Source organism: Synechococcus sp. FACHB-909 (assembly GCF_014698945.1).
In the GTDB taxonomy this organism is placed as follows: domain Bacteria; phylum Cyanobacteriota; class Cyanobacteriia; order PCC-6307; family Cyanobiaceae; genus Cyanobium.
Window position 1 is genome coordinate 57,672 of sequence record NZ_JACJTY010000009.1, and the last position, 55,599, is coordinate 113,270.

The following is a 55,599-nucleotide window of genomic DNA, read 5'->3' on the forward strand; positions in this document are numbered from 1 at the left end:
CCAGGGCGACAAGGTGGATCTCAAAGGGGCGTTGGCCAGCGTGGGGTACACGGGCACCACCCCCATCACCGATGGCTATCTCAGGTTCGTCGGCAGGGGCAGCGACACCCTGCTGCAGATTGATCCCGATGGATCCGGGCTGGCGGCCGCGAGGAACTTCATTCTGTTCAAGAACGTTGACCTGGCCACCCTCAGCCAACCGGACAATTTCATCGTCTGACCGCCCCCCTGCAGGGCATCGCCCTGACCACGTTCCCCATCGCCGAAGTTCGCGCCCGGCCCGGGAGAACTAAAGACCAGATGAGCGCAACTTGAGCTAAGCTGAAAATGATCTCACCCGATCGCCCGCCTTCCCCACCATGACCAGCTCCATCCCCAGACTCGTCCTGCTGACGACAGGCCTGGCACTCGGTGTGGGGCTGGCCCAGCCTGCCCCGCTCAAGGCAGCGGTGGTGGCCTACACCTTCGACATCCTGATTGATTCGGGGCCGCTGCAGCCCAACAGCTACTCCGGCTCGTTCGCCTACGACACAAACACCTTCAACCTCACGTCATTTTCCTTCAATTTTGAGGGTACGCAGTACGACGAGACGGATGATCCTGATGCCTCTGCCGTCTTCGATAACGGTGTCTTCTTGGGGCTGGAGTATTCCGTAGGTTCGTTTCCTCAATTCTCATTTGTCCCCGGATTCTTTGATTCCAGCGACGCCTCCTTTGCCTATGACCTGGAAGCCTCGGCCGGCCGGGGCGGAGCTGGCTCCCTGACCTTCACCCGCATCGGCCGCCCGGATATCTCCGCCGTTCCCGGACCCCTGCCGCTCCTGGGGGCTGCCGCCTGCTTCGGCTATAGCCGCAAGCTCAAGCAGCGGATGAAGATCTCCATCGCTCCCGGTTCGTCCCACAGCCCGATCGACTGACGGAATCCACGGCAACGGTGTTGATCCCTGGCCCAGAATACTCAGACTGATGCCGAATTGCCTTTCGGCTGCATCAGATCTGCATCAGCAGTGAAGATCAGCCAACGCTGACTGCCATGCCAGCCATCTTCTACAAAGATGGAAATAGCGGCGGCGCAGTCACAATGAAAAGGCCGGGTTATCGATCCTATTCATCCATTGCTGTTGGGATCTTTACTGCAATCCTGCTGGCTCCGCAGGCGGCGCTGGCCCTGGATGTCAAGTTCGTGCTCGACGGTGTCATGGGCGTTTTCCGTGGCCTGGAGGCAGGGCAGACCACCGAGGTCCCTCCCGCGGAAGCCTGGCTGACCTTCACCCCGTCGAACAGTGCACCAGAGGGTCTCTACGGCAGGGCACCCATCTGCCAGCTGCCGGATTGTGGCTTCATCTCCGTGGATGCCAGCGGCAGGGATCTCACCAGTCCGGCCCGCTTCCATGGTGTCAACGGGGGCTGGCAACTGTTGATCACGCCCTCACCGTCAGAGCCGTCCGCAGGGGCCGGCTGGCCCCTCCAGGGATCACTGATTTACTGCCCCGGCTATGAAAGCAACGGCGATGCCGACGCGTGTCCGGATCCCACCCCCGACACCGAGCCCCGGACCGGACCGCTGACACCGATGCCCCACGGTGATCCCACCGACGATGCCGTGCCCGGACCCCTGCCCATCCTTGGGGTCGCCGCCGCCTTCCGCTGCAGCCGGCGCCTGAGAAGGAGGCTCCGCGGCCGCCTCAGCGGTAGTTCTCGAACTGCAGCGGCACCTCCAGGTCCTCCGCCCGCAGCAGGGTGATCACCTGCTGGAGGTCATCCTTGTTCTTGCCGGTGACGCGCAGGCTCTCGCCCTGGATCGCCACGGTCACCTTCTTGACCTGATCCCGCACCAGCTTGCTGAGCTTCTTGGCCAGCTCCTGGCTGAGGCCCTTGCGCAGCTTCACCACCTGCTTCACCCGGTTGCCGCCCACCGGCTCGGGGGTCTGCAGGTCGAAGATCTTCAGCGACAGGTTGCGCTTGGTGGCCTTCTGGCGCAGCACATCGACCACTGCATCAAGGGTCATGTCGCTGGCGGTGGTGATCGTCAGGCTGGCCTCCTCCACCTCGATCTCGGTGTTGCTGTCCTTGAGGTCGTAGCGCTGGCCCACCTCCCGGCGCACCTGGTCGACGGCGTTCACCAGCTCCTGGCGGTCGAAGTCGGAGACGACGTCGAAGGAATAGCTGTCGGCCATGGCGCGGGCGAAGGCAAGGCAGCGCCAGCCTAGAAAAGAGACCCCAGCCGCCCCCTACCGATGGCCACCTTCCTGCCCAGCCCCCTCCTGGCGGCCAGCATCGCCCTGCCGGTGCTGCCGGCGGCCGCCGGCGGGCCGTTCGCCTGGTCGCTGGTGCTCTCCGGAGCCGTGGTGGTGCTCAGCCTGATCCCCCTGGGGGCCGCCCGCTCCCAGGCCGACTTCACCCCCTCCGACCTGGCCGCCCCCCGGGCGATGTTCGAGCGGCTGCCGGCCTGGGGCAAGCGGGCCAACTGGGCCCATCAGAACAGCTTCGAGGCCTTCACCCTGCACGCCCCCGCCTGCCTGCTGTGCCTGCTGGTGGCCCCTTCGGTGCTGGCGGCCGCCCCGTGGGTGCCCCTGCTGGCCTGGCTGCACCCTGCCCTGCGTCTGGGCTACATCGGGGCCTACGTGGCCAACATTCCCCCCGTGCGCAGCCTCTGCTGGGCGGGGGGCATTCTCTGCACAGCCCTTCTCTACAGCGAAGGCCTGCGGGCGGTCCTGCGCAGCTGAGGGCAAGGACGGCGGACGGGCCTCAGCTGCCGCCCTTCTCCTGCAGCCCCTTGAGGGCGGCCAACAACGAGGCCGGGCTCTGGGGATCCACCATCAGCACCGATCCCCCGTGGGCGGCCGCCATCTGCTGGCCCATGGCCATCCAGTCCTTGGCCAGCAGCAGTCGCAGCCCCTCGGCCGCCGCCGGATGGGCTTCGATCACGGCCGCCAGCTGGGTGGCTGACTCGGCCCGCGCCTTTGCCAGCAGCAGCTGCTGCTTGGCCTGGGCATCGGCATCGAGCAGCACCGCCTCCTGCTTGGCCTTGGCATCCAGCACCAGGGCCTCGGCCCGACCCCGGGCCGCGTTCACCTGGGACTCCCGCTCCCCTTCGGAGCGCAGGATCGCCGCCCGCTTCTCCCGCTCGGCGGTCATCTGCTGCTCCATCGCCTGCTGCACCCCCTGGGAGGGCTGGATGTCGCGCAGCTCCACCCGGGTCACCTTGACGCCCCAGGGATCGGTGGCCTGATCCAGCTCCTTGAGCAGGGTCTCGTTCACCTCCTGCCGGGTGGTGAAGGTCTGGTCGAGGTCGAGCTTGCCCATCTCGGCCCTGATCTGGGTGAGCACCAGGTTGACCATCGCCGCCTGCAGGTTGTCGACGGCGTAGTAGGCGCGGGCGTGCTCCAGCAGCTGCCAATACACCACCGCATCCACCTCGATCGAGACGTTGTCGCGGGTGATGCACTGCTGGGGGGGGATGTCGAGCACCCGCTCCTTGAGCGATTCGTGGCTCACCACCCGCTCCATGCCGGGGATCACCAGGGACAGGCCGGGGCGCAGCTCGCGGTCGTACTTGCCGAGGCGCTCCACCAGCATCGAGCGGCTGCTGCTGGTGACCTTGATGCCGCTGATGCCCAGACCACCGAGCACCAGGAGCACCGGAATGAGGAGCACTTCCATGCCGGCTTCTTCACTGGCGCCACGCTAGGCAGGATGGGGGCGACGGCCAACCTTCCCGTCGGTTTCGTTGTCCTCGCCTCCGTCCCATCGCCCCCGGCCGATGCCCGCACCCCCGATCCTCTGGCTCGCCCTGGCGGGGGTGCTGCTGCTGCTGGAGCTGGTGGGCGCCGACGGCGACGGCCTGCTGCTGATCGCTGCCGTGGCGGCCCTGCTGCTCACCCTGGTCGCCATCCTGGCGCCGGTGGTGCCGCCCCTCGGCCAGCTGCTCCTCTACGTCGTTCTGGTGGGAACGGGCTACGTCTGGCTGCGGCGCTGGTCGGCCCGCCGCCAGGCCCGCACCATCCCCCCCGGCGCCCGCGCCGAACTGGCGGAGGTGACCACGGCCTTCGACGCCAGCGGCGAGGGCAGGGTGCGCTGGCAGGGCCAGAGCTGGGCCGCCCAGAACCTGGCCCCCGACCAGCTCCTGCCCACCGGTGCCCAGGTGACGGTGATGGGCCGGGAGGGCACACGGCTGCAGGTGCTGCCGCGCCAGGAAAACCTGCTGGGCTGAAACCCGGCGGGCCCGAACCGGGGGCTCAGTCGAAGAACATCAGGCTGACCACCTTGCCCATGTCCTCGGCGGTGCGGCAGCTGGAGAGCAGCGTCTCGCTGTCGTGGAAGGCGTAGCAGATCAGCTGGTCGCAGCGGTTGATGATCTCCTGGTTGCAGAGGCTGCTGGCCATCGGCAGGGGCAGCTCGTCGTTCTCAGGCTTCTCCACCAGGTGCAGCACCCGCTCCAGCTGGCTGCGGGATTCGCCCGGCTGGCGCTCCAGGCTCTGGGGCAGCAGCACGGTGAGCCGGGCCGGATCCACCTCCAGCACGCTGCGGATCACGGCCGCATTGACCCCCTGAGCCCCGGAGGTGATCAGGTTGTGGCCCTCCTGGGCCAGGGAGCGGGCCACCAGCTCCACCAGATGGATCGACACCACCGGCACATGGCGGCTGCCGAGGAAGGCGATTCTGCGTTTGCCCCGGTCCTGGAGCATGGCCAGCTCCTGGGCGAGCGTATCGATCCGGTCCAGGGCCGGAAGATCTAGGGACCGGGTCACCCGTTATCGACAACCAACGAACTGAAACTAGCAGCGCCCTCAGACATGGACCGCCAGCCGCAGCCGGCCGAACAGCCGATCGAAGTGGCAGTTCTCTTCCACCAGGCGGATCGCATAGGTGGCCTTCACCGCTTCGTGCAGCCGCACATGGCCGATGGCGGCGTCGATCACCTCGACGGTGGTGAGGGTGTCGTGGTCGACCTTGAGCACCGGCACCTCCAGCTCCTCGGCCCGGCTGATCAGCTGGGGCAGCGGCTCACCGGCGCCGGTGAGGATCAGGCACTGGGTGGAGGCCTCCAGGGCCGCCAGCTGGATGTCGGTGCGGTCGGCGCCGGTGACCACGGCCATGTTGCGGCGGCGCCGGAAGAACTCCATCGCCGAATTGACGTTCATGGCGCCGATCGAGAGGGTCTCCACCAGCAGGTCGAGGCCGTCGTGGCAGCAGAGCACGGTGGCCTCGAGCCGGCGGGCCAGCTCCTCCACCGTGACGCTGCGCAGCAGGGGGCTGCGGGGCATCACGCCCAGCACCGGGATCCCCAGCCGCTCCAGGGCCGGCAGCACCGCCTCCCGCACTTCCGGCACCATCTCGGGCAGCACGGCGTTGAGCACCACACCCGCCAGCAGATCACCCAGCTGGTGCCGGGCCTCCAGCAGGGCATCAACGCTGCGGCTGTCGCTCCAGGGGTGCACCAGCAGGACCTGGGCCTGCAGGGCCTGGGCCAGCTGCACCAGGCCCAGGCCGTAGAGCTGCCCTTCGCTGAGGCTGCCGGCCCCCTCCAGCAGCACCAGCCGCTCGGCGTCGTCGTGGATGCGCCGCTGCAGGAGCGTCAGCCCCTCACCCGGGGCCAGATCCCCGGCCAGCAGCCTGGCCCTGGCGGCCGCCGGCTCCAGCACGTGCAGCGAAGGGATCAGCTGCTCCGGCTCCAGCCCCAGGGTGGCGCCGATGAAGCGCACATCCGGATCCAGCAGCGGGTTGCCCGGCGCCCCATCGGTGGGGGCGTCGAGGGGGTCGTCCATGCAGGTGGCCAGCGGCTTGCCGAAGGCGAGCGGCACGCCCTGGCGGGCGAGCTGGCGACCCAGACCCAGCACCACCGCCGACTTGCCGCTGAAGGGTTCACAGGAGCCGATCAGCAGGGGGATGGACATGGTGTGACCTCGCCGGGACCCGCAGGTGCCGGGCAATCTAGGCAGCACGACCACCGCAGGCCCATGCCGCACCCCTTGAACGAAGCGCTCACCGTGGCCGTCACCGGTGCCAGCGGCGCCCTCGGCCAGGCCCTGCTGCGCCGCTGGCACCGCCGCGGCGCCCGGCTGATCGCCCTCACCCACAGCCCGGCCCCGCTGCAGCTGGCAGGACCGGAGGGGCAGCAGATCCCCCTGCGCCAGGTGCACTGGCAGGTGGGCCAGGAGGCGGCCCTGGAATCCCTGCTCGAGGAGGTGGACCTGCTGGTGATCAACCACGGCATCAATGTCCATGGCGATGGCAGCGCCGAGGCGACCGGCCGTTCCCTGGAGGTCAACGCCCTGAGCGCCTGGCGGCTGCTGGAGCTGTTCGCCGTCGTGGTGCAGCGACGGGAGCCCGCGGAGCGTGACGGGCGCCGGCGGCCGGAGGTGTGGGTGAACACCTCGGAAGCGGAGATTCAGCCGGCCGTGAGCCCCCTCTACGAGATCAGCAAACGGCTGCTGGGCCAGCTGCTCAGCCTGCGGGCCCCGGAGCTGGCCCAGGCGTTGCGGCTGCGGCGCCTGGTGCTGGGGCCGTTCCGCTCGGCCCTCAACCCCGTCGGCGTCATGGGAGCCGACTGGGTGGCGGGCGAGATCCTGCGGCAGGCCGACTGGAACTGCAGCCTGATCATCGTCACCCCGAACCCGCTGACCTTCGTGCTGATGCCCCTGGCGACCCTGACGCGCTGGGCCTACATGAGCCTGCTGCTGCTGCGCTGAACGGGGCAGCGGCAGGGCAAGCCGGACCTAGAAGTCGCGGTCGGTGAGGATGTCGCAGCCGTCGGAGGTGACCACGATGGTGTGCTCCCACTGGGCCGAGAGGCTGCCGTCCACGGTCACCACGGTCCAGCGGTCCTTGAGGGTGCGGCAGGCCCTGCTGCCGGCGTTGAGGATCGGCTCCACCGCCAGGGTCATGCCGGCCCGCAGCTGCATGTTGGGCAGGTCGCGGGTGCGGTAGTTGAACACCGAGGGCTCCTCGTGCAGGTTGCGGCCCACGCCGTGGCCCGTGTAGTCCTCGACGACCGCGTAGCCGTGGGCCTCGACGTGGTCCTGGACGGCACCGGCCAGCTCCAGCAGGGTGCTGCCGGCCTTGACGGTGGCCAGGCCCTTCATCAGGGATTCCTGGGCCACCCGGCTGAGGCGGCGGGCCTCCTCGGGCACCCCCTCACCGACGCAGAGGGTGACGCAGCTGTCGCCGTGGAAGCCCTCGTAGTAGGCACCGGTGTCGATCTTGACCAGATCGCCGGCCTTGATCACCCGTTTGGCGCTGGGGATCCCGTGGACGACCTCGTCGTTGATGCTGGCGCAGATGCTGGCCGGAAAGCCGTGGTAGCCCTTGAAGCTGGGGGTGGCGCCCATGGCGCGGATGCGGGCCTCGGCGTGGCGGTCGAGATCGCCGGTGGTCATGCCCGGGGCGGCCATGTCGATGATCTCCCGCAGCACCGTGGCCACGATGCGGGAGGCCTGGCGCATGATCGCGATCTCCCGCGCCGACTTCACTTCCACCCCGCGGCGGCCCTTCTGGATGCGGGGGCCGGCCTGGGTGAGAGGGGTGCCACCGCCCTTGACGCCGTTGGTGCTGGCCAGCAGATCGGCGAACAGGTTCATGCGATGGGAGTCGGGCCGGACATTCAAGTTATCAATAGCGTCCCTGCCGCCGTCGTTTCCCCGTGTCCAGCCCCACTCCCGCCGACCCCCCACGGCCCGCCTCACCCTCCTGGGGCGCCCGCCTGCGGCAGGCCCATGCCTGGATGGCGCCGCTGGTGCTGGCGCCCCTGCTGCTCTCGGCCGTCACGGGTGTGGGTTACCGCCTGCTGCGGGACTGGGGCGGGCTGAGCCGGGACCAGGTCCATCCGCTGATGGTGCTGCACGAGGGCGAATGGCTCCAGAGCTGGCTGGGCCAGGTGGGGGAGACGCTCTACGTGCTGCTCAACGGCCTGGGGCTGCTGTGGATGCTGGTCACCGGCGGCGCCATGGCCTGGGAGCGGCTGCAGCGGAGCTGGCGGCGGCGCGGGGGGAAGGGGGTCACCTGAGGCGGTAAGGTGTTGGTTTGGCCAGGCGCTCAGAGAAAAGGGATGGCAACCGAGACCGATCCGACCACCACCGATCCATCCACCGAGGTGGACCCGCAGACCGTGGACCAGGAGACCCCTGACGTGGCGGCTCCTGCCACCGTGACCGTCACCACCGGCAAGCTCAGTGCCCGTGCCCTGATCGAGGAGTTCGAGGCGGCCCAGCTGAAGAGCGACCTGCCCGAGATCTACGTGGGCGACACCGTCAAGGTGGGCGTGCGCATCCGGGAGGGCAACAAGGAGCGGGTCCAGCCCTACGAGGGCGTGGTGATCGCCAAGCGCCACGGCGGCCTCAACCAGACGATCACCGTGCGCCGCATCTTCCAGGGCATCGGCGTGGAGCGGGTCTTCATGCTGCACAGCCCCCAGGTCGCTTCCGTGAAGGTGGAGCGGCGCGGTAAGGTGCGTCGGGCGAAGCTCTTCTATCTTCGTGACCGGGTGGGTAAAGCCACGCGCGTCAAACAGCGCTTCGATCGCTGAAGCCTGGTTTCACGGGATTTCATTGCCCGCGTTTCCCTCTCACGCTTTCCAGGGGCCATCGGCCTTGCGCCGTTAGTTCAGTTGGTAGAACGCAGGTCTCCAAAACCTGATGTCGGGGGTTCAAGTCCTCCACGGCGCGTTCGATGGTCCCATTTGCAGTCTCGTGGTTCCGAACATGGAGTTGGATCTACAACCCGGTGATGTGGTCAAGGTGCTGGAATCGGCCGCCCTTGGCTGGGTCCGGGCCCGGGTCATCCGGGTCAAGTCCGGAGGTCGGGTCGTGGTCCAGAGCGACCAGGGGCGGGAGTTCACCGCCCGGGGCAATCAGGTGCGTCTGATTGAACCCGCCGGCTTCCGCCCCTGAGCCCAACGCTCCGGCGTCCCCTTTGGCCAGCGCCAGCCCCGTGCCCCGCACGGGGCTTTTTGTGTGGCCCAGTCACCAGGCCCGCCCCCTGCCCGGCCTTCCCGGGCGCCGTTGACGGACCGCGTTGACGGACCGCGTTGACGGAGGGACCGGTGACGATGGATACTTCCTTGGTCGGCGTCCGCGCCGTCGTGATCGCCCATCGGTGCCGCATCCTCCCCCCGGGGCGGATCGAGCCTCGAATGTCGGTCTGGGACTGTAGTTCAATCGGTTAGAGCACCGCCCTGTCACGGCGGAAGTTGCGGGTTCGAGCCCCGTCAGTCCCGTTCTCACCACCTGGAGCCGATTCCGTGGCCGCAGCGGTTCCCGTACGCGTTCGGCTGGCCCCCAGCCCCACCGGCACCCTCCACATCGGCACCGCCCGCACGGCGGTGTTCAACTGGCTGTTCGCCCGCCACCTGGGGGGCGCCTTCCTGCTCCGCATCGAGGACACCGACCGGGAACGGTCCAAGGCCGAGTACACCGAGAACATCCTCGATGGCCTGCGCTGGCTGGGCCTCACCTGGGACGAGGAGCCGGTGGTGCAGAGCGCGCGCATCGAGGCCCACCGGGCCGCGATCGAGCAACTGCTTGAGGGCGGCCACGCCTACCGCTGCTTCGCCAGTGACGCCGAACTGGCGGCCATGCGGGAGCGCCAGCAGGCCGAGGGCCGGGCCCCCCGCTACGACAACCTGCACCGGGATCTCACCCCGGAGCAGCAGCAGGCCTACATCGACGAGGGGCGCGAAGCGGTGGTCCGCTTCCGCATCGACGACGGCGCCACGATCACCTGGAACGACCTGGTGCGCGGCGAGATGCGCTGGGCCGGCAGCGACCTGGGCGGCGACATGGTGATCGCCCGCCGGGCGCCCGCCGATGCCATCGGCGACCCCCTCTACAACCTGGTGGTGGTGGTGGACGACGCCGCCATGGCCATCAGCCACGTGATCCGCGGCGAGGACCACATCGCCAACACCGGCAAGCAGCTGCTGCTCTATGCCGCCCTGGGGCTGACGCCGCCCCAGTTCGCCCACACCCCGTTGATCCTCAACCAGGAGGGTCGCAAGCTCTCCAAGCGCGACGGCGTCACCTCCGTGGGTGATTTCCGCGCCATGGGCTACACCGCCGAAGCCCTGGTCAACTACATGACCCTGCTGGGCTGGTCGCCGCCGGAGGGCATCGGCGAGCGCTTCAGCCTCGAGCAGGCGGCGGCGGTGTTCTCCTTCGAGCGCGTCAACCGGGCCGGGGCGCGCTTCGACTGGGACAAGCTCAACTGGCTCAACGCCCAGGTGCTGCACGGACTGGCGGCCGGCGAGCTGCGCCAGCGGCTGCTGCCCCTCTGGCAGGCCCGGGGCTGGGGCGAGGGCGCCAGCGCTGACGTCGCCTGGCAGGAGGATCTCTGCGCCCTGCTCGGCCCCTCCCTCAGCCTGCTGGCGGACGGGGTCGACCAGGCCGCCCCCTTCTTCGAGACGCCGGTGCCGGATGAGGCGGCCCTGGCCCTGCGGGCCGACGAGGCCAGCCGCGCCGCCCTGAGCGCCCTGCTGGAGCAGCTGCCGGAGGGGCCGCTCGAGACCGAAGCCGCCCAGGCGCTGCTGGGGGCCGCTGCCACGGCGGCGGGCGTCAAGAAAGGGGTGCTGATGAAGGGCCTGCGGGCCGCCCTGCTGGGCAGCCTCAAGGGGCCCGACCTGCTCACCACCTGGCTGCTGCTGCACCGGCTCGGCAGCGACCGGGGGCGGATCGCCACCGCGCTCTGATCCTCAGCGCTCTGATCCTCAGCGCTCTGACGAACGGCCTCTGGGCCTCAGTCGTCGAGGGCGCCGTAGATCGGCTCCACCCGGATCGCCTGGACGCTGCCGGCCCGCAGCACCAGGAACTCGCTGGTCAGGTCGCTGATCGGCACGTTCACGAAGGTGTCGAGGGCCGCCGCGTTCAGCACGCCGCCATACCAGTTCTGGAAGTCCTCCAGGGTGTTGAAGTGCACCTCCTGGTGGTGGCCGCCACTCAGGAACAGGTGGATGGCATAGCGGCGGGGGGTGCGGGCCATGGGGCGCGGACGGCGGCGTCGGACTGCCCACAGGATGCCCCAAATGGCCGCAACAGGCTTGTGGCCGGCCGGTAGAGGGGATGGAGCGGGGCGCCGGAGGCGGTGAGGCCGAGACACACCAGCCGGGAGCGGTGGGGGTCCAGCAGCTCCAGCATCCGTTCGTCCTGGCCGGAACGGCGGCCGCCGTTGCCCCAGCCCAGCCAGATCAGCGACGGCGGCGCACCGGCCCGGGTGGAACCGCTGCGCCGCTCGCCGGCCCGCATCCTTCGCCGGATCCAGACGGGGTTGGCGGCGCCCACCGGATCGGCGGCCAGGGCCAGGGCCGCCGGGCTCGGGCTGATGCGGGCGAAGAGATTCAGCACCTCCAGGCCGCCGTAGCCCCAGTCGGCGGCGAAGGCCATCAGCCGCCGCAGGGTGGGGTCGTCGTGGCGATGGTCGGCGCGGGAGGGGTTCAGGCCGATGAACAGCAGCCGGCTGCCCTGGGGCTCCCACACCCGCTCCAGCCACCAGCGGTACTGGCGGCAGCGGCTGAAGGCGGCCCGGCCGGTGGCCGTCACGGCGCTTCCGGGCCGCCGGATGGCAGGCTGTGGCGGACGGCGGACGGATCCCGGAAACGGCCATGGAGCGGGACAAGCCCCTGTTGCTGCTGGTGGACGGCCACTCCCTGGCCTTCCGCAGCTTCTACGCCTTCGCCAAGGGCGGCGAGGGGGGACTGGCCACCAAGGACGGGGTGCCCACCAGCGTCACCTACGGCTTCCTCAAGGCCCTGCTCGACAACTGCAAAGGCCTGGGGCCCCAGGGGGTGGTGATCGCCTTCGACACGGCCGAACCCACCTTCCGCCACGAGGCGGACGCCGCCTACAAGGCCCACCGGGAGGAGGCGCCGGAACACTTCTTCGCCGACCTGGCCAACCTGCAGGCCATCCTCAGGGACTGCCTCGACCTGCCCCTGTCGATGGCGCCGGGCTACGAGGCCGACGACGTGCTCGGCACCCTGGCCAACCGGGCGGCGGGCGAGGGCTGGCGGGTGCGGATCCTCTCCGGCGACCGCGACCTGTTCCAGCTGGTGGACGACGAGCGCGACATCAGCGTGCTGTACATGGGCGGCGGCCCCTACGCCAAGAACAGCGGGCCCACGGAGATCCGCCGCGCCCAGGTGATCGAGAAGCTGGGGGTGCCGCCGGAGGGGGTGGTGGACCTCAAGGCCCTCACCGGCGACAGCTCCGACAACATCCCCGGCGTCAAGGGGGTGGGGCCCAAGACCGCCCTCACCCTGCTCAAGGCCCACGGCGACCTGGACGGCATCTACGCCGCCCTCGACGAGCAGAAAGGGGCCCTGAAGACCAAGCTGGAGACCGACCGGGAGAACGCCTTCCGCTCCCGGATGCTGGCGGAGATCCTGGTGCAGATCCCGTTGCCCGAGGAGCCCCGCCTGGCCCTGGGGCGGGTGGACCGCGAGGGGCTGGGGGCCCGCCTGGCCGAGCTGGAGCTGTTCAGCCTGGTGAAGCAGACCGAGGGCTTCGCCCGCCTGTTCTCTTCGGAGCCTCCCGAGCCCGCCGCCACCCCTGCCACGGCCCCGGCCCCGGACCCCGGCACCCCGGCGGACCCAACCGCGGCCGCGCCTGAGGCCCCGGACCCCACCGGCTCCCCGGAGGACGGGGGGGATCCGGCCCTGCCCGCCCTGCGGCCGCATCTGGTCACCACCCCCGAGGCCCTGGCCGCCCTGATCGAGCGGCTGATGGGCTGCACTGATCCGGCGGCACCGGTCGCCCTCGACACCGAGACCACCTCCCTCAATCCCTTCAAGGCGGAGCTGGTGGGGATCGGCCTCTGCTGGGGGGAGGGCCTGGCAGACCTGGCCTACGTGCCCATCGGCCACCACAGCCCACCGTCCCCCGACCTGCTCACCGCGGCCCCCCCGGCGCCGGAGCAGCTGCCCCTGGACGCGGTGCTGCTGGCCCTGGGGCCCTGGCTGGCCAGCGCCGGGCACCCCAAGGCGCTCCAGAACGCCAAGTACGACCGCCTGATCCTGCTGCGCCATGGGCTGCCCCTGGCCGGTGTGGTGATGGACACCCTGCTGGCGGACTACCTGCGGGATGCCAACGCCAAGCATGGCCTGGAGGCGATGGCGGCGCGGGAGTTCGGCCTCCAGCCGACGACCTACGGCGATCTGGTGGCCAAGGGTCAGAGCTTGGCCGACGTGCCGATCGAGGCCGCGGCGCTCTACTGCGCCATGGACGTGCACCTCACCCGGCGCCTGGGCGCCGTGCTGGCGGAGCAGCTGGCGGCGATGGGGCCCCAGCTGCCCCTGCTGCTGCAGCAGGTGGAGCTGCCCCTGGAGCCGGTGCTGGCCCAGATGGAGGCCACCGGCATCCGCATCGACGTGCCCTACCTGAAGGAGCTGGCCGAGGAGCTCAGCACCACCCTGGCCCGGCTGGCGCAGGAGGCCCAGGCGGCGGCGGGGGTGGACTTCAACCTGGCCTCCCCCAAGCAGCTCGGGGAGCTGCTGTTCGACACCCTGGGGCTCGACCGCAAGAAATCCCGCCGCACCAAGACCGGCTGGAGCACCGATGCGGCGGTGCTCGAGAAGCTGGAGGACGACCATCCGGTGGTGAAGCTGGTGCTGGAGCACCGCACCCTCAGCAAGCTGCTGAGCACCTACGTGGAGGCGCTGCCGGCCCTGGTGGAACCCGAGACCGGGCGGGTGCACACCGATTTCAACCAGGCGGTCACCGCCACCGGGCGCCTGTCGAGCAGCAACCCCAACCTGCAGAACATCCCCATCCGCACCGAGTTCAGCCGCCGCATCCGCAAGGCCTTCCTGCCCCAGGAGGGCTGGCGGATGATCAGCGCCGACTACTCCCAGATCGAGCTGCGCATCCTCACCCACCTCTCGGGCGAGCCGGTGCTGGTGAAGGCCTACAACGAAGGCGACGACGTCCACGCCCTCACCGCCCGGCTGCTGCTCGAGACCGACACGGTGACGCCGGAGGAGCGGCGGCTGGGCAAGACGATCAACTTCGGGGTGATCTACGGCATGGGGGCCCAGCGGCTGGCCCGTGAAACCGGCATGGGCCAGGCCCGGGCCAAGGAGTTCCTGAGCCTTTACAAGCAGCGCTACCCGAAGGTGTTCCTGTACCTGGAGCTGCAGGAGCGGCTGGCCCTCAGCCGCGGCTACGTGGAGACGATCCTGGGGCGGCGGCGGCCGTTCCAGTTCGATCCCGGCGGCCTGGGCCGGCTGCTCGGCAAGGATCCGCTGGACATTGACCTGGAGGTGGCCCGCCGCGGCGGCATGGAGGCCCAGCAGTTGCGGGCGGCCGCCAATGCCCCGATCCAGGGCTCCAGCGCCGACATCATCAAGCTCGCGATGGTGAGCCTGCAACGGGCGCTCAGCGAGGCCGGCCTGCCGGCCCGGCTGCTGCTGCAGGTGCACGACGAACTGGTGCTGGAGGCGGCCCCGGAGGCGCTCGAGGAGGTGCGGGAGCTCACCCGCCGCACCATGGAGCAGGCGGTGCAGCTGCTGGTGCCACTGGCGGTCGACACCGGCGTCGGCCCCAACTGGATGGAGGCGAAATAGCCACGCGAAGGTAGGCTGCGCGCGAGCTTTGCCTCCGCCATCGATGCCTGAACCGGTGCGGGTGCTGCTGACCGGCCGCCACGGCCAGCTCGGACAGGCCCTGCTGGCCAGCGTCCCCGCCGGTATCGACCTGATCGCGACGGGACGGGATGAACTGGATCTGGCCGATCCGGCCGCCTGCCGCGCCGCGGTGCACAGGCACCGGCCCGACTGGGTGCTCAATGCCGGCGCCTACACCGCCGTTGACAGGGCCGAGAGCGAACCGGAGCTGGCCGAAGCGGTCAACGCCGGCGCGCCCGGGGCCTTCGCCGAGGCCCTGGCCGAGTCCGGCGGCCGGCTGCTGCAGGTGAGCACCGATTTCGTCTTCGACGGCGACCAGGGCCATCCCTACGCCCCGGAGCAGGCCCTGGCCCCCCTGGGCGTCTACGGCGCCACCAAGGCCGAGGGGGAACGGCGGGCGGCGGCCGCCCTGGGCGCCGATCGCCTCTGCCTGCTGCGCACCAGCTGGGTGTACGGGCCGGTGGGGGCCAACTTCTGCCTCACCATGCTGCGCCTGCACCGGGCGAAAGCCGCCGCCGGCGAGTCCCTGGGGGTGGTGGCCGACCAGGTGGGCTGCCCCACCGCCACCGCCGGCCTGGCCGAGGCCTGCTGGCGGGTGATCGGACGGGGGGTGAGCGGGCGTCACCACTGGAGCGACTGCGGTGCCGCCAGCTGGTACGACTTCGCCGTGGCCATCGGCATGCTGGCGGCGGCCCGGGGGCTGATCGACACCCCGGCCCGGGTGCGGCCGATCACCACCGCCGACTACCCCACCCCGGCCCGTCGCCCCTCCTATTCCCTGCTGGATGGCACCACCACCCGGCACGCCCTGGACCTGGAGGGGCAACACTGGCAGGCCGCCCTCGCTGAGGTGCTGGCGCGGATTCCCCTGCCCCAGGCCTGAACACCCCGACCCCGTCTCGCCCCACACCGATGGATCCGTACCCCTCCCTCGACCTGCCGCTGCTGCTTGCCGGCCGCCGCCGCATCCTGGTGACCGGCGGCGCGGGCTTCATCGGCGGGGCGCTGGTGCGGCGGCTGCTGCAGGACAGCACCGCGACGGTGTTCAACCTTGACAAGATGGGCTACGCCAGCGACCTGCTGGGCATCTACAACACGATGGCGGCGCTGGGGCCGGCGGCGGAGCGGGCCGACGGGCCGCGGCACCGGCTGCTGCAGGTGGACCTGGCCGACGGGGAGGCCACGGCCGCCGCGGTGCGGCAGGCCGATCCGGACCTGGTGCTGCACCTGGCCGCCGAAAGCCACGTCGACCGCTCGATCGACGATCCGGGCGCCTTCCTGGTCAGCAACGTGATGGGGACCTACCACCTGCTGCAGGCGGTGCGGGCCCACTGGGAGGGGCTGCCGGCGGAGCGGCGGGAGCTGTTCCGCTTCCACCACATCAGCACCGATGAGGTGTTCGGCTCCCTGGGGGCCACGGGCCGGTTCTCCGAGACCACCCCCTACGACCCCCGCAGCCCCTACTCGGCCAGCAAGGCGGGCAGCGATCACCTGGTCCAGGCCTGGCACCACACCTTCGGGCTGCCGGTGGTGCTGACCAACTGCAGCAACAACTACGGGCCCTGGCAGTTCCCCGAGAAGCTGATCCCGGTGGTGATCCTCAAGGCCGCCGCCGGTGAGCCGATCCCCCTCTACGGCGACGGGGCCAACGTGCGCGACTGGCTCTACGTGGAGGACCACGTCGAGGCCCTGCTGCTGGCCGCCACCAGCGGCGAGGTGGGCCGCAGCTACTGCGTCGGTGGCCATGGGGAGCGCACCAACAAGGAGGTGGTGCACGCCATCTGCGCCCTGCTCGACGAGTTGCGGCCCGACGGTGCCCCCCACGCCGGCCTGATCACCCCGGTGGCCGACCGGCCCGGCCACGACCGGCGCTATGCCATCGACCCGGAGCGGATCAGCACCGAACTGGGCTGGCAGCCCCGCCACGACTTCCAGCAGGGCCTCAGGGCAACGGTGCAGTGGTACCTGGAGCACGACGACTGGTGCGCCAACGTGCGCAGCCGGGCCGGCTACGGCGGCGGCCGCCTGGGCCAGGCGGGTGCTGGCGCGGGAGCCGTGGCGGGAGCGGGCCATTGACCCTGCGGCTCACCAACACCCTCACCCGCACCTGCGAGCCGTTCGAGCCGCTGCAGCCGGGCAGGGTGTCGATCTACTGCTGCGGCGTCACGGTCTACGACCTCTGCCACCTGGGCCACGCCCGCAGCTACATCGTCTGGGATGTGCTGCGGCGTTATCTGCTGTGGAGCGGCTATGCCGTCACCTTCGTCCAGAACTTCACCGACATCGACGACAAGATCCTCAAGCGGGCCGAGGAGGAGGGCAGCTCCATGGAGGTGGTGAGCGAGCGCAACATCGCCGCCTTCCAGGCCGACATGGCCGCCCTGCACATCCTTCCCCCCGACCGGATGCCGCGGGCCACCCGCAGCCTGGACGCGATCCGTGCGCTGATCGGCGAGCTGGAGGCCAAGGGGGCGGCCTACTCAGCCGATGGCGACGTGTACTTCGCCGTGATGCGGCAGGCCGGCTACGGCAAGCTCAGCGGCCGCACGCTGGAGGAGCAGCAGGAAGGGGCCAGCGGCCGCACCAGCGAGGCGGAGGAGGCCCGCAAGCGCCACCCGTTTGATTTCGCGCTCTGGAAGGGGGCCAAGCCGGGCGAACCCAGCTTCCCCTCGCCCTGGGGCGCAGGCCGGCCCGGCTGGCACATCGAATGCTCGGCCATGGTGCGCGAGGAGCTGGGCACCACGATCGACATCCATCTCGGTGGTGCCGACCTGATCTTTCCCCACCACGAGAACGAGATCGCCCAGTCGGAGGCGGCCAGCGGCCAGCCCCTGGCCCGCTGGTGGCTGCACAACGGCATGGTCAACGTGGGCGGCGAGAAGATGTCCAAGTCGCTGGGCAACTTCACCACGATCCGCGCCCTGCTGGAGAGCGGCGTCAGCCCGATGACCCTGAGGCTGTTCGTGCTGCAGGCCCACTACCGCAAGCCGCTCGACTTCACCGCCGAGGCCCTGGCGGCGGCCGCCACCGGCTGGAAGGGACTGGACGCCGCCCTCGGCCTGGGTGAGCGTCACAGGGCGGCCCTGGGATGGGGGACCACAGCGGCGGCCGGGAGCGCTGTGGCGAGTGCCGCCGAGATCGGCGAGGAGCTGGCCGGGGCTCGGGAGCGCTTCGCCGCCGCCATGGACGACGACCTCAACACCTCGGCGGCCCTGGCGGTGCTGTTCGAGCTGGCCCGGCCGTTGCGGGCCCTGGCCAACCGCCTGGAACGGGGGGGGAGCGACGCCGAAGCCGCCGGCGAGGCGGCGGAGCTGGAGCCCCGCTGGCGGCTGCTCCTGGAGCTGGCCGGGGTGCTGGGGCTGGAGGCGGAGGCGGCGAGCGCAGCGGCGGTCTGCACCCCTGCCGAGGCAGCGGAGGCGGCGACGGCGATCCAGCAGCGGATCGAAGAGCGCCGGACCGCCAAGGCCGCCCGCGATTTCGCCACCGCCGACCGCATCCGGGCCGAGCTGGCCGCCGAGGGCATCGAGCTGATCGACCGGCCCGGCGGCGTGACCGACTGGGTGCGGAGCTGAGCCGATGGGCGATCTCGACATCCGCTGGCAGCAGAGATTCTCGAACTACTGCCGGGCGCTGGAGCAGCTGGAGACGTTCTTCCAGCCCCCTGAACTGAACGCCCGTGAGCAGCAGGGATTGATCAAGGCGTTCGAGTACACCTTCGAACTGGCCTGGAACACCCTGCGCGATCTCCTGCTCAGCAAGGGCAACGAGCAACTGCTCGGTTCACGGGATACGTTGAAGGAATCATTCCGTCTGGGGCGGATCGAGGATGGCGAGAGCTGGATGCTGATGATTCAGGACCGCAATCTCACCAGCCACACCTACAACCGCTCCACCGCCGACGCGATCGCCGGGCACATCGGCCAGAACTATCTGGCCTGCTACCGACAGTTGCGGGCCCGTCTGGAGATGCTGCAGCAGGAGCCGACGCTATGAGCCCCCAGCCCTCCACCACCCCGATGGGATCGATCCCCGGCATCCCTGAGCGGACCCAGGAACGGCTGCAACAGGTGTTCGAGTCCCAGGCCCACCTGGAGGCCGTGTGGCTGTTCGGTTCACGGGCGATGGGAAGCCACCGGGAAGGATCGGACATCGACCTCTGCCTGGAGGGCCCGGAGCTCAGCCACCGCGACCGGCTGCGGCTGATGGCGGCGATCGATGAGCTGCTGCTGCCCTGGCAGGTGGATGTGGCCTTGCGGAGGGAGATTTCCCAGGATCTGGAAGCCCATCTGCAGCGTGTCGGCCGCCGCATCTGGAGGCGCAGCTGAGCCGATGGCCAGCGTCTCGGTGGTGATCCAGTTCTTTGAGGACTTCGATTTCATCGGGCGGGTGGTGGAGCGGCTCGCCTGGGTCGACGAGATCGTGGTGAACGACGGACCGTTCCAGTTCACCCGCGAGTTGCTGGAGCCGCTGGTAGGGCGGGATCTGGAACAGCCCAGCCCACGGGCTGTCGGGCTGTTCGCCGGGCTCGCCCGGCGGCTGGGGGTGCCGATCCACTACCACCACGGCGTGTTTGCGGGCGAGCGGGAGAAGCGGATCCACGGCTACGGGCTGGCGGCCGGCGATGTGGTGCTGTCGGTGGATGCCGATGAACTGCTGCTGCTGGATCGGGAGGCGGTGGAGCGCTTCTGGACAAGCCCGGCGATGGTGGCCAGCTTCGACTGCGTCAATTTCACCTACCTGAATCTGGTGTGCGGCAAGCCGGGCAGCCCGCTGGTGGCCCGCAAGCCGTTCGCCTTCAAGCGCGGGGCGATCACGGCCGAGCGCCACCTCGACTACCTCTGGCTGGTGGGGGTGGAGCAGGCGGCGGTGGCCAGCACGGACTTCCTGCCGGAGGCCCTCTGCGGCGGCGCCCACCTCACCACCGTGCGCAGCGCCTATGGGGCCAGCATCAAGTTCGGCTTCTACAACTGCCTCTACTTCCACCTGCACGGCGGCGAGGGTCTGCAGGGCAGCTTCCAGGCGGCGCGGCAGTTCTTCGCCCAGGGGGACTTCGACGCCCAGACCCAGGCGCAGGTGTACGGGCGGGCGATGGCCGATGCGATCGGCTTCCCGGACCAGCAGTTCTTCCGCGCCGCCGACCCCGCCCTGATACCCGAGGCGATCCGCCATCTGGCTGAAGAGTGCTGTGAGCCCCACAACCACGGACGGCCCCACCGGCGGCTGAGCGGCCGGCTGGTGCCGGGGGTTCCCCTCTATGCGCTGCTGGAGCCGGGAAGCGGCTGCCGCGTGTCGTTCTCCATCGCCGGCGAGGCACGGCTGCGCGTGTTCCCACTGGTGCTGGACGGTCCACCGCTGGACCTGGGGCGCGCCGCCATGGAGCAGCGCTGGACGGCAGAGGCGCTGAAGCCCCAAGCCCTGCAGATGGAGGCGCCGCGAGAGGGCCTGGCGGGCGAGCGGATCGGTGATCTGGTGGAGCTGGTGTTGTGGAGCGGCGCCGAGACGGTTGCAGTCTGGGCACGGGCATCACTGGCGCCCCAGTTCAGCCTGCAGGTGGTGGATGCAAGCCCGGGCGCACCATCGAAGGCGACAGTCACCACAGCCGGGAGCTGAATCAGCCGCGTCCTGTCTCTGGTGCACCTACAAGGCCCTGGATCACCTGCTCAAGACGACTGCTGCTGCTGTGTTTCGCAAAGGGCTGGTCAAGAACCAGATTGGAATAGCGCAAGCATGCGTCCTGGACCTGGCCCAGGGACAGCTGGGCCTCCTTCCCCCTGGCACGCTCCAGGATGTTGCGGTGGATCTCCTCAGGTGAGGGATCGAGCCAAAGAAAGGACTCCCTGGACATGTCAACACCTGCCATGGCGAGGCTGGCGCGCAAGGCTGCTCGCCACTGCTCCCAGACCAGAATGGTGCCTTCAATGATGATGGGCCCCTGGAAGGAGAGGCAGATGGAGTGCGATTGAAGGAACGAATAATGCAGGGCCTCGATCGCCGATGTGTGCTGCAGCAGCGCCTGCCAAAGCCCCCAGTCCCCTGCAGATCCGGGCTTGCAGAACGGACAGAGCCGCATGGCCGCAATCAGGGCAAGCTGGTCGGTATGGATGACATGGGCGATCCTGGACAGGCGAAGCGCCAGGCTTGTTTTGCCTGATCCAGAAGCACCAATGATGTAAAGAATGTGGTTCATTCTCCTGGCCTGAATGATTCCATGCGGGTCGCCGAGACTGGGCTCTGCCGCCCCAGCTGATCCAGCCTCAAAACGAAAAATCGAAACAACCCAACGTGGCGCATGGTCAGGGTGGACGATGCAAGCGAGATACGCGCGCGACCGGAACGGGTTCCGCCAATCACCGAAAAAGAGACCAAGGACGGGACTGGAGTGCGTCAGTCAACTGGAGACTGGGGCAGTTCGACAACGTCAGACTTGATGGAAGGCAGAAGCAACCTCCGGCCGAGTAAGCGTGGCCAGCGCAAGCGCCCGAGACTGGATCCAAAAGGGCCAAGGCAAAGCCTACGAAGATAAAGGGGACGTTAACAGGCACTCATGGGCGTTGGGGGCCTTGATCCTTTCGAAACCGACAGCATCGAACAAGGCTCCCGAGCGGATCACCTAGCAGCAAGCCTGCCAACCACGGCGAAGGGCGGGACGAGAGGCAGGAAGTCAGGGGCAGGGAGCAGCAGGTCCTTTGACAGCCAAGGCAATGACAGAAGAGGCGTGAATTCTGGCCAAAGAGAGTGACAGACGTGCATCACCGTCAAGGCCGAACGACGGAGTTACGGAGCCGAGCAGTGGCCTAGATTCTGCAGGGTGGAATATTCAGGCGTCCAGAATACCTGGCCGTCGCCAGACAGTAGGATTCAAACATCTCTTCAGCCACGACGAAGCCCCTTTGCTGCATGTCCGCATAGGCCGTTCTCCAGTGAAGGGCATAGTGCTGACCCAACTTCGTTGCATTGACGGCCTGACCACCGTTGAGAATCTTGGATGCCACATGCCTGGGACTGCGATACTTGAAATGAATGATGCGAGCCCCGACCTCGCAGGCCACAAAGATCTTGTCACGGGAAAGATCACCATGGGCCAACACATGGTTGCCCATGGTGAGTCCCGAAACAAAACGGGGGTTGAAGGCATTTTTGGTGACAATCTGACCTGAGCAGGCCTCAACGACATCAATGGTCCCATAGACATCCTGTCTCTCGTCGTAGTGGACGAGCGAGCTGCTCGCTGCATTGCACAGGTGAAAGACAACAACTTCCGACTCTCTCTCGATCATTCGGTCCACCAGCCATCGAAATCCGACCCCTGGCGGAAGATCAACAAACTCGTCAGCATCCAGCGGGAAGATCAGCCTCAACTCATCTCCGGCGCAACCGAAGCAGTCCCTTGCCAGGCGACAGAGACCCTGTGTTTTCTTGGCCTGGTAATAGCCTTCGATGGGGTCCTGCACGAGAAGGACCGTACAGTCTGGGTGCAGCCTGGCGAACCTGGAGACAACCGAAGCCGTGCCGTCCCTGGAGAGATTATCCATCACGGCAAACTTGCGACACCCTAACTGATAGTGATGCAACAGGTTGGCCATCATCACATCAGCCTCATCGCGCACCATCATGCAGATGGCGAGATCGTCAACAGGCTCAAGGGGCGCGTCGTCTGAAGGCGTGGGCCTCCTGAAGCTTCGATCAATGCTCAGATGTGACTGGTGAATCCTGAGGCGAGCCTCGGCATAAAGAACAGCGGCCCTGGTCGGTATATGTGAAATAAACTGCTCAGGGCAGGAGCCAATTTCCTGCGCCGCCGACGGGATGTCTTCTCGCCTCAGAAAGAAGAGGTAAGCCAGCATGTATGGATTGTGCGCCCGGGGAAATCGCTGCTTGAACTCGTTGACCCTGGAAAGAAACTCCTCGTCGCGACCCTGCCGATCGAGGAGTTCACACAACTTGGCCAGAAAGAGTCTGGTCGGCGCAAATCCTGGAGTCTGGGCAAGACCAGACAGCATCCGCTCAGCAGCTTCCAGTTGGCCGTTTTTCAGCAACTGGCCGGCTTCATCCAAGCTGGCAGACTGCTCACCCGTCAGGTTTGCCATGAACCAGTTGATGTCGAGCTACCGAAGGGTAGGATTGTATAGTTTTATTGTCAAGTCACGAGTTATCGGGGGTGACGGTAATCACGTGAAGCGAAGAATGCCTGCGAAAACGCATGCGATTGGCGACTTCGCTACAGCTCAATCCCCCAATCCTCACAGACCGGAGCACAGATCTCACGGAACTGCTGAGCCTGAGCATCAGGAAGACTGGCCTGACGCAATGTTTTATACGAGGGTCTTTCTATGGAGGCTGTCAGAACATCCTCTCGAGACTGACTACAAAGCGCAATCCCATCGTCAACCACGCTATCGGGCAGACCAAGAAAGCTAAACAGCTTGGTGACCGTCGTGGCGGGATCAGAGCGAAGCTGCAATTGGGAGACAACATGGGAATCAGGGGCGTAAGGGGAAGCAAGGAGCTGCTCAATCCCTCGCATCGCGGACACCCAGCCCGTAGCCACCTCAACAGGATCTGTGGCAGGACGTTCACCATCACGGCCGCCGAACTTCAACGCTGCAGACTCATAGACTTCTACCGGACTGCGTACACAAGCGATGAAGACGGCGTCCGGAAAGACTTCCTTCACCACTCCCCAACCATGGCAGGCCACAGCACCAGGGGTCTTATCAATGAACTGATCACTCCCATAGGTCCTTCGATAAAATTCCCGAAAGAACCTTGTATTGGTATCCTTCAGTTCGTCAAGGTCAAGGAGCTTGACGAGCTCCTTACCCGTGAAGTCGGTGCGCCGGCGATAAAGGTTGACCTGATGATGAATTTCCTGCAGCAGGGTCAGCGTATGGGCCTCACCATGCGAGGGCAGCCTGGTGAACGTTGCAATCAGTTTTCCAACGAATGATGTTCCTGATCTTGGATAGCCAATGATGAAGATAGGGGCTTTCATGGATGGTGGGTGGTCTACAGTGACGGATGGCAAAAGGATGGCCTGCGGAGGCTTGGAACGATCACTCATGGTTCCTGATGAAAGAGGGCCTCGAGAGCTTCCAGCCTTGAAGGTGTCGATTCCTCCAGAGTCAGCTGGCGCTGCATCGCGTGACGAAGATCTGAGGCAACGGGCTGAACCTGATCCAGATGCGGATACGCCTCTGCCGCGAAGCCTTCCCAGCACGATGTGGCCATGGGTACACCAGCCTGGGAATAGAAATCTTCGAGACGGCGAAAGGCTGCCATGGGCTGGGAAAGAAAGGCAACCGCCGGTGGGAAAATCGTGGTGGTATCGGCCCCTTCGTGGAGCATCCACTCAGCCATCTCAATCAAAGCGTCAAGAGCATGACGAATACCGTGCAGACTCGTCGCAAGATCAGCAACCCCGCCGGCCTGTTGCGCCTTCCGCTGGATCCGATCGACCTGCCGGAGGATCCCATCGGCATCGGAAAGCAAAGCGACCGTTGCAGATTGAGCCACAAGTTGCTTCCAATACACAGGAGGATACCGATAGCCAATCACAAAATGGTGCTGTCTGCTTCGGCTGAGCGAAGTGATCCAGTCGCCTGGCGCATCAGCGTCGAGCCCTTGGGCAGGAGGGTCCAGGCAGGCATGGCCGTTCTGGACAGCAAGCCGCTCAATAAAACTAAAGAAGACCGAGTCGATGCCAAGGGGCAGCGCGACGCTCAGGTGAATCATCCGTGGCCTCCAACGGCGAGAGCCTTGTAGTAACTCTCCAGCGCCCGCTTCGGAGTCAGTCGGCTGGCGGTCTGATGGGCCGCATGGGCCATCTGGAGGTATCTGTCGTGCTCCATCTCCAGAAACAGAGCCATCTTGGCGGCAAGATCGGCGGGATCCCTGGCCACGAAGTTGAAGCCATCCACACCGTGCTGGACCCGCTCCGCCAGCCCGCCGATGAAGGCAGCGATCACCGGCTTGTAGCATGCGAACGCTTCGGTGACCACAAGCCCGAACACTTCGGGCCAGGTGGAGGGGACCACCACCACATCGACACCAGCCATGCGGCGGATCAGCTCGTCGTGCGTGTAGCCGCCGAGTTCCACCACCTCTCCATGCTCCCAGGAATGGCTGTCGCTGATCATCCCCTCCACCTTGGCCTGGTAATCGCCGGAGGCAAAATTCTTGTTGCCACCATTGATCACGATCTGGAACGGACGCAGGGGCTGACTGCGGTTGAGAAGATCGCCAGCCTTCAGCAGCACGTGAATGCCTTTGTTGTCCACGAACTGGCCGAAAAAGCCAAACCGAATCGGCCTCTGGGAGCTGGATTCCGGCATCGGCGCCTGCGCTGGGTAGCGCTCCAGATCGATCGGATGGTTGATCACATGAACACGCTGCGCATCGATTCCCATCTCCCGCACGAGCACGCCCCCCAGGTGCCTGGCCGGCACGATGTAGCTGTCGGCCATCTCCAGCAGATCCACGTTGTGCTTGTGCCGGGCCATGAAGGTGTCGGCGGTGATATGGGGGAAGCACATGGCACAGAGCTCCGGCTCGGCCTTGCTGCACAGGCCACCGTTCGTCTTCTTCACCATCTGACCATCGGCCAGACAGGCAAACAGCATTTCATGCAGTCCCACGCTGATGTGCACCTCCGGCAGGGCGAAACGCAGCAGACCGAGCAGATCAATACCGATGTGCATGTAATGCGAAAGGAACACCGAGCGGGGCTCCAGCTTGCGAAGAAACAAGGTGAGGTCCTTGACGGCACGCGAATCGACACAGTTATGCCAGAAATAATCGTATTCTCCTGTGAAGAAGTAGAACTCATCCTCCGCTCCCGGCACCTTGCGCAGATAGGCAGAGGCCTTGGTCCTCAGGTTTGTCTGGGGCGATGTCGCGCCGATAAAGCACACCTTCAGATTGGAATACTTGCGCAGATTCAAAAACAGATCATAGGCACATTGCTGTGCCCCGCCATGCACCACCTTGGGATGGAAAAGGCTCAGAATCACCAAATCGTAACGGCTCACAGCGAATACTCCACAGGTAGATCCATGGTTTCCAGAACTCGCCGCCACTTCAGGGAGAACAGCAAGCGGTTGATATGGCTGGTGGTGCCACTGAGGTGATAGGGCGCCACGGATCCAGTCCCTTCAGCGTGGTAGAACTTGATATCGTCCCAGACCCGCACAGGGATTCCTTCCTGTCGCGCTCTCAGGCAGAGGTCGAAATCCTCGAAGTGGGCATACACAATCTCTTCGCTGAAGCCACCCAGGTGGTTGAACAGCGGCGCGCTGATCGCCATCAGGGACCCTGAGCAGGCGATCACTTCCGCCCGGGTCTGGTTGCGGCCCACGGAGAAACCATTGAAAAGAGGAATCGCGCCGGCCTTAGCGGTTGTCAGTCGCGTGGCAGTGAGGCCCTCCTGCATCAGGGTGCCGTCCGTGAAGTACTGAAAGGCACTGTGGATCGCATTCGGTTCGTTGAGGGCTCGGGTGATGAGCTGCTTGTAATCCCCCACCGAGTCGGCGAACAGGTCGTTGTTGTGGAAGAGCAGGCACTCACCGGTGGCATGTTCAGCACCGAGATTGCATCCGGCCGAGAAGCCCAGGTTGGTGGCCCTGTTGAGGATGCCGATCCGCAGGCCCGGACGTATGTCGGCAAAGCGATCAAGGATGTGGAAGGTTTCTGAGAACAGCTCGGGCGAGTTGTTGACAACGATCAACTCGAGGGGCAAACCGGATTTGGCCAGCTGCAGAATGGCCGGCTTGGCCGCCAGGAAGGAGCCCAGCTGCACGAAGATCACCGAGGCCAATGGCGCCCGTGTCAACGGGGTGCGCGTCAGCCAGTGGACCTCAACATCATGGCGTTCAGCGGCCACGTGCCGGGCGAACAACCCGGAGGCCGCCCTCACGGTGTGGGGGGTGAACAGCCGCAGGGAATCCGGCCAGCGGTTGCCGCTGTCGATCGACACCCGGAACACACCCAACGCCGCCTCGAAGAAGCGGGGCGTGCTGGTTTCCTCGGGCACCTCCGCCAGGCAGATCTCCACCGAGGTGACGCGTGCCTTCTCTTCGCCTTCGGGTTCCACGATCAACGGCAGGCGGCCGAGCTCCGACCAGCGCCGGAAGCCCGAGCCGTCGATCAGGACGGCAAACCCATGGTTCTGATGCTCCGGCAGACCCAGGGCCTGGCACACATCGGGGCGGTGATAGAACGTGGCCGATCCCACCGCATGGGCGCCGGGCATCAGCGGGTCGCTCAGCCGGAACAGGCTGCCGCTGCCGAAGGCTTCCCGGCACCAGCCGATGAGCAGCAGCAGCGGCCCGCAGCGCAGGCTGCGATCGAGATGCACATCAACGGCGGCGCCCGTCTCACAGACCTGGGCTGTGATCGCATCGAGGCGGCCGAGGGGGACGTTGCCTTCCGCGGTGGTGCGGTCGGCTTCGATCGACGCCCAGGTGAATTCAGGCTGGAGGCCCTTGGCCTCCCGGAAGCAGAGGTAGGCCTCATCCGGCTGCCCCAGGGCCTTGTGGATCAGACCGAGCTCGAAGGGGATCCAGGGGTTGCTCGCCTGCTCCCGGAATGGGCGCAAGATTGCCAGAGCCTCCTCGGGTCGCTCGCTCTGCCGATGGGCGTGGGCGCGGATGAAGGCCAGCATCGGATCTGCATTGTCCTCCGTCGTGCTGGCCAGCCAGCGATCCGTCAGGGAGATGGCCTCGCTGAAACACTCCTCATCCACCAACTGCTTGGCTTTTCGGAACAGAGCCTCCGAACTCAGCTGTTGAATATCGGGCTCGACAAAGACACTGGCTGCCGGACGATTGAGCGCGGGGTCAGGCTCCGGTGGAGCCGATACAGGCGCCACTGGGGAGCCAGTCTCCTCACCTGAAGAAAGGTGAATCGGATGGCCTGACGCACGATGGGTGCCGACATAGGCAGCCAGGCGATCCCAGTCGCTCAGGGAAACAGGATTCCCAAGGAGCCTGATCTGCAGTGCTTTGCGATCGAGAGAATCAACGGGCACAGGTCAGCGAGATCCGACTTTTGACTAGAAATAATCCTTAGCAACTTACCCCCAATTCCGCCACGATTTCAGCAGAGAGCATGGCAATCGCATGAAGCTTTGCTGAATATCTTTCGTGCATCACGTGCCATGGCCAAGCGCTTCATCAGCCGCGGAAGGCCTTCCGCTCTAGCGCTGTGCCTCGATCACCAGCACCCCGGGGAGATCGGATCCGAGCACCCCGTACTTCCAGCTGGCCATGTGGTGAATCCGCGCCTCGGCGAAGCCGGCGGCGCGCAACTGGTCGAGCACTTCCCAGCCAGGAATCCGATACACGAGCGAGCCGCCCACCGGCCGGATCGGATCGCCATGCCGCTCGGGCTCCCCGATGAGTTCCGGCAGACCCGTTTCCGTGTTGTGCCGGGCCTTCACGATCGATTCCCGCTGACCGAAGGCCAGCGGGCAGGTGGCCACCAGCCGCCCACCCGGCCGCAGCACCCGGGCGATCTCCCGGAAGGCGACCTCCAGCTGGGGCACGTGCTCGAACAGCTCGTTGCACAGCACCACGTCGAAGCGGGCCTCCGGGAACGTCAGGGCGCAGAGGTCCTGGTGCAGGAGATCGCTGCCGGCCAGTTCCGCGCCCTCCAGGTATTCGCTGCAGACGAGCGAGCCCGCCCCCAGCCGGCGCTGCAGCCACAGGGCCAGGCCGCTGAGCGCCTCCGCCAGGTACACCTCCTGGCGGGCCAGGGCGTCCAGAGATCCGCAGGCCTGCTCCAGCACCCGAAGCACGGCCCGGTTGCGGCTCAGCAGGCCGTTGGCCACCAGGGATTCCCGATAGTTCGGCCCCTGGATCTGCAGCGCCTCCGGCGGGATGTGCTCGCCCGTGAGGGGTTCGAGCAGTCCCAGCGTCTGCGTCACGGCGACGCACTCGTCCAGCAGGCTGCCCTGCTGGAGCAGGTCGGCGAGCTCCGGCTGAAACGCTTCGAAGCTGGTGTAGCTGCGCTGCAGATCGTGCAGGGCGAGCACCTTCTCGCCGGGCATGAGCTGCGGGCGGATTCCTGCCTGCACCAAGGCTCTTTCGCCAGTATGGGCTGAAGGCTAGGGAGGGGTGGCCGGCGGCGCCATCATCCCGTTCTTGGCTTTGCTCGGCCTGTCCGTCCTCCCCGGCATCAACCGCTCTGTCGTCTGATGCCGGGCCTGACCATCTGCGGGGGCTGAGCAGCCGATCGGGGACGGGCGACGCTCCGCGCTGGAACGGCTCCGCAACGGCTGCAGACCCGCATCTCAGGGGGTTGCTTGCCTCGCGTTGGCGCCAATGAAGTCTGTACAGGCTGTACACAACCCGGAACCATTCGCGGCCCGACCTTCGCTGGTCCGATCAACGGGAACTGGGTATGGCTCGCCGGGCTCGACCCCGTTCCGGCCGTCATCCCCAGCCGGCACGGCGCCGGAGCGCGTCCGCCGCCGCTGGGGCCCCGGCCAGCTCCAGGCCCTCCGCCAGGCTGAGCAGCGTCGCCTGACGCTGGCTCAGGGCCACAGCCTCCTTCGTCGCTCCCAAAGCCTCGGCATGGGCGAAGGCCAGCCCCGCCTGCTGCTGCTGCTGCCGCTCCTGGGCCGAGGGCTCGATCCGCTGGCTGAGGGCCACCCCGTAGCGCAGCCACTCCGCCGGATCGTGACTCTCCAGCGGGTGGGCCGCGATGACCGCCTGCCAGTCGGTGGTCATGCCGGTTGGGTCGCTGCCGGTTGTCTCACTCATGGTCGGCAGTCCTCCAGCCACCCCACCAGGGGGGAGGCCCCGGCCACCGCCAGCACTCCGAAGCGGCTGCCGATGGCCTGGGCCAGCGGCAGCCGATAGGCCCCACCGGTCGCCAGCAGCACCGTGAACGGACGCTCCCGGTGGAGGACCTCCACGTCCGCCAGCAGCGCTTCCAGGCTGTGTTCGAAACCGGCCGCCGGCCGGTGGGGGTGGCGGCTCTCCGGCACCTCCAGACAACGCAGACCGAAGGCCCCGCCCGCAAACAGGCGGCCGGCCCGGTGGGCCTCCTGCAGCGCCTCGGAGCCATGCCCCACCAGCACCACCTCGGCCCCGCCGAGGAGCTCCAGCAAGGCGGAACCCTGGGGGGGTTGGCGCAGGCGGCCCGGCCGGCCCTGCAGCTCCCAGGGCAGCCAGAGGCCCTGGGTCGCGGCATCTGCACTCCACACCTGGGCCTGCAGCAGGGCCTGCAACGCCGGCCGGGCCCAGTGGCGCAGGCTGTCGAGGGGTGTCTGGGTCGTCGCGTAGAAGCCGTCTTCCACTTCAAAGCGCCGCAGCACCTCTATCGCCCCCGGCAGGGCCGTCCCGACATCGGTCGCACCAGTGGCCCAGAACGCGTCGTCGTGGTGGCGGCGCCGCAGCTCGGCCAGCGCCTCCTCCAGGGGTTCGGCGGCCCCTGCGGCGTGACGCAGCACCATCAGCTCCAGCGGATCCAGCTCCACCACCAGGGCGCCCGGGCGCCACTCCACTGCCGGCAGCGGGGCGATCTGCGGCCCCAGCCGCTCCTGCCAGAGCGTCGCCGCCCGCCGCAGCACCCTCAGGGCGTCATCGCCCGGTGGCAGCCCACCCTCCCCCAGGCTCTCCACCAGGCTGGTGATCGGATGGTCGGCCTGCCGGCCGCTGTTCTGCCAGGGCTCCAGAAACGCCGCCAGGGCCCCGGTCACCCCCTCACCGTCGCCCGTGAGGAATGGCGCCAGGGAAAACACCTCCCCCGCCTGCGACGGATCGGCCGCCGCCGCTACCAGTCGCAGGGGCGGCGAGGCCGCAGCGGCGCCAACCCCGTCGTCGTCATCGTCGAGCCACTCCGCCTCCAGCACCTCGCCGGGGGCGCCGCCCACCGCGCCGCGGCCCTGCGGCAGCAGCTCCAGGCTGAAGCGCGCCCGCAGCAGCGCCGCCTCGAAGGCCGGGCGCCGTTCCGCCGCCACCGGCAGCCGGCCCACCCTTGCCACCAGCTGGGCCAGTTCGCTGGCGCTGATCCCGCCGGCGCCCGGCAGCGCGTCGATCACCCGGGCCAGGGCGCTCTGGCACCCCACAGCGACCCAGTCCGGCAGGGGATCCAGCAGCCGGCTCAGCCGCAGAAACAGATCCAGGCAGGGCCCGGCGGCGGCCCCATCGGTGCCGATCCGCTGCTGGAAGGCCAGGGCACCGTGCTGCACCAGCTGCTGCTCCAGCACAGGCAGCCAGTCGGGCACGGGCCAGGGGTGGGGCGCCGCCCGCTCCAGCACCTCCGCCATGCGCAGGCAGAGCGCCCCGTCGCCGGCCCGTTCGGGGGCCCCGAAGTCCGGCGTCTGGCCATCGCGGGGGATCACCTGCCCATGGACCTGCACCGTCAGCTGGCCCAGCAGATCCCCGTAGCGCTCCCACAGCACCGCCGCCACCTCCGGCCGCGCCGGCGCCAGCTCGATCACGTGCGCCAGCAGGAGGTCGTGGGCGGTCAGGGCCGCCTCCGGCTCCTGTCGCTCGAGCGCCTCCCGCAGGGCCACCGCCGCCAGCTCGGTCAGTTCCCCCAGAAGGGGATCCTCCGGCGCCCGACCCGCCGTCTCGGCCCGCAGCGCCGCGATGAGGCGATGGTGCTCGGCAGGAGACAGATCCAGCTGCCGCAGCACCCGCAGCGGCACCCAGACGCCAGGCTCGCCGCCACCGCCGCCGGCGCTGTCCATGGCGACACGAGACAAAGCGGTAGGGCGGCAATAACGTTCCGCCAACGATTCCAGCATGGCTGCGATGCTCGCCGAGCCGCCCGGCACCCTGGAAGATTCCACCGCCTCCCTGACGGAGCTACGGCGCCCTGGGCTGGTGGGCCGGCTCGAGGGCTGGAGCCCCGAGGGGGGCCTCAGCGGCTGGGCGTGCGCCTGGCCCCTGCACGCCCAGGCGGCCCCCCTGCGCCTGCACCTGGTGCTCGAGGATCTGCTCGATCCCGGCCAGCGACGGGTCATCGCCGAGCTGATGGCCATCCAGGCGCGGCCCGACCTGCTCGCCCTGGGCATCGAGCAGCCCTGCGGCTTCCGCTTCTGGTGGGGCCCCACCCACCCCCTGCCCCCCTTCTCCCAGGGACTGGTGCTGCGGGTGCTCGCCGACGGGACAGGGACCGAACTGCCCGGCAGTCCCCTGCGGCTGGATGCCGCCACCCACGGGCGGATCGAGCACCAGCGCCGCCACGGTCCCATCCGCGAAGGCGCCCTCACCCAGCTGCAGATGCCGCTCCTGCACGGCTGGGGCCGCGGCCCCGAGCCCGTGCAGCTGCGCCTCGACGGTGGCACCTGCCTGCCCATCACGCCCCCCGAGCCGCTGCCCGAGGCTCCCTGGCCGTTCCAGCTGCTGCTCCCCGGCGCCCTCGCCGACGGCGCCGTGCACCATCTCCAGCTGGAGACTGCCGCCGGCCTGGTGCTGGACCAGCGCTACGAGCTGCTCCCCTTCCACCTCACCCCCTGGGCGGCCCTGCAGCGGCACGCCCGGCCCCCCTTCCCTGACGAGCTCTCCCCCCTCGCCCGCGAGCGCTACCGCAGCCTGCGCACCTGGCTCGCCTGGGCCGACAGTGACGGCACGCCCCTGCCCCCCGACCTGCCCCTGCTGCAGCGCCTGCTCGAGCTCCCCCTGCCCCGCACGGAAGGGGCGCCGGTGGCCGTCGGCCCCAGCGAACCGGGACCCGACGGCAGCGCCACGGTTCGCCAACCCCTGCGGCTGCCGATCGCGGCGGATCCGCGCGTGTCGATCGTGATCCCGGTGCATAACCAGTACGGCGTCACCCGCCGCTGCCTGGCGGCGATCGCCTATGCCCCCACCCGCATCCCGTTCGAGATCGTGGCGGTCGACGACGGCTCCAGCGACGGCACCGCCGAGGCCCTGACCGCCGACGCCCCCGGGGTGCGCCTGATCCGCCACGACTTCGCCCGCGGCTTCAACCAGGCCTGCTGCAGCGGCGCCGCCGCCGCCCGCGCCCCCTTCCTGGTGCTGCTCAACAACGACACCGAACCCTGCGCCGGCTGGCTGGAGGAACTGCTCGATCCCTTCGAGCGCTGGGCCGACACCGGCATGGTGGGGGCCCAGCTGATCTACCCCGACGGCACCCTGCAGGAGGCCGGCGGCATCGTCTGGGGCAACGGCGAACCCTGGAACTACGGCCGCGGCGGCAACCCCCACGACCCCCGCGTCGCCTACGCCCGCCAGGTGGACTACGTCAGCGCCGCCGCCCTCGCCATCCCCCTTGAGCTCTGGAAGCGGATCGGTGGCTTCAGCCCGGAGTTCTCCCCCGCCTACTACGAGGACACCGACCTGGCCTTCAAGGTGCGCCAGGCCGGCCACACCGTGCGCTACAGCCCCCTGGCCAGGGTGATCCACCACGAGGGCCTCAGCTGCGGCACCGACACCCAGGCCACCAGCGGGCTGAAGCGCTTCCAGGCGGTCCACGGCCCCGTCTTCCAGCAGAAGTGGGCCGCCGCCTTCGAGGGCAGCCGCGAGCCCGGCCACGCCGCCGCCGAAACCATCAAGGACCGCGGCATCCTCGGCCGCGCCCTTTGCCTCGATCAGGAAACCCCCCGGCCCGATCGCGATGCCGGCAGCCATGCGGCCCTGGTCGAGATGGGGCTGCTCCAGGAGCTGGGCTGGAAGGTGACGCTCCTGCCCCTCAACCTGGCCTGGCTGGCCAGCTACAGCGAGGAGCTCCAGCGCCGCGGCATCGAGCTGATCCATGCCCCGTTCGTGCTCTCGCTCGAGGCGTTCCTGCAGGAGCGGGGCCGGGAGTTCGAGCTCATCTATCTCACCCGCCACACCGTGGCGGCCCAGGCCCTGCCGCTCATCCATCGCTATGCCCCCCAGGCCCGGCTGATCTTCTGCAACGCCGACCTGCACCACCTGCGCCAGCTGCGCGCCGCCCGCGCCGAGGGACTCGAGGGCGACGCCGCCCGCCGCGCCCTGGAAGCGGTAGAAGAGGTGAAGCGCCAGGAGCTGGCGGTGATGCGGGAGGTGCACCTGACCTTCAGCTATTCGGAGGTGGAACGGGCGGTGATCGAGGCCGAAACCCTCGGCGAGGCCGCCACCGCCCCCTGCCCCTGGGTGGTGCAGGGCCCGGAGGCCCCCGCCCCCCTCGAGGGCCGCAGCGGCCTCGCCTTCCTGGGCAGCTACGGCCACCCCCCCAACCGCGACGCGGTCGAGGCCTTCCTGGTGCAGGCGTGGCCCCTGCTGCTCCAGCAGCGGCCGGAGCTGCGCCTGCATCTGTATGGCAGCGGCCTCGACGACTCCACCGCTGCCCGCTGGGGCGCCGAACCCGGGGTGATCGTCGAGGGCTGGGTCGCCGATCCCGCCACCGTGTACGCCCGCCATCGCCTGTTCGTGGCCCCGCTGCGCTCCGGCGCCGGCCTCAAGGGCAAGGTGGTGGCCGCCGCCGCCCACGGCATTCCCCAGGTGCTCAGCCCCCTGGCCGCCGAGGCCACCGGCCTGCGCCACGGCCAGGAGGTGCTGATCGCCCGCAGTCCCGCGGACTGGCGGGAGGCCGTGCTGCATCTCATCGCCGACGACGACGCCTGGCGCGCCATGGGTGCCGCCGCCTTCGCCTATGCCCGGGACACCTGGAGCCAGGAGCGCGGCCGGGCCCTGATGGCCGACGCCCTGGCCCGCCTCGATCTGCCCCACCGGAGCCCCGCGTGATGAGCACCGCCCGCGACACCCTGCCCGAACCCCTGTCCGGCCTGCGGGAGCCGGCCGTGGTGGAGCTGCCCCCCGGCCGCCCCTGGCTGGCCCTCTCCGAACTCAACCGCCTGATCCGCCAGCAGAGCCAGGCCCGACCCCTGGCCCGCGCCTGGGTGCTCGACCAGCTCGTGCACGCCATTCCCCTGCCCATCGAGGAGGAGAAGGCCCTGATGGCGGCGTTCCTGGAGCGCCGGGGCATCACCGACGACGACCAGGTGCCCGGCTGGCTGCAGGAGCGCGGCCTGGTCTTCGACGACCTTCGCATCCTCGCCACCCAGAATCAGCGCCTGCAGCGCCTGGTGCGCAGCCGCTGGAACGAGGAGGTGGAGGTGCGCTTCCTGCAGCGCAAGCCCGAGCTCGACCAGGTGGTCTATTCCCTGCTGCGGGTCGAGGGCGAGGACCTGGCCGCCGAGCTCCATCACCAGATCGCCGAAGGGGAAGCCGACTTCGCCGATCTCGCCCCGCTCCACTCCAGCGGCCCCGAGCGCCACTGCCGCGGCCAGATCGGCCCCCTGCCCCTGGCCACCGGCCACCAGAGCCTGGTGAGCCGCCTGCGCCGCGGCCGCCCCGGCCAGCTGTTCGAACCTTTTCAAGCGGGCGAGAGCTGGGTGGTGCTGAGGCTCGAACAGTTCCTGCCCGCCGAGTTGAACGAAGCCACCAGGGAACGCATGATGGGCGAACTCTTCGAGGAATGGCTCGAGCAGCGGGTGCGGCTCCTCCTCGAAGGCCAGCCGCTGCCGCCCCTCGACGCGATGCTCGCCCTGCTGCAGGAGGACGGCACCCCATGACCTCCTCCCCCGGGGCCATCAGCGGCCTGCTGAACGACTTCAGCCCCTTCGACCGCCTGCCGCCCGCCCGCCGCGACGCGATCGATCCGCTGCTGGAGCCCCTCCGCTTCCGCATCGGCCAGACCGTGCTGCGCCCGGACGTGCAGCCCGAGGGCCTGCTGCTGCTCTGCAGCGGCCAGCTGCGCAGCCTCGGCCCCAGCCCCAACGGCCGGGGGCTGCGCACGATCGAACGCCTGGGTCCCGGTTCCCTGGCGGGCTGGGCCGGCCTGCTGCGCGGCGATCCCTGCGAACATCTGCGCGCCACCACCGACGTGGAGGCCCTGCAGCTCCCCGCCGCCGCCTTCCGCGACCTGCTTGGGGGCCATCCTGACTTCGCCGCCTGGTTCGCCAACCGGCCCAGCGCCGCCGAGCTCCACACCCTGCTGCTGGCCCTGGCGAAACGGGATCCCCTCGGTGAAGCTCTCCTCGACGACTGGCCCCTGCCCGCCGACCAGGTGCGCGTCCGTAGCCTGCGGCCCGGCGGCCCCACGGAGCTGGGCCTGCCCCCCGGTTTCCGCTGGTACGCCAGCAGTGGCCTGCCCCTGGCCGAGCCCTGGTCCGACCGACCCCTGGCGGCCCCCGGCCCCGAGGCCCCCTGGCTGCGGCTGGTGGGCCTGGCGATCCCCCACGAGGCGGAAACCCCGATCACCCTGGGCGCCGACCCCCTCCCCCCGACCCTGCTCCCCAGCGTGGAGGGGGCCGGCGCCAGCTACGCCCCGCCAGTGGAGCCCCCACCCCGTCGGGCCGCCGACCGCAGCGGCCAGCTGGTGCTGGGCCGGGCCAGCGGCCCCCGCGCCGTGCCCATCGCCCTCTGCCAGGCCCTGGCCGATTACTTCGGGGTGCCCCTGAACCCCGATGCCCTGGCCGATCAGGTGGACGCCATCCTGCAGCGCCAGGACCGGCTCAACCTGGTCAACATCGGCCAGATCATGGACACCCTCGGCCTGCGGGTGGTGCTCTCCCGGGTGCCCGCCAGCCGCCTGGGGCGGGTGCCCGCCCCGGCCCTCCTGTACCAGAACGGCCATTTCGGCCTGCTCGACGGCGTCGAAGCCGATGGCCGCGCCCGCCTGCTGGAAGCCGAACTCGGCGCCCTGCTGGTGCCGGCCGATGAGCTGGTCACCCACGAGGGGGGCCTGGTGGAGCTGCTGCTGTTCGACCGCAAGCCCGATGCCAAGCAGCGCCGCTTCGACTGGAGCTGGTATGCCCCCTTCCTGCGCCAGCACCGCCGCGAGCTGATCGAGGTGCTGGTGGCCTCGGTGGTGATCAACGCCCTGCGGCTCGTCTTCCCCCTCGGCCTGATGGTGCTGATCCAGAGCGTGGTGGCCAGCCGCAACATCGGCGCCCTGGTGAGCATCGCCAGCGTGATGCTGCTGGCCGCCCTGGTGGAGAGCATCTTCAAGACCCTGCGCAGCTTCCTGTTCACCGACCTGGCCAACCGGATCGACCTGGACGCCAAGGCGACGATCCTCGACCACCTGGTGCGCCTGCCCCAGGGCTTCTTCGATGCCCGACCCGTCGGCCGGATCACCTTCTACTTCTCCCAGCTCGACCGCCTGCGCGATTTCCTGCTCGGCCAGACCCTGCCCACCCTGGTGGATTTCGCCTTCAGCCTCATCTACATCGCAATCCTGTTCGCGATCAGTCCCCTGCTTACCCTGGTGACCCTGGCCACCCTGCCCCTGATCGCCGCCGTGGGCCTGGTCAGCAATCCCCTGGTGCGCAGCCAGATCAACCGCACCATGGCCCAGGCCGTGCGCGCCTCCAGCTTCCTCACCGAAGCCATCACCGGGATCCAGACGATCAAATCCCAGAACGCCGAACTCAAGACCCGCTGGGAATTCCAGAACCGCTACGCCGCCTACATCGGTGAGGATTTCAAGCTCAAGGTGACCCGCGAATCGATCGCCAACCTCTCCAACTTCCTCAGCAACCTGGGGCAGCTGGTGGTGATCGCCGTGGCGATCTGGCTGATCATCAAGGGCGACCTCAGCCTCGCCGCCCTGTTCGGCTTCAACATCCTCTCCGGCTACATCCGCCAGCCCCTGGTGCAGCTGGTGGGCACCTGGCAGGACTTCCAGTTCAACACCCAGGCCCTGCGGATGGTGGCCGATGTGGTCGACCGCGACACCGAGCAGACCCGCGAGCAGGCCAGCAACATCCCCCTGCCCCCGCTCCAGGGGCGGGTCCAGTTCGTGGATGTGGGCTTCCGCTTCAGCGACCAGGGCCCCCTGGTGCTCGACGGGGTGGATCTGGAGATCCCCGCCGGCTCCTTCGTGGGCCTGGTGGGCGGCTCCGGCAGCGGCAAATCCACCCTGCTCAAGCTGCTCTCCCGCTTCTACGCGCCGGAGCGGGGCAGCGTCCTCATCGATGGCCTCGACATCGGCAAGGTGGAGCTCTATTCCCTGCGCCGGCAGATCGGCGTGGTGCCCCAGGATTCGCTCCTGTTCGACGGCACCATCCGCGAGAACCTGCTGATGGTGAAGCCCGATGCCACCGCCGCCGAGATGATGCGCGCCGCCCGCATCGCCTGCGCCCACGACTTCATCATGCAGATGCCCCAGGGCTACAACTCCAGCGTCGGCGAACGGGGCGCCGGCCTCTCCGGCGGCCAGCGCCAGCGCCTCGCCCTGGCCCGGGCCGTGCTCCAGAACCCCCGGATGCTGATCCTCGACGAGGCCACCAGCGCTCTCGATGCCACCACGGAGCGCCAGGTGTGCATCAACCTGTTCGAGGCCTTCCGGGGCCGCACCGTCTTCTTCATCACCCACCGCCTCTCCACCGTCCAGCCCGCCGACCTGATCGTGCTGATGGACCGCGGCGCCGTGATGGAGCAGGGCAGCCACCGCCAGCTGATGCAGCTGCGCGGCTGGTACTACGCCCTCTACCGCAGCCAGAACCAGGAGGGACTCAGCTGATGGCCACCCCACCCCGCTCCGCCGATCCCGCCTCCCGGCTCGTGGCCCTGATGGAGGACTGCGTCGGCTGGCTGCGCTCCCCCCGGGCCAGCCGCCGCCCGGTGATGCCGGTGCGGGTCGATCTGGTGGGCCGGAACGCCCCGCCCAGCGCGGCTTCCCCCGGGGTGGCCCCACCAGCCGCGACCACCCCAGCCACCCCTGGGGCCCCGGCCGAGGGGAGACCCGTGGCCGCCCCGGAGGCGGACCACCCCTTCGGAGCCGGCTTGGCGGCCGGCGACGGCGACGCCCCGCCTGAATGGTCGTTCCGCGAGACGGTGGTGCTGCGCAAGAGCCGCCGCAGCTCCAGCCTGCTGGTGTGGGCCGGGGTGGGGGGCGTGGTGGCCCTCGGCCTCTGGAGCGTCACCGCGCCGATCGCCGAAACCGTGGCGGTCCCGGGCAAGCTCGAGCCCTCCACCACCGTCAAGGACGTGGATTCGCCCGTGCCCGGCGTGGTGGAAGCCGTGCTGGTGAAGGAGGGCCAGTCGGTGAAGAAGGGCCAGCCCCTGATCCGCTTCGACCTGCGCGAGCCCCGCAGCAAGCTGGCCGCCGCCGAGAGCATCCGCGAGCGGTTGCTCAACGAGAACCTCGTCGCCCGCGCCACCCTCGGCGAGGACACCGCCACCGCCGGCCTCACCGCCAACCAGCGCAGCCAGCTGCAGGATCGCGCCCGCGAACTCAACAGCCGCCTCGAGGCCGCTCGCGAGGAACTGGCCAAGAGCAGCACCCGCCTGGCCGGCTACCGCGATTCCCTGCGCATCTACAGCGACATCGAGCGCCGCTACCAGTCCCTGGTGCGCGACGGCGCCGTCAGCGAGGTGCAGCTGCTCGAGGCCCGCAACCGGATGCAGGACCTCCAGACCAGCGTGGCCGAGGAGGAGCGCGAGATCGCCCGGCTGCGCTCCCAGCTGGTCAACACCGGCTCCGGCACCGACGTGGAGCTGCGCACCACGATCGAGACCAACCTGCGCCAGATCAGCGATCTCGACGCCCAGATCCGCCAGGCCCGCCTGCAGATCCAGTACGGCGTTCTGACGGCTCCCACCGATGGCCTGGTGTTCGACGTCGAGGCCAGTGCCGGCAGCGTGGTCGGCGCCACCGAGACGACGCCCCTGCTGAAGGTGGTGCCCCAGGACTCCCTGCGGGCCAAGGTCTACCTGCCCAACAAGGCCATCGGCTTCGTGCAGGTGGGCCAGAGCGCTGACCTCTCGATCGAGACCTTCCCCGCCAACAGCTTCGGCTACGTGCCGGCCACCGTGCAACGCATCGGCTCCGATGCCCTCACCCCCGAGGAGCAGACCCAGGTGCTCGGCACCCAGGCGGAGGGCCTGCACTTCCCGGTCATCCTCCAGCTCCGGCGCCAGACCATCCCCCTGCCCGACAAGGGCAGCGTGCCGCTCCAGGCCGGCATGGCCCTGACCGCCGACATCAAGCTGCGGGAACGGCGCGTGATCAGCCTGCTCACCGGCCTGTTCGAGGATCAGCGCCGCAACCTCCAGCGCCTGCGATCCAATTGAGCACCAGGCCCCAGGGCGACTGGTGGCGCTTCGTGCCACCCGAGCAGCGCCGGCGCCGGCGCTTCAAGGCCTGGCGGCTGCGCTGGAAGGAGCGGCTGCGGCAGCGCTGGCTGGCCATCACCATCGCCTTCCTGGCCTACGGGCTGGTGCTGCTCTGGCTGCTGCTGCACCTGCCACCGGTTGTGACCCTGCTCGCCCTGGCCCCGATGCTGCTGGTGCCGCTGCTCGGCTACCTCACCTACTGGCTGCTGTGGAAGGAGTTCCACGAATGAGGCCGGCCCATCGCCATGGGGCCAGCGGGCCGGGGTCCCGCCGCCCTCAGCTCTTCACGTAGAGGCTGGGCAGGGCCCCCAGCAGCCACTGGGGCATGAACTGCTCACCGCCGGCGAAGCCGATCTTGCCGGGGGGGTAGAAGGGCAGCACCGCCAGCACCACCTGGGTGGCCTTGGGGCGGGTCATGTTGCGCACGTAGTGGGCCAGCTGGGAGCGCAGCTGCCGGTCCTCCTCCGCCAGGGGGGTGGCGGCATAGCCGCTGCGCAGGAACTTGCGGTAGAGGTCGCCGAAGGTGCTCTCGAACAGGGGCTGGAGCCGCTCCTCGGGCGTGTCCAGCCAGATCTGGCCCAGCTGGCGCCGGAAGCTGCCCAGTTCCTGGCGGATGGCGCCATCGTCGGGGTCGATCTCGAACAGGTTCACCAGCCCATTGAGGCGGGTGAGGAACTCCTCGCTGCCGGTGAGCTGGAGGGCCTGGGCGCCGGTGAACGACGACAACTGGGGCAGCGGCGGCGGTGTCTCGGGCTCCACACCCGCCGCCCGCACCGCCCCCGCCGGTGCCAGGGCCTTGCGCTCCAGGGGGCTGGGCTGGCGCAAACGGGGCAGAAGTTCCGGCTCGAACAGGCTGGCGTAATCCTCAAGGAGCCAGGTGGGCAGATTCTGTTCGCACTTGCGCACTTTCATCTTGCCGCGGCGGAAATAGGGCATCACCGCCAGCACGATGTTGGCCATTTCCGGGCGATCGAAGCCGCCCGACAGGCGCTCGGAGAGATGGTCCCTCCAGGCCTCCTCATCGCGCAGCAGCGGTTGGCTGGCCAGCTCAGTGCCGATCATCCGGCGGTAGCTGTCACCGACCGCGGAGCCATAGAGAAGCTCCAGGGCATCGATCGGGGCACTCAGCCAGAACTTCGACAGGCACTGCCGGGCCAGGCGGGCCTCCGCCAGCCGTGAGGGAGTGGCTTCATGGGCGTAATCCATGAAGATCGTGCCCAGCCGCGCCGCCGACCATGGCGTGATCTGGGGCCGGCGATCCATCTCCATCGGGACGGTGCCAGGATCACTCACCAGAGTATCCAGAAGACCACCATCTTTTTCAGGCTTTCTTTCACCCCAACTCACCGTATCCCGGCGTCCGAACAGACGGCTCCAGAGCGACATGACGCAGGTCAGGTACTTGCAGCGGGATTGTAATAGCGTTGTCAGATGGAACTGTTGCTGATCCATCAGAACCATCCCGGCCAGTTTCGTGATCTGACACCCGCCCTCGAACGCCGCGGCCATCGCCTGCTCGGCCTGGGCGCCACACCCAGGGCCGGGGTCCCCCGGCTCCACTACGACTGGCAGGCGCCGGTGCTCCCCGCCGGGCTGGCCGACCCGCTGCTGGAGGCCAACCTGCGCCGGGCCGCCCGGGTCCAGGAGCGCTGCCTGCAGCTGCGGGGGCAGGGCTACCGCCCCGACGCCGTGATCGGCCACAGCGGCTGGGGGGAGCTGCTCTACCTGCGCGACATCTGGCCGGAGGCGGTGCTGATCGCCTACCCCGAGCTCTATGCCAGCCCGCTGCTGCTCGGCTACGGCTTCGATGACGACCTGGGCGAACCCTCCCACGCCCTGCGGGCCCAGTGGCGCCGGGGCAACCTGATGGGCCTGGCGGCGGTGGCCGACGCCGACGCCTGCGTCGTGCCCACCCGCTTCGCCCGCGACACCTTCCCGCCGCACCTGCGCGGCCGCTTCCAGGTGCTGCACGAAGGCATCGCCCTGCCGGCCCCCGCCTCCGGCGCCATCAGCCTGCAGCTGGAGGGCGGCCCGACCCTGACCAAGGGGGATCCTGTGATCACCGTCGCCAGCCGCAACCTCGAACCCCTGCGCGGCTTCCGCAGCGTCCTGCGGGCCCTCCCCGCCGTGCTCGCCGCCCGGCCGGATGCCCGGGCCGTGATCGTGGGCGGCACCGACAGCGGCTACGGGGCGCCCTCGTCCCATCCCGACGGCCACAAGGGTGAACAGCTGGCCCTGCTCGGCCACCAACTGCCCCTGGATCGGGTCCATTTCCTGCCGCCCCTGCCGCACCGCGAGCTGCTGGCCCTGTTCCGCATCAGCGCCGCCCACGTCCACCTCACCTACCCCTACGCCCTGTCCTGGAGCGTGCTGGAGGCGATGGCCTGCGGCACCCTCGTGGTGGGCTCCGACAACCCGCCGCTGGACGAGGTGATTCAGCACGGCCACAACGGGCTGCTGGTGCCCTTCAACGAACCCGACCGGCTGACCGAGGTGTTGCTGGCGGTGCTTGCCGATCCGCCTGCTTTCGCGGCGATGGCCGAAGCCGGCCGCGCCACCGTCGCCGCCCGCTACGAGGTGAACCGGGCCGCCGAGGCCTTCGAGGCCCTGATCCTCAGCCTGCGGCTGCTGCCCTGAACGCCGCCGCTGCCTCGACCGCCGCCGCCTGCAGCACCGCCGCCACCACCGGAAGCCAGTCGCGATCCTCGCCCTGGCGGAACAGGCGCAGGCTCGGGTACCAGGGGCTGTCCTGGCGCTGCCGCAGCCAGCGGGGATCGGCGCTGAAGGGGAGCAGCACCCAAGCCGGATGGCCCATGGCACCGGCCAGGTGGGCCATGGCCGTGTCCACCGTGATCAGCAGATCGGTGCTGGCCAGCACCCCGGCCGTGGCCAGAAAGTCGCCGTCCGGGGGGATGGCATCGCCGAACAGGGATGCCACGGGCTCCGCCATCTCCCGGTCTTCGCCCTGCTGCTGCAGCACCGGCTCCCACCCCTGCGCCACCAGCCCCTCCACCAGCCGCACCAGGGCGGCGGCCGGCAGGGTGCGCTTGCGGTACTCCCGCCGGGTGAAGCCGTCGGCGAGCTTGCGGCCGCTGGCCCAGGTGAGACCCACCCGTGGCGGCCGGCCCCAGCCGTCGGCGGGCCTGGCCGGGGCCAGCCCCCGCAGGTAGGTGCCCCGACCATCCGGCCCCGGGGGCTGGGGACAGGGGGCCCCGCCGAGGGCCGCCGGCAGCGACAACAGGCTCACCAGGTCCCTGGCAGGGGCTGGCTCCGTCCCGTCGCCGCCCGAGCCATCTCCGTCAGGATCGTCCCCGCCCGTCGCTGGCCTGGTGCGCACCTCCGGCGGCTGGGGCAGCCAGGCCAGACCCCGGCGCAGCAGCGCCACCAGCGACGGCTCCACCTCCAGCACCACCGACTGGCCCCGGGCCGTGGCCTGCTCGAGCAGCGGGGGGATCCAGCGCAGGTACTGGAGGCCATCGCCCAGGCCCTGCTCGGTGCGCACATGCAGCACCGGGGCGCTGGCCACCACCGCCGCCACGCCACCCTCCGGTCCGGGGGCCATGCCGGGCAGCTCGAAGCGGCGTTCGGCCAGGGCATAGGCCTCGTCGTAGGACTCCAGCCCGATCAGCAGGGCGGCATGGTTGCAGGCCAGGGCGGGGTTATCCCCCCGCTGGCGGCTGGCCCGGAAGGCCCGGTCGGCCGCCTCGAAGCGGTTCAGATCCCGGAGGCTGTTGCCCAGGCCCATGAACGGGGCCGGGCTGTCCGGCTGCAGCAGGGACGCCCGCCGGTAGAGCTCCAGGGCCTCCTCCGGCTGATCCGAGAGCCAGAGGGCATTGGCGGCCCGCAGCAGCAGCGGAGCCGGCGCGTCAGCGGTGCCGACCAGCTCCTGATAGATGCAGGCGGCTTCGCACCATTCCTGCCGGCGCTCCGCCGCCTCCGCTTCCTGAAGGACCTGATCCAGGTCGAAATCGCCGGGAAGGACTGACATGACAGGAATCCTGAACCGGCAACCAGGCTGCGGCAACAATGTATCTCCTGAAGGCCTTGGTGCAGACAGCATCGATGCAACAAAGTCAGAACAAAGTCGGCTTTAAGGTTTCAACCTTTCGCGGTGAATTGTTCAAGAAGTATGACGGAAAACGAAGCCTGGGATACACATAACCCCCAAACCAGCCCCCTAGGGTCTCGATCAAATAACCGGCATCTTTTGTCGAATGGCTTCCTCCGATACCCTTTCGATCTTCGTGCCGGACCCCGGCACGACGCTCACCCAGACCACGAGCAGCGGCGCCCGGGTCTTCACCAGTCAGACCGGTGACGTCACCAACTCGCGGGTCTTCCCCAACAAGGGCCGCAGCATTGAGGATGTCGGCATCAGGGAGTCCTCCTCCGGTGACACCCGCACCACGTTTTCAGGTGCTTCCAAGGACACCTCCTACCTCGGAAACGCCGATGACAACACCGTTGTCTTCACTGGTGACGCCAGAAACACGTCCATCAGCACCGGCGCTGGTGACGACACCCTGATCGCCACCGACATCAACAGAGGCACCATCTCCCTGGGCAGTGGTGACAACACCGCCATCACCGGAGCCCTGAAGAACACCACCTTCACCGCCGGCAGCGGTGCCGACAGTTTCACCATCACCGACAGGGCCGATTCCGTCCGAATCAGTGCCGGTGCCGGCGACGACACCCTGATCTTCGGCGGCAGGGTCTCCGACTCCACAGTCCTGCTCGGCCAGGGCGCCGATGTGCTGGACTTCTCCGCCCGGGTGCAGAACACCTGGATCGATCTCGGCAACGATGCCAACGTCGATCAGGTCTCCTTCTTCAGCAAGGGGGACATCGGCAGCGGCACCCAGATCTTCGGGGCCGGCGATGGCGACCTGCTCATCATCGGCGGCGAAGAATACGTCTTCGATGACAGCCAGACGGCCTTCATCTCCACCAAGGGCGACTCCATCACCTTCGGCTGATGACCCCAGCAGCCACCCGTGGTCACCTTGGAACAGGCCCGATTCGCCCGTAACTACGTCACCTGCCTGGAGAAGGGGGACCTGGCCGCCGCCAGGTCCCTGCTCCTTCTCTGGAGCAAGACCTACTTCTCGGACCTGCCCGCCTGCCCCAGCCGCCGCGATCTCACCAATCCCGACCTCTGGGGCTGCCTGGCCCAGTACGCCTCCCTCAGCGGAGACCGTTCCCCCGTCGACGACTACTGGCGGCGGCTGGATGGCATCACCCCCTACACCCCAACAACGGGCGCCATCCCGCTGCTGGGGGTGCCGATCCTCAACCGCCCCGATCTGCTGCAGCGCCTGCTGGACAGCCTCGACCACCCCGTCGAGACCCTCGCCATCGTCGACAACAGCATCGGCTCCGGGCTGGCCGACAGCGACGCGCTGCAGCGGCTGCTGGCCCGGCTGGAGCGGCAGCCCCCCGCCGGCGTCGCCCGGGTGCGGGTCGCGCGGCCCTTCGGCAACCAGGGGGTCGCCTCCAGCTGGAACGCGATCCTCTCGTCCTTTCCGGAGGCCGGTTTCGCCCTGCTGGTCAACAACGACGTGGTCTTCGCCCCGGGCGTGCTGGCGGAAGTGGTTGGGCGGATTGACCCCTCCCGTGCCCAGTTCCTGCCGCTGCTGCCGGCCCCCCAGGAGTTCTCCGCCTTCGCCCTCACCCCGGCCGCCTGGAATCGGGTGGGCCTGTTCGATGCCAACTTCCACCCGGCCTACTGCGAAGACCTCGACTACGCCGAGCGCCTGCGCGGCTGCCCCACCATCGAGTGGATCGCCCCGGAGGCCCTGCAGCGGCTGCAGCAGCAGGCCAACCCCGTCGCCAGCGCCACCATCGCCAGCGACGCCCGGCTGAAGGCCTGCAATCGCACCACCTTCCTGCTCAACAGCCTCTGGCTCCACAGCCGGCGACGTCTCGACCAGCCCCACCGCGGCACCTGGATGCGCCGCTGGCTGAGCCAGTGGGACCTCGAAGCGGCCCCTGCACCGGCGCCTGAACCCGTCGGTCCTGTCGGCGCGGGGCGGCCGTGAACACCCTGCCCCGCCTGATGCGCCGCTTCCGGGACGAGGATCTCGGCCCACGGCCCCGGATCGTGGTGCTCGGCGCCGCCAAGCTGGGCAACTATGTGGTGCTCCAGCCGCTGCTGCGGGGACTGCGTCACAAGTATCCCGATGCCCTGATCACCTACGTGGGCAGCCAGCGCACCCAGGAGCTGGAGCGGCTCAATCCCTGGATCGACGCCAGCCTTCCCCTGGCGGAGCAGGGCCCGGCGGCCCTGCCGGCCTTGCGGCAGTGGCGCCGGACCCTCCCGGAGCAGGGACGGGGCGACGGGGTGGATCTGGTGATCAACGCCGACGGCCACGCCTCCCACAGCCCCGCCTGGGCCCAGGCCCTGGAGCCCCGTTTCGTGGTCGGAGCGGCGCCGATCCCCGACGGCGACCACCCCCTCCACGCCCTCGCCCTGGATCCCCACTGGGCCAGTCCCTCCCTGGTGGAGCGCTACTGCGGCTGGATCGGCAGCAACAGCATCCGAGAACTGCACTGCCGCATCGCCTGGGTCGACACGGAATTCGAGCGGCTGGAGCTGCCCGCCGAGCCCGCTCCGCCAGGGCTGCCGCCGGTGCTGATCGCCGTGAACGGCGAGCGGCCCGCCAAGCTCTGGCCCCTGGAGCACTGGCTGGTCCTGCTCGAGCGCCTGCACCGGGAGATGGACCTGCCGGCCGGATCGATCGGCCTGATCGGCGGCCCTCCCCCCGCCGAAGCGCGCCGGCCGGGTGACCGGCTCGAGCGGGCCCTGCTGGCCCGCACCGGGGTGCGGGATCTGCGCGGGCGCCTCAGCCTGCCGGCGCTGGTGGGGGCCCTGGCCCGCAGCCGGCTCTGCATCGCGGTGGACTCCGGTCCGCTGCACCTGGCCGCCGCCGCCGGCTGCCCCACGGTGGCCCTGTTCGGCACCGACGCCGACGGCATCGGCGCCAGCCCCCGGGATCTCTGGGCCCCCCGGGCCGACCACGTCTGGGTCAGCCGCAGCCGGCAGCGCTGCGGCGGCTGCCTCCAGGTGCGCTTCGAGAACCCCGCCTGCCCGCTGGAGCGTCACGCCTGCATGGACGGCCTGCCGCCCGATGCGGTGTGGCCCCTGGTGCAGCAGGCCTGGCAGCGGAACGGGACCCGGAGCGGAGCCCCCTGCGGGACGCCCGGCTGAACGCCGCCGGGACGCCCTGCGCCCCTCGGCCGTCACTCAGGCTGCTTGCCCGCCATCAGGGTTTCGATCTTGCGGATCCGCTGCAGGGTGGTCTGCCACACCTCCAGCTGGAAGGCCCGCTCCCCGTCGCCCGCCGCCACCGCCCGGCGGCAGTCCTCCACCAGCGCCTCCAGGTCCTCACGTCGCTCGAAGGCTTCCCAGAGCTGGCGCTCGATCCGGGCCCGCTCGATGAAGTTCCAGCGCTGCAGCCACGACATGGGAAGGGATCGGTGTGGCCCCAGTTAAGCCAGCGGGGAAGGCGGCCGGGGATGGGACACTGGGAGCCCACGAACCCGATGGGGGAGCCGCGCGTGAAGGCCATCAGCGTTCTGGGCTCCACCGGATCGATCGGCACCCAGACCCTGGAGATCGCCGAGGAGTTCCCCGACCGCTTCAAGGTGGTGGCCCTCACCGCCGGCAACAACCTGGATCTGCTGGTGGAGCAGATCCTGCGCCATGCCCCGGAGGTGGTGGCCCTGGCCGATGCCGGCCGCCTCGGCGAACTGGCGGGCCGCCTGGCGGACCTCGAACCGGCCCGGCGTCCCGCCCGTCTGCCCGAGCTGCTGGGGGGCTCCGACGGCCTCTGTGCCGCGGCCGCCTGGGCCAGCGCCGATCTGGTGGTGACCGGCATCGTCGGCTGCGCCGGGCTGCTGCCCACCCTGGCGGCGATCCGCGCCGGCAAGGACCTGGCCCTGGCCAACAAGGAAACCCTGATCGCCGCCGGCCCGGTGGTGCTGCCCGAACTGCAGCGCAGCGGCAGCCGGCTGCTGCCCGCCGATTCGGAGCATTCGGCCCTGTTCCAGTGCCTGCAGGGCACCCCATGGGCGGACACCGCCCGCCTCTCCACCGGCGTGCCGACCCCGGGTCTGCGGCGGATCCAGCTCACCGCCTCCGGCGGCGCCTTCCGCGACTGGCCCGCCGCCGATCTGGCCAAGGCCACGGTGGCCGACGCCACCAGCCACCCCAACTGGAGCATGGGCCGCAAGATCACGGTGGATTCGGCCACCTTGATGAACAAGGGGCTGGAGGTGATCGAGGCCCACTACCTGTTCGGCCTCGACTACGACCACATCGAGATCGTCATCCACCCCCAGAGCATCATCCACTCGATGGTGGAGCTGGCCGATTCCTCGGTGCTGGCCCAGCTGGGCTGGCCCGACATGAAGCTGCCCCTGCTCTACTGCCTCAGCTGGCCGGAACGGCTGGAAACCCCCTGGCGGCGGCTCGATCTCACCGCCGTGGGCCAGCTCACCTTCCGCGCCCCCGACCGGGAGAAATACCCCTGCATGGCGCTGGCCTACGCCGCCGGCCGGGCCGGAGGCACCATGCCGGCGGTGCTCAACGCCGCCAACGAGCAGGCGGTGGCCCTGTTCCTGGAGGAGGCGATCCCCTTCCTGGCCATCCCCGAGCTGATCGAGCGGGTCTGCGACCGCCACCGCGCCGATCACCACGGCACCCCTTCCCTCGACGACGTGCTGGCGGTGGACGGCTGGGCCCGCCAGGCCACCCGCGAAGCCGCCGCCGCGCACCGCAGCCACCCGGCGCCGGCCCTGCCGGCGTGAGCGGGGTCCAGCACCACCTGCTGCTCTGCGCCACCCCCACCAAGGCGCTCTGCGGCGATCCGGCCGTCGGTGCGGCCAGCTGGAACCGCCTCAAGCAGCTGGTGCGGGACCTGGGCCTGGAGGACCCCGGCCGTCCCCAGGGGGTGGTGCTCCGCACCAAGGCCGACTGCCTGCGCGTCTGTTGCGAGGGCCCGGTGCTGCTCATATGGCCGGAAGGCCTCACCTACGGGGGTGTCACCCCCGAGCGGATCGAGCGCATCGTCCACGAGCACGTCATCGGCGGGGTGCCGATCGAGGAGTGGATCGTGCGGCGCACCCCCTTCAGCCGTCCCCTTCCGCCTGACTGAGGCGCTTCAGCCAGCTCACCGCCAGGCGATCGGCCCAGCAGGCCGGTCCGTCGCCGGGGGCATGGAAGCCGTTGTGGCCGCCATGGGGCGTGATCACCACCGTGGGAACCGGTGCTGCGCCGGCGCCGGCGCGGCCGGACAGCGCGGCCGCCAGCTGGCGCAGCGGACTGGCCGGCACCCAGGGGTCGTCGCCGGCATGGAGCAGCAGGGTGGGGGGCAGGGGCCGGCCCGCGATCAGGGGCGCCAGGGGGCTGGCGGCGTCGTAGTAGGCGGCCACCGAGCCGAAACCCCAGCGCGGGGCGGTGATGGCCGCATCGAAGGCCCGGATCGTCCGGGCCCGGCCGGGTCCCGCCAGCGCCCGGCGTTCAGCCTCCTTCAGCCCGCCCGGATCGGCCAGGGTCTGCTCCCGCAGGCGCTGCATCAGCCAGCGCTGGTACACCCGGTTGCGGCGGCGCTCGAACTGGACGGCGCAGACATGGAGCTCCAGCGGGCTGCTGACACAGACCAGGCCATCGAAGGCCAGCCCGGCCAGGCTGCCGTTGAGCAGCACCGTGCCGCCCAGGGAGATGCCGGCGCCGAACAGAGGCCGGCCGGCGGCGAGCTGCCGGGCCAGGGCCACGGCGGGGCGCAGATCCTCGTTGCAGCAGGCGCAGTAGGTGCCCCGGGCGAGCGGCCGGCCCCGCCCGGCCCCCCGCAGGTTGAGCCGCAGCACGGCGAACCCCTCGGCCACCAGGGCCAGGGCCAGCCGGCGGGGGCCGGGGCCGTCACTGGAGCCCCCCAGCCCGTGCATCACCAGCACCAGGGCGGCCGGCGCGGCGCCGGAGGGGCGGTCCAGCAGCCCCAGCAGCTGGCCGCCATCGGCCAGGGGGATGGTCAGCGGTTCGGCCCGATCGGGGGGGAAGCGCAGGGGACGCAGGGTGTCCCGCAGGGTCTGCAGATCCCCCCCGATCCAGGGGGAGCGCTGGCGGAAGGGGCTCAGGCCGAGGTGGTCGGGGAGCTGGGACACGACCGGGGCCCCACCCTCAGGCCGCCACCTTCACCTTGCCCACGCCCATGGAGCGGAGCTCGCTGAGCAGGCCGTTGAGCACCGCCTTGGCATCCCCGAACACCATGGCGGTCTGGGGCATCTCGAACAGGGCGTTGTTGATGCCCGCATAGCCCGCACCGAGGCTGCGCTTGACCACGAACACCTGGCGGGCCTGGTCCACCTCCAGCACGGGCATGCCGTACAGGGGGCTGGTGGGGTCGTTCTTGGCCTGGGGATTCACCACGTCGTTGGCCCCCAGCACGATCACCACGTCGGTGCGCGGGAACTCGGGGTTGACCAGATCCATCTCCAGCAGCTGCTCGTAGGGCACGTCGGCCTCGGCCAGCAGCACGTTCATGTGGCCGGGCATGCGTCCCGCCACCGGATGGATGGCGTAGCTCACCTCCACCCCATGGCTCTCAAGCAGCTTGGCCAGCTCCCGCAGGGAATGCTGGGCCTGGGCCACGGCCAGGCCATAGCCCGGCACGAACACCACCCGCTCGGCCTGCTCCAGGGCCATGGCGCATTCCTCGGCGCTGCAGCTGGTGATGCGGGTGTAGCCCGCCTCGCTGCCGCCGCCGCCAACGGCCCCGGCGCTGGCCCCGAGGGCACCGCCGAAGAGCACCGACACCAGGGAGCGGTTCATGGCGGTGCACATCACCTGGGTGAGGATCAGGCCCGCCGCCCCCACCATGGCGCCGGCCACGATCAGCAGCTGGCTGCCCACCACGAAACCGGCCGCCGCCGCCGCCACCCCGGAATAGGAGTTGAGCAGGGAGATGACCACGGGCATGTCGGCCCCGCCGATGGGCAGGGTGACGCCGATGCCCAGCAGGGTGGAGCCGCCGATCAGCAGCCAAAGGGGCAGGCCGCCGGGATCGCCGGGCAGCAGCAGGGCCGAGACCAGGCAGAGCACCGCCAGGGAGATGTTGACGCCGTGGCGCAGGCGGCTCTGGGTCCAGCCGGGGGTGTCCAGCCAGCCCTGGAGCTTGGCCATGGCCACGATCGAGCCGCTGAAGGTGATGGCACCGACGAACACGGACACGGCGATCGACACCAGGGCGACGATGTCGGCGTCACCGGTGTCGAAGATGGCCACGCCCATGGCCACCAGCAGGGAGGCCATGCCGCCGCAGCCGTTGAACAGGGCCACCGTTTCCGGCATGGCGGTCATCGGCACCCGGCGGGCGGTGATCAGACCGGCCAGGCCTCCGGCGGCACTGCCCGCGGCGATCCAGAGCCAGGCGATCGGATCGGGGCGGATCTGGATCAGCAGGCCGACCACGGCCAGCCCCATGGCCAGGGCGGCCAGGCCGTTGGCCCCGCGCGCCGAGCTCACCTTCGAGAGACCCTTGATGCCGAGGGCGAGCAGGAGAACGGCCGCCAGGTCGATGCCGGCGGCGAAAGCATCCATGGAGAAAGTCATCGGCTGTCGCCCTTGCGGCGGAACATGGCGAGCATGCGATCGGTGACGAGGAAGCCGCCGATCACGTTGTAGAGGGCGAAGCCCAGGGAGAGGGCTCCGATCACCAGCAGGGCCGTGTTGTCCCCGGCCTGCTGGATGAGGGTGAGGGAGGCCAGCACGGTGATGCCGCTGATGGCGTTGGCCCCCGACATCAGCGGGGTGTGCAGGGTGGGTGGCACCTTGCCGATCAGTTCCAGCCCCAGCAGGCTGCCCAGCAGGAGCACCCAGAGGGACTGCGTCAGAAGGCTCATGAACGGGCTCCGATGGGGGACAGGCCGGCGGGCTGGACGATGTCGTCCCGGCGGCAGACACCGGCGTGGGTGAAGAGGCAGCCGTCGAGGATCGGATCCTCCGGATCCAGCCGGAAGCCGTCCTCCCCGAGCACGTGCTCGATGAGGGCGGCGATGTTGCGGGCGTAAAGGGCGCTGGCGTGGTTGGGGACGGTGCTGGGCAGGCCGTCGGCCCCGATCAGCAGCACGCCCCGGCGCTCCACCGTGGCCCCTGGGATCGTGCCGAAGCAGTTACCGCCCTGGGCCACGGCCAGATCGACCACCACCGCGCCTGGCCGCATGCCGTCGAGCATCGCCTCGCTGATCAGGCGCGGCGCCGGCCGGCCGGGCACCAGGGCCGTGCAGATGACCATGTCGGCCAGGGCCAGCTGGTCGGCCAGCTGCTGGCGCTGGGCCGCCAGGAAGGCCTCGCTGGCCTGGCGGGCGTAGCCCCCCACCTCGGCCGGGGCCTCCTCCAGTTCGGGTGGGTCGATGAAGCGCCCGCCGAGGGATTCCACCTGCTCCTTCACCGCCGGCCGCACGTCCGAGACGTAGACCACGCCCCCGAGGCGGCGGGCGGTGGCCAGGGCCTGCAGGCCGGCGACGCCGGCCCCCAGGATCAGCACCCGGGAGGGCTGGATCGTGCCCGCCGCCGTCATCAGCATCGGCACGTAGCGATCGAGGGCCGCCGCCGCCAGCAGCACCGCCTTGTAGCCGGCGATGTTGGCCTGGGAGGAGAGCACATCCATCGACTGGGCCCGGGTGATCCGGGGCAGCAGCTCGAGGGCGATGGCGGAGGCCCGCCGGTCGTTGAGGGTGTCGACCAGGGCCGTGGCGCCGTAGGGGGCCAGCAGCCCCACCAGCAGGGCCCCGGCCTGGAGGCGGGCCAGCGCCTCCGGACGCGGGGGCTGGACACAGAGCACGGCGTCGGCCATCTCCCAGTCCCTGGCCTCCCCGTCCCACAGGTCGGCACCCACGGCGGCGTAGTCGGCGTCGAGGAAGCCGGCCGCCTGGCCCGCCCCCCGCTCCACCTGCAGGGTCGCCCCCTTGGCCACCAGCCGCCTGACCGTTTCGGGGGTCGCGGCGACCCTCCGCTCACCGGGAGCCGTCTCCCTGGGAATCAGCAATTTGACCAACGCGAGGCCACCCACACTTCTTCCGCGATAGACAGACCCGCCGCTGACGGCAAGCAACCGTCAGCCAATGTGCGGACACGCCCACCCGGCCCTGGACGGCCCAGCAGAATCGATGGATGGCGCCACCGTCCTTCGATCTGGGTCTGCGCCGCCAGGCCGGGGCTCCCGGCACCTCGCCGGCGGCCGGCGGCCCCGAACCGCGGGCCTGGCAGCGGCGCCTGATCCAGCTGCTCCGGGCCCGGCTGGTGGCGGCGAGCCCCGGCGGCCAGGACGTGCTCCTCCACGCCGGTCCCGGTGCCGGCAAGACCCTGGGGGCCCTGCTCGCCTTCCGGCAGCTGCAGCGGGAAGGGCGGCTGGAGCGGTTCGTGGTCTTCTGCCACCGCAGCGCCATCGGCCGCCAGTGGGTCAACGCCGCCGCCCGCCTCGGCCTGGACCTGCGGGAATGGGACGCCCCGGGGGGAGCCCCCCCGTCACCGGCCGGCCAGGGCCTGCTGCTCAGCTACCAGGCGGCGGCCCTGCACCGCCTGCGCCTGGAGCAGGAGCTGGGCGACCTGCTGGCGGGCCGGCCCTGGCTGGCGATCGCCGACGAGGTGCATCACCTGGGCGTCGATCCCCTGGAACCGGAGGCCACGGCCTGGGGCCATGCCTTCGGCAGCCTCAGCGGCGGCGCCCAGCTGCGGCTGGGGCTGACCGGCACCCCCTTCCGCGCCGACAACCTGGGCTTCTGTGCCGCCCGCCGGATCCGGATGCACGACCAGGACGGGCCGGCCGAGCGGATCATCCCGGACCTCTGCGTCGAGCCCCGGGCCCTGATCGCCGCCGGTGACGTGCGACCCCTGGAATTCCGCTTCCAGGACGGCTGGGTGGAACACGGGCGTCCGGAGGATGGCCGCGAGCGCGAGACCTCCCCCCTGTCGGCAGAGCAGCGGGAGAGCTGGCGGGCCCGCAACCTGCGTCGGGCCATCCGGCCGGGGGATCGGGGCGGGATCGCCCTGCGGCTGCTGCTCCAGGCCCGCCGCCGCCTGGAGCGGGTGCGGCTGGAGCATCCGGGGGCGGGCGGGCTGGTGGTGGCCCGCGACATCGGCCACGCCGGCGCCATCGCCGACCTGCTGGCCCAGGAGGGGGACCGGGTGCACCTGGTGCACTCCCAGGATCCGGAGGCCGCCCGCCACCTGGCGGCCTTCCAGGCCGGTGACGCCGACTGGCTGGTGAGCATCGACATGTGCGCCGAAGGTTTCGACGCCCCGCGGCTGCGGGTGGTGGCCTACCTCACCACCGTGGTCACCCGCAGCCGCTTCGTGCAGGCGATCACCAGGGCCGTGCGCATGGACGGGGATCGCTCCGGTCAGGAATCCATCCCACGGCGACCGTCCTACGTGTTCGCACCGGCCGATCCGCTGCTGATCGGCTACGCCCGGGGCTGGACCGTGAGCGAGCCCTACGTGATCCGCCCGCGCCCGCCGGAGACGGCCGCCGCCGGGGGCAGCTCACCGGGCAGTGGCGAGCGCCTGCCTCTGCAGGCCCTGGCGGACGACGCCGGGCGGATGATCAGCGTCAGCGGCCCCGTGCTGCCGAACATCGGGCGCCGGTCAGCCTGAAGTCGCCCATCGGCTTAATTTTTGGCTTTGATTGGCTTGTTGCAGGCGCTTTTCCTGCAACGATGTGACAACCAACACCGTCGTTGCGCCCACCAGCCGCCAACGTGGGCACCACAGGACATCCACCGAGATCACCCCGATGGACAGGCCAAGAGACGACGCCAGCGATCACGACGGTTTTTCCGATACCCCCCTCGATGCGGCCGTGCATCGACGTGTGACCGTGGCCGTCTGCTGGGCCCTGGCCCGCAGGGCCGCCCTGGACGGCCGTGAGCTGTTCGAGGACAGCTACGCCATCAACGAGGAATTCCGTGAGTGGCTCCTCACCCTTGAGGACCACCCCGAACTGCTGCAGGCCAACGTGCTGATGGTGCCCAGGGACCTGCACCTGGATCGCCGACCGGAAACCGACGGACTGCTGGAGATCTGAGGTCTCCGGAGATTGAACGTCTCCGAAGTTCTGGGGGCGGGGATCTGGCTGGCCGGGCCGGGCTCAGCGGCGCCGGGGACCGCCCGGGCGGTTGCCGCCGGGCCGGGGGCCGGTGGCGCCGGCATTGCGTTCCCGGTAGGTGATGCGCCCCCGGGTCAGGTCGTAGGGGCTGATCTCGACCAGCACCTTGTCGCCGGCCAGAAGCTTGATGCGGAACTTGGTGAGCTTGCCCGCCGCCCGGCAGAGACACTGGTGACCGGCAGGCTGCTCAAGGGTGACGAGGTAGAACCCGTTGCCCTGCTCCTTTTCGATCACACCGGACGTTTCGATCATGCGGGAAGGCTGGCGTAAGGACAACAACAGTCCACCAGCTTAGGCGCCTAGCGTGACCCACCTCCCGGCGCCAGCCCCGACGCCGGGTCGCCCCCCCGCCACACGCAGGCCGGGTGCGGAGCGATAGGGTCGGCCCGCCGCCCGCCTCCAGCTCCCATGATCCTTCCCCCCATCGCGATGGATCTGGGCCTGCTGCTGATCTCGATCGGCGTGGTCAACCTCTGGCGGGCCAGGGAAAGCTCCTGACTGCGGAGGCGGTGAGCACCACCCTGCTCTTCCACAAGCCCTACGGGGTGCTCAGCCAGTTCCGGCCCGAACCCGGCAGCGCCTGGGGAAGTCTGGCGGACCACATCGATCGCCCCGGCGTCTACGCCGCCGGCCGGCTGGATGCGGACAGCGAGGGACTGCTGGTACTCACCGACGATGGCCGTCTCCAGGCCAGGCTCACCGATCCGGCCTGGGGTCACTGGCGCCGCTATCTGGTGCAGGTGGAGGGAATCATCACCGAAGCGGCCCT

At 69.4% G+C, this 55,599-nt stretch carries 54 protein-coding genes and 2 tRNA genes (2 of these 56 running past the window's edge); 32 read left to right on the forward strand and 24 right to left on the reverse strand.

The annotated features are described in order from the left end of the window. A protein-coding gene (locus H6G99_RS16640; protein ID WP_190612122.1) for a beta strand repeat-containing protein crosses the window boundary here: on the forward strand, positions 1-220 show its end. Its footprint begins 11,270 nt before the window's first position; 220 of the gene's 11,490 nt are visible here — the last part of the coding sequence; its start codon lies beyond the left edge, outside the window; the stop codon is at positions 218-220. Between the two features lie 139 nt (positions 221-359). Next, positions 360-917, forward strand: a complete 558-nt coding sequence (locus H6G99_RS13930) for a hypothetical protein (protein ID WP_190612123.1) — start codon at positions 360-362, stop codon at positions 915-917. Between the two features lie 768 nt (positions 918-1,685). Here the strand turns inward: H6G99_RS13930 and H6G99_RS13935 are convergent. Beyond that, positions 1,686-2,177, reverse strand: coding sequence for a YajQ family cyclic di-GMP-binding protein (locus H6G99_RS13935; RefSeq protein ID WP_190612124.1), 492 nt, complete (start codon positions 2,175-2,177; stop codon positions 1,686-1,688). Between the two features lie 60 nt (positions 2,178-2,237). On the opposite strand from H6G99_RS13935, the gene H6G99_RS13940 reads away from it, so the two are divergent. Beyond that, positions 2,238-2,726: an MAPEG family protein gene (locus H6G99_RS13940; RefSeq protein WP_286191168.1), complete on the forward strand. Its 489-nt coding sequence runs from the start codon at positions 2,238-2,240 to the stop codon at positions 2,724-2,726. A gap of 22 nt (positions 2,727-2,748) precedes the next feature. On the opposite strand, the gene H6G99_RS13945 is transcribed toward H6G99_RS13940, so the two are convergent. After that, positions 2,749-3,663 carry an SPFH domain-containing protein gene (locus H6G99_RS13945; RefSeq protein WP_190612125.1) on the reverse strand — a complete coding sequence of 305 codons (915 nt, stop codon included), beginning with the start codon at positions 3,661-3,663 and terminating at the stop codon, positions 2,749-2,751. A 100-nt stretch (positions 3,664-3,763) separates the two neighbouring features. Between H6G99_RS13945 and H6G99_RS13950 the strand changes: the two genes are divergently transcribed. Continuing rightward, the gene (locus H6G99_RS13950; RefSeq protein ID WP_190612126.1) at positions 3,764-4,213 is read left to right on the forward strand and encodes an NfeD family protein; all 450 of its coding nucleotides are present in this window, start codon (positions 3,764-3,766) and stop codon (positions 4,211-4,213) included. Positions 4,214-4,238: 25 nt separating this feature from the next. Here H6G99_RS13950 and H6G99_RS13955 read toward each other — a convergent pair whose 3' ends face one another. Both H6G99_RS13955 and H6G99_RS13960 read right to left on the reverse strand, forming a co-directional pair. Continuing rightward, complete coding sequence (locus H6G99_RS13955; RefSeq protein ID WP_094583973.1) at positions 4,239-4,751, reverse strand: DNA recombination-mediator protein A; 513 nt, start codon at positions 4,749-4,751, stop codon at positions 4,239-4,241. Between the two features lie 39 nt (positions 4,752-4,790). Next, positions 4,791-5,897, reverse strand: a complete 1,107-nt coding sequence (locus H6G99_RS13960; RefSeq protein ID WP_094583972.1) for a phosphotransacetylase family protein — start codon at positions 5,895-5,897, stop codon at positions 4,791-4,793. A 63-nt stretch (positions 5,898-5,960) separates the two neighbouring features. Between H6G99_RS13960 and H6G99_RS13965 the strand changes: the two genes are divergently transcribed. Further along, positions 5,961-6,692 (forward strand): NAD-dependent epimerase/dehydratase family protein, encoded by a 732-nt coding sequence (locus tag H6G99_RS13965; protein ID WP_190612127.1) that lies wholly within the window; start codon positions 5,961-5,963, stop codon positions 6,690-6,692. A 27-nt stretch (positions 6,693-6,719) separates the two neighbouring features. Here H6G99_RS13965 and map read toward each other — a convergent pair whose 3' ends face one another. Further along, on the reverse strand, positions 6,720-7,580 hold the full coding sequence (gene map / locus H6G99_RS13970) for a type I methionyl aminopeptidase (RefSeq protein WP_094583970.1): 861 nt from the start codon (positions 7,578-7,580) through the stop codon (positions 6,720-6,722). Between the two features lie 143 nt (positions 7,581-7,723). On the opposite strand from map, the gene H6G99_RS13975 reads away from it, so the two are divergent. The 6 genes from H6G99_RS13975 (at position 7,724) to gltX (ending at position 10,681) form a co-directional block, all read left to right on the forward strand. Next, positions 7,724-8,005, forward strand: a complete 282-nt coding sequence (locus H6G99_RS13975) for a peptidase (RefSeq protein ID WP_190612165.1) — start codon at positions 7,724-7,726, stop codon at positions 8,003-8,005. A gap of 42 nt (positions 8,006-8,047) precedes the next feature. Next, positions 8,048-8,524 (forward strand): 50S ribosomal protein L19, encoded by a 477-nt coding sequence (rplS, locus tag H6G99_RS13980; RefSeq protein ID WP_286191169.1) that lies wholly within the window; start codon positions 8,048-8,050, stop codon positions 8,522-8,524. Between the two features lie 66 nt (positions 8,525-8,590). Then, a tRNA-Trp gene (locus tag H6G99_RS13985) sits at positions 8,591-8,663 on the forward strand. A gap of 36 nt (positions 8,664-8,699) precedes the next feature. Next, positions 8,700-8,888 carry an SH3 domain-containing protein gene (locus tag H6G99_RS13990; protein WP_006043540.1) on the forward strand — a complete coding sequence of 63 codons (189 nt, stop codon included), beginning with the start codon at positions 8,700-8,702 and terminating at the stop codon, positions 8,886-8,888. A gap of 252 nt (positions 8,889-9,140) precedes the next feature. Then, positions 9,141-9,214: transfer RNA gene (locus H6G99_RS13995), tRNA-Asp, on the forward strand. Between the two features lie 24 nt (positions 9,215-9,238). Then, positions 9,239-10,681 carry a glutamate--tRNA ligase gene (gltX, locus tag H6G99_RS14000; protein ID WP_190612128.1) on the forward strand — a complete coding sequence of 481 codons (1,443 nt, stop codon included), beginning with the start codon at positions 9,239-9,241 and terminating at the stop codon, positions 10,679-10,681. A gap of 47 nt (positions 10,682-10,728) precedes the next feature. On the opposite strand, the gene H6G99_RS14005 is transcribed toward gltX, so the two are convergent. Both H6G99_RS14005 and H6G99_RS14010 read right to left on the reverse strand, forming a co-directional pair. Beyond that, entirely contained in the window at positions 10,729-10,971 is a 243-nt protein-coding gene (locus tag H6G99_RS14005) for a hypothetical protein (RefSeq protein WP_190612129.1), read from the reverse strand. Next, on the reverse strand, positions 10,929-11,528 hold the full coding sequence (locus tag H6G99_RS14010; protein WP_190612130.1) for a DUF1643 domain-containing protein: 600 nt from the start codon (positions 11,526-11,528) through the stop codon (positions 10,929-10,931). The genes H6G99_RS14005 and H6G99_RS14010 overlap by 43 nt, the downstream gene beginning before the upstream one ends. A 62-nt stretch (positions 11,529-11,590) precedes the next feature. Here H6G99_RS14010 and polA point away from each other — a divergent pair, with 62 nt between their 5' ends. The 7 genes from polA to H6G99_RS14045 are packed head-to-tail and all read left to right on the forward strand — an operon-like array spanning position 11,591 to position 20,218. After that, positions 11,591-14,548: a DNA polymerase I gene (polA, locus tag H6G99_RS14015; RefSeq protein WP_190612131.1), complete on the forward strand. Its 2,958-nt coding sequence runs from the start codon at positions 11,591-11,593 to the stop codon at positions 14,546-14,548. Positions 14,549-14,591: 43 nt separating this feature from the next. Further along, positions 14,592-15,491, forward strand: a complete 900-nt coding sequence (gene rfbD, locus H6G99_RS14020) for a dTDP-4-dehydrorhamnose reductase (RefSeq protein ID WP_199297206.1) — start codon at positions 14,592-14,594, stop codon at positions 15,489-15,491. A gap of 29 nt (positions 15,492-15,520) precedes the next feature. Then, on the forward strand, positions 15,521-16,684 hold the full coding sequence (gene rfbB, locus H6G99_RS14025; protein WP_190612132.1) for a dTDP-glucose 4,6-dehydratase: 1,164 nt from the start codon (positions 15,521-15,523) through the stop codon (positions 16,682-16,684). Next, the gene (gene cysS / locus H6G99_RS14030) at positions 16,681-18,180 is read left to right on the forward strand and encodes a cysteine--tRNA ligase (RefSeq protein WP_094583960.1); all 1,500 of its coding nucleotides are present in this window, start codon (positions 16,681-16,683) and stop codon (positions 18,178-18,180) included. Before rfbB ends, cysS begins: the two co-directional genes overlap by 4 nt. A gap of 4 nt (positions 18,181-18,184) precedes the next feature. Then, positions 18,185-18,601: a nucleotidyltransferase substrate binding protein gene (locus H6G99_RS14035; RefSeq protein ID WP_190612133.1), complete on the forward strand. Its 417-nt coding sequence runs from the start codon at positions 18,185-18,187 to the stop codon at positions 18,599-18,601. Next, positions 18,598-18,933 carry a nucleotidyltransferase domain-containing protein gene (locus tag H6G99_RS14040; RefSeq protein ID WP_199297207.1) on the forward strand — a complete coding sequence of 112 codons (336 nt, stop codon included), beginning with the start codon at positions 18,598-18,600 and terminating at the stop codon, positions 18,931-18,933. The genes H6G99_RS14035 and H6G99_RS14040 overlap by 4 nt, the downstream gene beginning before the upstream one ends. Before the next feature lie 4 nt (positions 18,934-18,937). Then, a complete protein-coding gene (locus H6G99_RS14045; protein WP_190612134.1) occupies positions 18,938-20,218 on the forward strand; it encodes a glycosyltransferase family protein in 1,281 nt (426 codons plus the stop codon). A gap of 1 nt (position 20,219) precedes the next feature. Here H6G99_RS14045 and H6G99_RS14050 read toward each other — a convergent pair whose 3' ends face one another. The 9 genes from H6G99_RS14050 to H6G99_RS14090 form a co-directional block, all read right to left on the reverse strand. Next, the gene (locus H6G99_RS14050; RefSeq protein WP_094583957.1) at positions 20,220-20,795 is read right to left on the reverse strand and encodes an AAA family ATPase; all 576 of its coding nucleotides are present in this window, start codon (positions 20,793-20,795) and stop codon (positions 20,220-20,222) included. Between the two features lie 607 nt (positions 20,796-21,402). Beyond that, positions 21,403-22,695, reverse strand: coding sequence for a glycosyltransferase family 2 protein (locus H6G99_RS14055; protein WP_190612135.1), 1,293 nt, complete (start codon positions 22,693-22,695; stop codon positions 21,403-21,405). Between the two features lie 131 nt (positions 22,696-22,826). Then, positions 22,827-23,669 (reverse strand): sulfotransferase family protein, encoded by an 843-nt coding sequence (locus H6G99_RS14060; protein ID WP_190612136.1) that lies wholly within the window; start codon positions 23,667-23,669, stop codon positions 22,827-22,829. Then, positions 23,666-24,340: a hypothetical protein gene (locus H6G99_RS14065; protein WP_190612137.1), complete on the reverse strand. Its 675-nt coding sequence runs from the start codon at positions 24,338-24,340 to the stop codon at positions 23,666-23,668. The genes H6G99_RS14060 and H6G99_RS14065 overlap by 4 nt, the downstream gene beginning before the upstream one ends. Beyond that, positions 24,337-25,635 carry a glycosyltransferase gene (locus H6G99_RS16645; protein WP_190612138.1) on the reverse strand — a complete coding sequence of 433 codons (1,299 nt, stop codon included), beginning with the start codon at positions 25,633-25,635 and terminating at the stop codon, positions 24,337-24,339. The genes H6G99_RS14065 and H6G99_RS16645 overlap by 4 nt, the downstream gene beginning before the upstream one ends. Further along, positions 25,632-27,347 carry a glycosyltransferase gene (locus H6G99_RS14075; protein ID WP_190612139.1) on the reverse strand — a complete coding sequence of 572 codons (1,716 nt, stop codon included), beginning with the start codon at positions 27,345-27,347 and terminating at the stop codon, positions 25,632-25,634. The genes H6G99_RS16645 and H6G99_RS14075 overlap by 4 nt, the downstream gene beginning before the upstream one ends. A gap of 453 nt (positions 27,348-27,800) precedes the next feature. Next, positions 27,801-28,679, reverse strand: a complete 879-nt coding sequence (locus H6G99_RS14080) for a methyltransferase domain-containing protein (RefSeq protein ID WP_353617255.1) — start codon at positions 28,677-28,679, stop codon at positions 27,801-27,803. A gap of 358 nt (positions 28,680-29,037) precedes the next feature. Further along, positions 29,038-29,367, reverse strand: coding sequence for a hypothetical protein (locus H6G99_RS14085; protein ID WP_190612141.1), 330 nt, complete (start codon positions 29,365-29,367; stop codon positions 29,038-29,040). Continuing rightward, positions 29,364-31,304, reverse strand: a complete 1,941-nt coding sequence (locus tag H6G99_RS14090) for a hypothetical protein (protein WP_190612142.1) — start codon at positions 31,302-31,304, stop codon at positions 29,364-29,366. Before H6G99_RS14090 ends, H6G99_RS14085 begins: the two co-directional genes overlap by 4 nt. Before the next feature lie 55 nt (positions 31,305-31,359). Here H6G99_RS14090 and H6G99_RS14095 point away from each other — a divergent pair, with 55 nt between their 5' ends. From H6G99_RS14095 to H6G99_RS14115, 5 genes are read left to right on the forward strand one after another with little or no spacing between them, the layout of a single operon-like run. Next, positions 31,360-34,287, forward strand: coding sequence for a glycosyltransferase (locus H6G99_RS14095; RefSeq protein WP_286191170.1), 2,928 nt, complete (start codon positions 31,360-31,362; stop codon positions 34,285-34,287). Next, on the forward strand, positions 34,287-35,117 hold the full coding sequence (locus tag H6G99_RS14100) for a peptidylprolyl isomerase (protein WP_094583947.1): 831 nt from the start codon (positions 34,287-34,289) through the stop codon (positions 35,115-35,117). Before H6G99_RS14095 ends, H6G99_RS14100 begins: the two co-directional genes overlap by 1 nt. Next, positions 35,114-38,071: an ABC transporter transmembrane domain-containing protein gene (locus H6G99_RS14105; RefSeq protein ID WP_190612143.1), complete on the forward strand. Its 2,958-nt coding sequence runs from the start codon at positions 35,114-35,116 to the stop codon at positions 38,069-38,071. Before H6G99_RS14100 ends, H6G99_RS14105 begins: the two co-directional genes overlap by 4 nt. Beyond that, a complete protein-coding gene (locus H6G99_RS14110) occupies positions 38,071-39,624 on the forward strand; it encodes a beta-barrel domain-containing protein (protein WP_190612144.1) in 1,554 nt (517 codons plus the stop codon). Before H6G99_RS14105 ends, H6G99_RS14110 begins: the two co-directional genes overlap by 1 nt. Further along, the gene (locus H6G99_RS14115; RefSeq protein WP_094583944.1) at positions 39,621-39,896 is read left to right on the forward strand and encodes a hypothetical protein; all 276 of its coding nucleotides are present in this window, start codon (positions 39,621-39,623) and stop codon (positions 39,894-39,896) included. Before H6G99_RS14110 ends, H6G99_RS14115 begins: the two co-directional genes overlap by 4 nt. Positions 39,897-39,942: 46 nt before the next feature. Here the strand turns inward: H6G99_RS14115 and H6G99_RS14120 are convergent, their stop codons facing one another. Continuing rightward, on the reverse strand, positions 39,943-40,959 hold the full coding sequence (locus H6G99_RS14120; RefSeq protein ID WP_190612145.1) for a hypothetical protein: 1,017 nt from the start codon (positions 40,957-40,959) through the stop codon (positions 39,943-39,945). Between the two features lie 147 nt (positions 40,960-41,106). On the opposite strand from H6G99_RS14120, the gene H6G99_RS14125 reads away from it, so the two are divergent. Next, positions 41,107-42,303, forward strand: coding sequence for a glycosyltransferase (locus tag H6G99_RS14125; RefSeq protein WP_190612146.1), 1,197 nt, complete (start codon positions 41,107-41,109; stop codon positions 42,301-42,303). Here the strand turns inward: H6G99_RS14125 and H6G99_RS14130 are convergent. Next, entirely contained in the window at positions 42,281-43,654 is a 1,374-nt protein-coding gene (locus H6G99_RS14130) for a glycosyltransferase family protein (RefSeq protein ID WP_190612147.1), read from the reverse strand. The genes H6G99_RS14125 and H6G99_RS14130 overlap by 23 nt on opposite strands. Before the next feature lie 226 nt (positions 43,655-43,880). Here H6G99_RS14130 and H6G99_RS14135 point away from each other — a divergent pair, with 226 nt between their 5' ends. Genes H6G99_RS14135 through H6G99_RS14145 form a run of 3 tightly spaced genes read left to right on the forward strand, consistent with a single transcriptional unit; the run spans position 43,881 to position 46,876 of the window. Continuing rightward, positions 43,881-44,645: a hypothetical protein gene (locus H6G99_RS14135; RefSeq protein ID WP_190612148.1), complete on the forward strand. Its 765-nt coding sequence runs from the start codon at positions 43,881-43,883 to the stop codon at positions 44,643-44,645. Between the two features lie 18 nt (positions 44,646-44,663). Next, the gene (locus H6G99_RS14140) at positions 44,664-45,707 is read left to right on the forward strand and encodes a glycosyltransferase family 2 protein (RefSeq protein WP_190612149.1); all 1,044 of its coding nucleotides are present in this window, start codon (positions 44,664-44,666) and stop codon (positions 45,705-45,707) included. Next, entirely contained in the window at positions 45,704-46,876 is a 1,173-nt protein-coding gene (locus H6G99_RS14145; protein WP_190612150.1) for a glycosyltransferase family 9 protein, read from the forward strand. The genes H6G99_RS14140 and H6G99_RS14145 overlap by 4 nt, the downstream gene beginning before the upstream one ends. 32 nt (positions 46,877-46,908) lie before the next feature. On the opposite strand, the gene H6G99_RS14150 is transcribed toward H6G99_RS14145, so the two are convergent. After that, positions 46,909-47,133 (reverse strand): hypothetical protein, encoded by a 225-nt coding sequence (locus H6G99_RS14150; protein WP_094583937.1) that lies wholly within the window; start codon positions 47,131-47,133, stop codon positions 46,909-46,911. 93 nt (positions 47,134-47,226) lie between these two features. On the opposite strand from H6G99_RS14150, the gene H6G99_RS14155 reads away from it, so the two are divergent. Both H6G99_RS14155 and H6G99_RS14160 read left to right on the forward strand, forming a co-directional pair. After that, positions 47,227-48,477 (forward strand): 1-deoxy-D-xylulose-5-phosphate reductoisomerase, encoded by a 1,251-nt coding sequence (locus H6G99_RS14155; protein WP_094584189.1) that lies wholly within the window; start codon positions 47,227-47,229, stop codon positions 48,475-48,477. Then, positions 48,474-48,824, forward strand: coding sequence for a (2Fe-2S) ferredoxin domain-containing protein (locus H6G99_RS14160; RefSeq protein WP_094583936.1), 351 nt, complete (start codon positions 48,474-48,476; stop codon positions 48,822-48,824). The genes H6G99_RS14155 and H6G99_RS14160 overlap by 4 nt, the downstream gene beginning before the upstream one ends. Here the strand turns inward: H6G99_RS14160 and H6G99_RS14165 are convergent. Genes H6G99_RS14165 through H6G99_RS14180 form a run of 4 tightly spaced genes read right to left on the reverse strand, consistent with a single transcriptional unit; the run spans position 48,799 to position 52,721 of the window. Further along, the gene (locus H6G99_RS14165; RefSeq protein WP_190612151.1) at positions 48,799-49,830 is read right to left on the reverse strand and encodes a YheT family hydrolase; all 1,032 of its coding nucleotides are present in this window, start codon (positions 49,828-49,830) and stop codon (positions 48,799-48,801) included. The two genes, H6G99_RS14160 and H6G99_RS14165, sit on opposite strands and share 26 nt — an antisense overlap. Before the next feature lie 16 nt (positions 49,831-49,846). After that, on the reverse strand, positions 49,847-51,277 hold the full coding sequence (locus H6G99_RS14170; RefSeq protein WP_190612152.1) for an NAD(P)(+) transhydrogenase (Re/Si-specific) subunit beta: 1,431 nt from the start codon (positions 51,275-51,277) through the stop codon (positions 49,847-49,849). After that, the gene (locus H6G99_RS14175; protein ID WP_015108787.1) at positions 51,274-51,567 is read right to left on the reverse strand and encodes an NAD(P) transhydrogenase subunit alpha part 2; all 294 of its coding nucleotides are present in this window, start codon (positions 51,565-51,567) and stop codon (positions 51,274-51,276) included. Before H6G99_RS14175 ends, H6G99_RS14170 begins: the two co-directional genes overlap by 4 nt. After that, on the reverse strand, positions 51,564-52,721 hold the full coding sequence (locus H6G99_RS14180) for an NAD(P) transhydrogenase subunit alpha (RefSeq protein ID WP_199297209.1): 1,158 nt from the start codon (positions 52,719-52,721) through the stop codon (positions 51,564-51,566). The genes H6G99_RS14175 and H6G99_RS14180 overlap by 4 nt, the downstream gene beginning before the upstream one ends. Positions 52,722-52,837: 116 nt before the next feature. Between H6G99_RS14180 and H6G99_RS14185 the strand changes: the two genes are divergently transcribed. Further along, positions 52,838-54,319: a DEAD/DEAH box helicase gene (locus tag H6G99_RS14185; protein ID WP_190612153.1), complete on the forward strand. Its 1,482-nt coding sequence runs from the start codon at positions 52,838-52,840 to the stop codon at positions 54,317-54,319. Between the two features lie 139 nt (positions 54,320-54,458). After that, positions 54,459-54,749 carry a DUF8673 family protein gene (locus H6G99_RS14190; RefSeq protein WP_094583933.1) on the forward strand — a complete coding sequence of 97 codons (291 nt, stop codon included), beginning with the start codon at positions 54,459-54,461 and terminating at the stop codon, positions 54,747-54,749. A 63-nt stretch (positions 54,750-54,812) separates the two neighbouring features. Here H6G99_RS14190 and infA read toward each other — a convergent pair whose 3' ends face one another. After that, positions 54,813-55,082: a translation initiation factor IF-1 gene (infA, locus tag H6G99_RS14195; protein ID WP_015108791.1), complete on the reverse strand. Its 270-nt coding sequence runs from the start codon at positions 55,080-55,082 to the stop codon at positions 54,813-54,815. A gap of 257 nt (positions 55,083-55,339) precedes the next feature. On the opposite strand from infA, the gene H6G99_RS14200 reads away from it, so the two are divergent. Then, positions 55,340-55,599, forward strand: partial view of a pseudouridine synthase gene (locus H6G99_RS14200; protein WP_190612154.1) — the start only. Its footprint extends 361 nt past the window's final position; the window shows 260 of its 621 coding nt (coding positions 1-260); it begins with the start codon at positions 55,340-55,342; its stop codon lies beyond the right edge, outside the window.

Bases quoted from the DNA above. Each gene is read 5' to 3' on its own strand.
- H6G99_RS13930 (WP_190612123.1), top strand. From the start codon at position 360: ATGACCAGCTCCATCCCCAGACTCGTCCTGCTGACGACAGGCCTGGCA.
- H6G99_RS13935 (WP_190612124.1), bottom strand. From the start codon at position 2,177: ATGGCCGACAGCTATTCCTTCGACGTCGTCTCCGACTTCGACCGCCAG.
- H6G99_RS13940 (WP_286191168.1), top strand. From the start codon at position 2,238: ATGGCCACCTTCCTGCCCAGCCCCCTCCTGGCGGCCAGCATCGCCCTG.
- H6G99_RS13945 (WP_190612125.1), bottom strand. From the start codon at position 3,663: ATGGAAGTGCTCCTCATTCCGGTGCTCCTGGTGCTCGGTGGTCTGGGC.
- H6G99_RS13950 (WP_190612126.1), top strand. From the start codon at position 3,764: ATGCCCGCACCCCCGATCCTCTGGCTCGCCCTGGCGGGGGTGCTGCTG.
- H6G99_RS13960 (WP_094583972.1), bottom strand. From the start codon at position 5,897: ATGTCCATCCCCCTGCTGATCGGCTCCTGTGAACCCTTCAGCGGCAAG.
- H6G99_RS13965 (WP_190612127.1), top strand. From the start codon at position 5,961: ATGCCGCACCCCTTGAACGAAGCGCTCACCGTGGCCGTCACCGGTGCC.
- map (WP_094583970.1), bottom strand. From the start codon at position 7,580: ATGAACCTGTTCGCCGATCTGCTGGCCAGCACCAACGGCGTCAAGGGC.
- H6G99_RS13975 (WP_190612165.1), top strand. From the start codon at position 7,724: ATGGCGCCGCTGGTGCTGGCGCCCCTGCTGCTCTCGGCCGTCACGGGT.
- rplS (WP_286191169.1), top strand. From the start codon at position 8,048: ATGGCAACCGAGACCGATCCGACCACCACCGATCCATCCACCGAGGTG.
- H6G99_RS13990 (WP_006043540.1), top strand. From the start codon at position 8,700: ATGGAGTTGGATCTACAACCCGGTGATGTGGTCAAGGTGCTGGAATCG.
- H6G99_RS14005 (WP_190612129.1), bottom strand. From the start codon at position 10,971: ATGGCCCGCACCCCCCGCCGCTATGCCATCCACCTGTTCCTGAGTGGC.
- polA (WP_190612131.1), top strand. From the start codon at position 11,591: ATGGAGCGGGACAAGCCCCTGTTGCTGCTGGTGGACGGCCACTCCCTG.
- rfbD (WP_199297206.1), top strand. From the start codon at position 14,592: ATGCCTGAACCGGTGCGGGTGCTGCTGACCGGCCGCCACGGCCAGCTC.
- rfbB (WP_190612132.1), top strand. From the start codon at position 15,521: ATGGATCCGTACCCCTCCCTCGACCTGCCGCTGCTGCTTGCCGGCCGC.
- H6G99_RS14035 (WP_190612133.1), top strand. From the start codon at position 18,185: ATGGGCGATCTCGACATCCGCTGGCAGCAGAGATTCTCGAACTACTGC.
- H6G99_RS14040 (WP_199297207.1), top strand. From the start codon at position 18,598: ATGAGCCCCCAGCCCTCCACCACCCCGATGGGATCGATCCCCGGCATC.
- H6G99_RS14045 (WP_190612134.1), top strand. From the start codon at position 18,938: ATGGCCAGCGTCTCGGTGGTGATCCAGTTCTTTGAGGACTTCGATTTC.
- H6G99_RS14050 (WP_094583957.1), bottom strand. From the start codon at position 20,795: ATGAACCACATTCTTTACATCATTGGTGCTTCTGGATCAGGCAAAACA.
- H6G99_RS14055 (WP_190612135.1), bottom strand. From the start codon at position 22,695: ATGGCAAACCTGACGGGTGAGCAGTCTGCCAGCTTGGATGAAGCCGGC.
- H6G99_RS14060 (WP_190612136.1), bottom strand. From the start codon at position 23,669: ATGAGTGATCGTTCCAAGCCTCCGCAGGCCATCCTTTTGCCATCCGTC.
- H6G99_RS14065 (WP_190612137.1), bottom strand. From the start codon at position 24,340: ATGATTCACCTGAGCGTCGCGCTGCCCCTTGGCATCGACTCGGTCTTC.
- H6G99_RS14085 (WP_190612141.1), bottom strand. From the start codon at position 29,367: ATGAGTGAGACAACCGGCAGCGACCCAACCGGCATGACCACCGACTGG.
- H6G99_RS14090 (WP_190612142.1), bottom strand. From the start codon at position 31,304: ATGGACAGCGCCGGCGGCGGTGGCGGCGAGCCTGGCGTCTGGGTGCCG.
- H6G99_RS14095 (WP_286191170.1), top strand. From the start codon at position 31,360: ATGGCTGCGATGCTCGCCGAGCCGCCCGGCACCCTGGAAGATTCCACC.
- H6G99_RS14100 (WP_094583947.1), top strand. From the start codon at position 34,287: ATGAGCACCGCCCGCGACACCCTGCCCGAACCCCTGTCCGGCCTGCGG.
- H6G99_RS14105 (WP_190612143.1), top strand. From the start codon at position 35,114: ATGACCTCCTCCCCCGGGGCCATCAGCGGCCTGCTGAACGACTTCAGC.
- H6G99_RS14110 (WP_190612144.1), top strand. From the start codon at position 38,071: ATGGCCACCCCACCCCGCTCCGCCGATCCCGCCTCCCGGCTCGTGGCC.
- H6G99_RS14130 (WP_190612147.1), bottom strand. From the start codon at position 43,654: ATGTCAGTCCTTCCCGGCGATTTCGACCTGGATCAGGTCCTTCAGGAA.
- H6G99_RS14135 (WP_190612148.1), top strand. From the start codon at position 43,881: ATGGCTTCCTCCGATACCCTTTCGATCTTCGTGCCGGACCCCGGCACG.
- H6G99_RS14150 (WP_094583937.1), bottom strand. From the start codon at position 47,133: ATGTCGTGGCTGCAGCGCTGGAACTTCATCGAGCGGGCCCGGATCGAG.
- H6G99_RS14170 (WP_190612152.1), bottom strand. From the start codon at position 51,277: ATGACTTTCTCCATGGATGCTTTCGCCGCCGGCATCGACCTGGCGGCC.
- H6G99_RS14175 (WP_015108787.1), bottom strand. From the start codon at position 51,567: ATGAGCCTTCTGACGCAGTCCCTCTGGGTGCTCCTGCTGGGCAGCCTG.
- H6G99_RS14185 (WP_190612153.1), top strand. From the start codon at position 52,838: ATGGCGCCACCGTCCTTCGATCTGGGTCTGCGCCGCCAGGCCGGGGCT.
- H6G99_RS14190 (WP_094583933.1), top strand. From the start codon at position 54,459: ATGGACAGGCCAAGAGACGACGCCAGCGATCACGACGGTTTTTCCGAT.
- infA (WP_015108791.1), bottom strand. From the start codon at position 55,082: ATGATCGAAACGTCCGGTGTGATCGAAAAGGAGCAGGGCAACGGGTTC.